This window comes from Algibacter amylolyticus, from assembly GCF_014202225.1.
Classification (GTDB): Bacteria; Bacteroidota; Bacteroidia; order Flavobacteriales; family Flavobacteriaceae; genus Algibacter_B; species Algibacter_B amylolyticus.
This window is the reverse complement of the sequence record NZ_JACHGE010000001.1, coordinates 966,064-1,023,734: the sequence shown is the minus strand read 5'-3', so window position 1 is coordinate 1,023,734 and position 57,671 is coordinate 966,064. Positions and strand designations below refer to the sequence as shown.

Sequence of the window (57,671 nt, the reverse complement as noted above, 5' to 3'; positions counted from 1 at the left end):
CATGATGTTTTATACCGCGAAGTAAACACCGATGTTTTAATTAATTACCAAAATACATTTCAAAATGTTTCGGTAGATTTCTCTGTTGGTGGTAATCGTTTAAACCAAACAGCTTCAACAAAACAATCGCAAACCGTAAACTTAGCACAACCCGGTATTTTTAGTTTAAACAATGCCGCATCGCCTGTAGAAGTGTTTCAGTTTGAAAGCAAAAAACGCATCAATTCATTTTATGGCGTTGCAAAACTAGGCTATAAAGACTATTTATTTTTAGACGTAACGGGCAGAAACGATTGGTCTAGTGCTCTAGCAACACCTTTTTCGGTTAGCGGCACCTCGTTTGTCTACCCTTCGGCCTCGGCTAGTTTTATTATATCGAAAGTCACCAATTTATCAAAGGCGTTTTCTTTTGCAAAATTACGTGCTGGTATAGCACAAGTTGGAAACGATACGAGCGCCTACCAAACATCTGGAGCGTTTGTCTCGCAAACCACCTTTAATGGTGAAGCCACATTTAGCGACCAAAACTTTATCCCCAACACCAACTTAAAACCAGAGCAGACTACCAGTTACGAGTTTGGTGCCGATTTACGTTTTTTTAAAGACCGCTTAAATTTTGATATCACTTACTACAACGCAACTACTAAAGACCAAATTATATCGCTGCCTGTTGCCATAGCTTCTGGTTACAATCAACAAGTTATAAATGGTGGCGAGGTAAACACAAAAGGTGTAGAATTGGTATTAGGAATAACCCCAATTCAAAACAAAAACTTTAAATGGCATACCACTTTTAATTTTGCAAGTAACAGATCGACAATTACTAATTTACCTCAAAACGACGGACGATTAACCTTAGCGTTTAGCCGAATTTATGATAGCGCAAACCAAACGGTATGGTTTCAAGTTGAAGAAGGCGGACACATAGGAGATTTATATGGCACTGGTTATTTAAAAAACGAAAACAATGAATTTATTATTGATGATAATGGCCGGTTTATTGCTGATAATACTCTAAAGAAAATAGGGAATTACAACCCCGATTTCACCTTAGGATGGAACAATAATTTTAGCTACAATAACTGGCATTTAAATTTTCTTTTCGATTGGCGACAAGGCGGCGAAATAGTATCTAGAACACGGGCCTTAGGAAACGTTGGTGGCCAGTTGGCTGAAACGGCATATAGACCAGAAGAAGGTATAATTGCACAAGGTGTTAACCAAACTACGGGACTCCCAAATACAGTTGCAGTAACCGCAGAGAGTTACTACCGCCAGTTTTACGACAGAAACCATGAAGAAAACAATGTGTACGATGCTTCTTTTTTAAAGCTTCGACAGTTTGCTATTGGCTATAATTTCAAATTAAACGATGGCTTTTTAGGATTAAAAAACGGTGCCGATTTAAGTTTTTCTATAACCGGAAACAATCTTTTTGCCATTACCGAAAACCCGCATTTTGATCCCGAACAAATCGCTGTACAAGGCAATGGGTTTGTTAGCGGTGTTGAGGATTTAAGTTATGCCACATCACGAAGTTTTGGCTTTAAAGCAGGTATAAATTTTTAAAGAATAAACATGAAAAACTATATATACATCTTAACAATCTTAACACTTTTTACTGCATTTAGCTGTACAAAAGACTTCGAGACTATAAATACAAACCCTAATGCACCGGTAGCCGTACAACCTAGTTTGTTACTCAGACAGGTCATTTATAGTTTTGGTGAAGAAATGAGTTATGAAGGCTTTGTGGCTGGCGATTTACTAGCACAACATCGCACGGCTTTAGATTTTAATTTATTTGATAGACATGCTTTAAAATCACCGCAACTTGGTGGAAATCCATGGCCTATATTTTACACCAACTTGCGCGATAACGAGATTATTTTAAAGCAATCGCAAACCTCTGAAGCTTTTAAAGTATATGAAGGTCCTGCTTTAATTTTAAAAGCATACCTCACAGAAAACTTAACGGATTTATATGGAGACGTTCCGTATTTTGAAGCCTTTAACGGTGTAAGCGGCACAGTAACTCCAAAATACGATTCGCAAGAATCTATATACCTTAACCAAGGTGGCATTTTAGATAATCTAGACCAAGGTATTTTAGCTATTACCAAATACAATGACGTTATAGCTTTGGAAGGCGACATTTTATTTAATGGCGATTTACAAGCATGGATTCGCTTTGCCAATGCACTAAAAATTAAAAGCTTGCTTAGAATTTCTAATAAAATAGATGTTTCAGAAGATTTACAAGCACTGTTTGATGCAGACAATTACATAAAAACAAACGCTCAAAATGCCGTTTTCGACTTTACAAATTCAGACCCAAATAGTTTTAGATTAGCGCAATTACGAATTGGCGACTTTAACAATTTCGTGCTTTCTGAAACTATGGAAGACATTCTTGTTAACTTGGAAGACCCAAGAATAAGCACCTTTTTCAAACCTTTTTCTAATGCCACATCCAATGCATTTAATGGCTTACTAAATGGTATTGATGCCACATCAACATCTGTAACACTAGCTGATTATTCATTGGCAGGCAGCATATTTAGAGAAGACACCTCAACCTTAGACGCGAATTTTATAACCGCTTGGGAAGTCCATTTTGCTCTAGCCGAAGCGGCAGAAAAGAATTTAATTACAGCCAATTCAGAGCAACTTTACAACAAAGGTGTTGCCTTAGCTTTCGAATATTGGAATACAGCATTACCAACCAACTACTTAACAAGCAATGCCGCTTATAATGCACCAAACACAACACCGTTAGAGCAAATAATAACACAAAAATGGATTGCAAATATTATTAATGGTTACGAAGGCTGGACGGAATACAGACGCACTGGATTCCCTGCTCTAAAACCTATTGCGGCAAGTTTAAACAACAATTTAATTCCGGTAAGAATGCCATACCCCGAAGAGGAAGCCACGTTAAATACCGAAAATTATAATGAAGCCGCAAATGCAACAAATAACAACAGTATAAATAGTCCCGTATGGTGGAATAAATAAAATAACAATGGAAACAATTACAATGCAATGGCTATTAATTATCGTATCGAGTTTAATACTATTTTTTATTTCGCCATTTGCAAAATCTACGAATCAATTTTTTAGAGCAACTAAAGTTAAAAAGTCTCCAAACACACTCGTGTTAACAGGGAGTCTTATAATTTCTTGGATTTTTGCCAAAAGCATTACCAATGCCGCAAACCTAGGGTTAGACTATGGTATTGTTGGTGGCGTAGCCTATGCCGGTTACTACTTATCTTTTGCAGTTGCTGGTTTAATAATTTATAAATTACGCACCAAAGGTGGTTTTACAAGCATCCACGAGTTCTTAACTACTAAGTTTGGAAAAGGCGCCATGGCCTTATTTTCTATACTAATAGCCATACGATTGTTTAACGAGGTTTGGAGTAACACCATGGTTATAGGCAGTTACTTTGGCGAAACAGGTAGCAAACCTTATTACTGGTCTATTATTTTATTCACAGTGTTAACTTTAGCTTACGCTATTAAAGGCGGGTTAAGCAGTTCTATTTTTACCGACATTATTCAAATGGGATTATTTTCAGTCCTATTAATTATTATTTTAAGTACTGTTTTTTCAGTAGATAATTTTGGAGCTCACGAAGTTATATCCTCAGGAACATGGAGCTTTGAACTTGGTTTAAACTTATTTTTTGCAGCCATAATTCAATCGTTTAGCTACCCGTTTCACGATCCGGTTCTAACCGACAGAGCATTTATTAGCACACCAAAAGTAACCCGAAAAAGTTTTCTACTTGCTAGTGTATTAGGTGCCATTTGTATTATCCTTTTTTCCTTTATTGGTATTTATGCGCAAACACAAGGTATAAAAGGACAAGCTGCTGTAGAGGTTGGAAAAGCTTTTGGCGTCGTTATTTTACTAGCTATTAATTTCATTATGATAACCTCGGCAGCATCAACCTTAGACTCTACCTTTTCGTCATTTTCAAAATTATTATCTGTCGATTTAAACCTAGGCAAAAATTTAACTTTTGGCAGAGCCTCAATGGTTGCCATTGCCATATTAGGTACGCTTCCTGTTTTTTTAAACGCCGAAATATTATCGGCCACAACAATTTCAGGAACAATGGTTATTGGTTTAACTCCCGTTTTTATGTTTTGGAATATTAAAGTTCCAAAAATCAGTTTTTATTTAAGTATCATTTGTGGAATAGTTTTTGGATTTGTTTTAGTGTTTAAACTATTTCCAGACGCACTCATTTTCACAAAAGGAAAATATGCCGATTTACTATGGGTAAATGTTTGGGGTATTTTAAGTTGTATCATTTTATATTTAGCACCCAAATGGATAAAAAAATAGAACATCTAGGACAGCTATCTGGCAAAACATTGCTATTTGGTGGCGTTTATAGCAACTTGCAAGCCTTAGAAGCTTTAAAGCAAGTGGCAGAAGCCGAAAACATTAGTCCAGAAAACTGTATTTGTACGGGAGATATTGTTGGTTACTGTGCCCAACCAGAAGAAACCGTGCAATTATTTAAAATTTGGAACCCTAGAAGTTTAGCTGGTAACGTAGAAATTCAATTAAGCGAAGGTGCCGAAGATTGCGGCTGCGATTTTAAAAAAGGCTCCAGGTGCGACGGGTTTTCACAGCAATGGTACCCATACGCTCAAAGCTTACTATCACAAAATTCTTTGGCTTTTTTAAAACAACTTCCAGACCACCTTACCTTTAATTACGCAGGTAAAAAAGTAATGGTTGTTCATGGCTCGTATTTTAACACCTCCGAGTTTATTTTTAAATCGACACCCTGGGAAACCAAGGCTTTAAATTTTAATTTAGACCAAAGCGATGTTATTATAGCTGGCCATTGCGGATTGCCATTTAACGATTTACAAAATAACAAACTATGGTTAAATCCTGGCGTTATTGGCATGCCTGCAAACGATGGTAATCAAACCGTTTGGTATGCTATTTTAGACGATTCAACTGGTAAACTAGAATACAAACACCATACACTAAACTATAATTACAGATTAACTAATACATTAATGCAAAACGGCTTGCTTCCTGAAGAATATGCTAGAACCATAGTAACGGGCATTTGGGATAATACCGAAATTTTACCAGCCGTAGAAAGTGGATTGCAAGGATTCGGAATAAATCTGTAATTTTATTAAATCTTTTAAGACTAAAAAACACATGAAAAACATCATTTTATTTTTAGTATTACTATGTAGCAGTCCATTATTTGCGCAAAAATCAATTGATAAGTTACTAGCAAAATACAATGTTAATAGCGTGCCCTATATCACACCTCAAGAACTAGCAATGCCTAAAACAGAAGTGGTTTTATTGGATTCTAGAGAATTAAAAGAATATAAAACCAGTCATTTAAAAAATGCTATTCATGTAGGGTACAATCACTTTAAAATACATAAAGTTGAAACACTAATACCAGATAAAAACGCAGAAATAGTCGTGTATTGCTCAGTTGGTATTCGATCAGAATCTATTGGAGATAGCCTTAAAAAAGCGGGATATTCTAATGTAAAAAATCTTTATGGTGGTATTTTCGAGTGGAAAAGCAACGACTTTCCTGTTTATAACGCCATTGAAAAGGAAACAGACAGCATTCATACCTTTAATAAAGTTTGGAGCAAATGGCTAAAAAAAGGCATAAAAGTTTATGAATAAAGAATTAGTAATTGTTTTTGTAAAAAACATAAAATTAGGCAAGGTAAAAACAAGACTTGCTAAAACTATTGGCAACCAAGGTGCTTTCGATGTATATACAGAGTTGGTTGGCGTAACCGAAAAAGCGACGCAAAAACTAAAGGCCGATAAACGCATTTATTTTTCCGAATCTATTGTAGAAAACCAATGGAATTCCCATCAAAAATTTGTTCAAGAAGGCGCAGATTTAGGCGAACGCATGAAAAACGCGTTTATAAAAGGCTTTCAAGATGGCTACAATCGTATTGTTTTAATTGGCTCAGATTTACCAGACATTACAGCAAACCATATCAACAAAGGACTCGAAGCCTTAACACTACACGACGTTGTTTTTGGACCCGCAGAAGATGGTGGCTATTATCTAGTTGGCCTATCCAAAGCACACAATTTTATTTTTAATAATAAACCGTGGAGCCAAACACATTTACTGCAAGAAACGTTAAACGAAATAAAGGAAAAACAAGTAACATTTACTACCTTAGATACTTTAAACGACATTGATAATTTTGAAGATTTAATAGCTTCAGAATTTTATCAAACTAACACAGAATTACAAGAAAAAATCAAACAACTACAAGGTTAAAAAAATGCTTTCAAATTAAGAAAACCAAGCAAATGCATAGGTTTTCGGTTTTTAAACATTTTATTTAAAAAATTAAACATGATGCAATTTATAGAAGAAACAGTAGAGTACTTAATAGATAAAGGATTCGATAAACCCGAAATAGGCATTATCTTAGGCACCGGTTTAGGAGAACTAATTAACGATGTCGAAATAATAAAAGAGGCAAGCTATAACCACATTCCAAATTTCCCAACAGCCACAGTCGAGTTTCACAAAGGGAAACTTATTTACGGTATTATGGGAGGTAAAAAAGTAATAGTTATGCAAGGGCGCTTTCACCTTTACGAAGGCTATTCGCTACAAGATGTCACCTACCCTGTTCGCGTTATGGAAAAACTAGGTATTCACACCTTATTAGTTTCAAATGCATCTGGCGCCATAAACCTTAACTTTAAAAAAGGCGAATTAATGCTTATTGACGACCATATAAACCTTCAAGGCAGCTCGCCACTTGCCTTTAAAGGCGTGGAACTTTTAGGTGAGCGTTTCGCGGATATGAGCGCGCCTTACAATGCCTCTATAAATACTAAATTCAAATCCATTGCAGCGCAACATGATATAACATTGCACGAAGGCGTATACGCTAGTGTTGTAGGACCTCAATTGGAAACCAGAGCCGAATATCGCATGTTAAAAATTATAGGTGCAGATGCTGTGGGTATGAGCACGGTTCCAGAAATTATAGTTGCCAATCATTTAAATTTAAAAGCAGCCGCGGTTTCTGTGTTAACAGACGAGTGCGATCCAGATAACCTAGCACCCGTAGATATTGCCGAAATTATAGCCATGGCCGAAAAAGCAGAACCTAATATGGTTACACTTTTTAAAGAATTAATAATTAGCTTATAACATTTGGGCGTTACCGCAAGGGTCGCGCTTTCCATTATATCTTTTATTGCCACTTATAAAAGCAAAAAAAGGATGCCACTACAATCGCTAACGCACCGTAGAACTAGTAAATATAATTAGTATTCAAATAAGGCCCTTTAGGTTTACAAAACCTGAAGGGTTCAAACTCCAAACCCATGGAAACCTATATAGAACTCATAAAAAAATCCTATTCTGGGTATTGGAACTACCTAAAATACGAATTATTAGACCTTAACCATTGGGATAATTATTTTTATGGACTAATTGTCATATCCATTGCCGTATGGTTACTGGAAATTATTTTCCCCTGGCGGAAAAACCAATCTATATTCAGGAAAGATTTTTGGTTAGATACCTTTTACATGTTTTTCAACTTCTTTCTTTTAAACCTTATTATATTAATTGCACTATCTAACACCGTTGCTCATTTTTTTAATTCGTTATTACAAAATATAGGTTTATCGCTAGAAAGCTTTCAACTTTTCGATGTCAATAATTTACCCAAATGGCTCGGTTTACTCGTATTCTTTATAGTTTCAGATTTTGTACAGTGGAATACGCATAGACTTTTACATAGATTCCCGTTTTTATGGAATTTCCATAAAGTACACCACTCTGTTAAAGAAATGGGGTTTGCTGCGCACCTAAGGTACCATTGGATGGAACCTGTTGTTTATAAATCCCTGCTTTACATCCCTATTGCTATTATTGGTAATTACAATGCTAACGATGTGGCAATCGTTTACTTTTTTGCCATTACCGTTGGGCATTTAAACCATGCCAATTTAGGGTGGGATTACGGCATTTTTAAATACATTTTTAATAACCCGAAAATGCATATCTGGCACCATGTAAAAACCTTACCCAATCATGTTAGGTTTGGTGTTAATTACGGACTAACCTTAAGTATTTGGGATTATTTATTTAAAACAAAATATATCCCACACAATGGAAAGGATATTGAACTTGGGTTTCCGGGCGACGAACATTTCCCAAAGGACTTTATAAAACAAGAACTTTACCCCATGTTCTCAAAAAAATCGGAATCTGATTCCGATGGTTAAAACACTCTAAATGAAATATCTATTTGTTATTACACTAGTTCTGCTGTTATTTTCTTGCGCTGGAACAAAAAATATTACCGAGCAGCCTATTGCAAAAACTCCGCCCATAGAAAAAACAGAGCAGGTGGTTACAGAACAAACCACACCTACTGATTCTGCCCCTGAAACACCTGCAACCAAAGCACCCGAACGCACAAATAACATAGAACACCAAACTCAGGAAGTAGCACCAAGCACACTTAATCATAACGATTGGGATAGTTTACTACAAAAACATGTTTCAGCTCAAGGAAACGTAAATTATAAAGGTTTTAAAACAGACAGAAAAGCCCTTACAACATACATTACAAAACTAGGTAACCATGTACCAGATAACTCTTGGTTAAAAGAAGAGAAATTAGCCTATTGGATTAATACTTACAATGCGTTAACGGTCGATTTAATTCTGCGTCATTACCCAATAAAAAGCATAAAGGACATAAAAAATCCTTGGGACCAACGGTTCTGGAAATTAGGAAATACATGGTATAATCTTAATGAGATTGAACATGATATTTTAAGAAAAATGGACGATCCTAGAATTCATTTCGCTATTGTATGTGCTTCTTTTTCGTGCCCTAAATTACAAAACGAAGCCTTTACGAGTCAAACCATAAACAATCAATTAAATGTGGCAACTAAAGCGTTTTTAAGTGATTCTACTCGTAATAACATTTCAGAAAATAGCATTAAAATATCAAAGATTTTTCAGTGGTTTTCAAAGGATTTTAAACAACATGGCAGTTTAATAGATTTTCTAAACAGGTATTCTGCTATTACCATTTTCGCGAAAGCGAAAAAAAGTTATAAAGATTATAATTGGGACTTAAATGAATAAAACTGAATCTAGTATTTTTTCGTAAGCATTACCATGATAAGCATTATTATTCCAACCTTAAACGAAGAAGCCCAAATTGGCAAATTACTAGAGCATTTACTAGCAAATTCATCAGCTACAATAACTAGAGAAATTATTATTGTTGATGGTGGCAGTAAAGATAATACAAAACGTATTGTTCAAGATTTCTCAAACTTCACGAAAACCTCAAACAAAAAGGCCTTTAATTATATTGACAACTCGGTTATAGACAAAAAAACCATAACCGACGAAAAAACAGAAACTTCCATCCTGCTTTTAAATTCTGAAAAAGGCAGAGCAAAACAAATGAATTTAGGTGCAAAAATGGCATCGGGAGATATTCTGTACTTTTTACATGCCGATTCGTTTCCTCCTAAAAATTTCGACCGACACATTTTAAATCAAGTAAAAAAAGGTAATGAAGCAGGCTGTTTTAGGATGCAATTCGATAGCTCGCATTGGTGGTTGCGTTTAGCTAGTTGGTTTACAAAATTTAATTGGCGAGCATGCAGAGGTGGCGACCAAAGCCAATTTATAACAAAATCGTTATTTAAGGCTATTGGACAATTTGATGAGAACTATTGTATTTACGAGGATAATATTTTAATAAATGAATTGTACGCCAGAAAACAATTTGTAGTGATAAATAAAAAACTTAAATCGTCAGCAAGAATGTATCGAAAACACGGCGTTTTGAAACTGCAATATTTCTATTGGAACATCTATTTAAAAAAATGGCTTGGTGCCAATGCCGATGAAATTTATAGCTATTATAAGAAAAACGTTGGTTAGTTTTTACTTATTTCTACCTTTTTCATTAGGATATAATCCTGGTAAGTTATCACTCTGAAAGACTTCTTTTGTATTCACATTAACAGCAGCTATTTTTCCGGTAAAGGCAGCACCTGTATCGATATTCCATACGTTTGCAGCGTTCATAGGCACATCGCAATCAAAATTAGTGGTAGGTGTATGCCCAATAAAAATCTCTTTATAATGTTTTAATCTATTTGGATAAATATTAGAGTCTTTATCAATACTTTTATCTAAGGTTAACGCCATTTCCCATAAGGTTCTATCAAAATACAAGGTGTTTTTAAAAACCTCTCTAGTTACGCCATGCATCGATGTAAATCCGGCATGTAAAAACAACCTGTTTTCATCATCTAAATGGTAAAGTGGCATGCTTTCAAACAACTCTAAATGTGCTTTCTTATCTGCATCAGAAAACCCCTGATAACTATCCATAGTTTCTTTTCCGCCATGAATATACCAGGTTTGATTTACCTCACCGCTTCGCAACCATTCTTCACACCAAACATCATGATTACCTTTTATAAAAATGCAATTTATTTTTTGAGAAAGCTCTATTAAAAACTGAATAACCTGTGCCGATTCGCTCCAGCCATCAACATAATCGCCAACAAAGATTAAAGTATCTTCATCCTTAACTTCAATTTTATTTAATACTTGAATTAAAGCTTTTAATCCACCATGAATATCTCCAATTGCAAAAATGCGCATACCCTTTTTTTTTAGCAAATTTAGTAGAATCCATTAAAACCTCTTAACTATTACATTAAATTTAGATTAAAAATGGAATTTCACAACTTTTTGCATGATTAGAGCAATGATATATACATGGACTTTAAGTATCTTTAGTGCAACTATTACAAACTAAAAAAACACGACAACATTGAAAATTAAAAAGGTACTTGTAGCAAATCGTGGCGAAATTGCGATTAGAATTTTTAGAGCTTGCACAGAAATTAATATAAAAACAGTTGGAATATACACTTTTGAAGACAGGTATTCCTTACATAGGTACAAGGCAGACGAATCTTACCAAATTGGTGAAGATAACGAACCTTTAAAACCCTATTTAAATATTGCTGCCCTTATAAAAGTAGCTTTAGCCAATAATGTTGATGCGATACATCCTGGTTATGGATTTCTATCGGAAAATGCAGATTTTGCTCAAGCTTGCGAGGATAATGGTATAATTTTTATTGGTCCTAAAGTATCTGTTTTAAAGTCTTTAGGCGATAAAATTACGGCTAAACAAGTCGCTGTAGATAATAACATTCCTATTATACAAAGTAACGTAGAGCCTTTATCAGATATTAAAGTTGCCATTTCGGAAGCTAAAAAAATTGGCTACCCTATTATGCTTAAAGCAGCTTCTGGTGGTGGTGGTCGTGGTATGCGAGTTATAAGAAAGGAAGAAGAATTAAAAGGCGCTTTTAATGAAAGTAAGCGTGAAGCCTTAAATGCTTTTGGCGACGATACCGTTTTTTTAGAGAAATTTGTTGAAAACCCTAAGCATATTGAAATTCAAATAGTTGCAGATAGCCATGGCAATATGGTGCATTTATTTGAGCGCGATTGCTCTGTGCAAAGACGTTACCAAAAAGTAATTGAATTTGCGCCATCTTTTGGACTAAGCCAAGACACTAAGCAACACTTATACGACTATGCTATTAAAATATGTAAAGCCGTAAATTATAATAATATTGGTACTGTTGAGTTTTTGGTAGATGACGATGATTCTATATACTTTATTGAAGTAAACCCGAGAGTGCAAGTGGAGCACACCGTTACAGAGGTTGTAACGAATATCGATTTAATAAAAACACAATTATATATTGCTGGTGGTTATAAATTGGCCGACGAGGAAATTAAAATTGCAAACCAAGACTCTATTTCAATGAGTGGTTTTGCGCTGCAATGCCGTATTACAACCGAAGACCCTCAAAACGATTTTAAACCCGATTATGGGACTGTTTCGGCTTACCGAAGTGCATCAGGATTTGGAATTCGACTAGATGCAGGTAGTATTTATCAAGGCGCTACAATTTCGCCATTTTTCGATTCTATGTTAGTTAAGGTTACCGCTCATGGCAGAACCCTTGATGGTGCGAGTAGAAAAATTCGTCGTGCTTTAGCAGAGTTTAGAATTAGAGGTGTAAAAACCAATATGCCTTTTCTTGATAATATTTTAAAACACAATACTTTTAGAGAAGGAAAGGTTACAGTAAACTTTATAAAATCTAATCCCGATTTATTTATTTTTAAAGCACCTAGAAATAGGGCTACAAAATTAATTACCTATTTAGGTGATGTTATTGTAAACGGAAATGCCGATGTTAAAAAGGTTGATCCTTCTAAAACATTTGTAAAACCTAAAGTACCAAAATTTGATCCCGATGCCCAATACCCTGAAGGCACTAAGGATTTACTAACAAAACTAGGCCCTGAAAAATTTTCGCAATGGTTATTAAATGAAAAGAAAGTTCATTTTACCGATACCACCATGCGCGATGCGCACCAAAGTTTATTGGCTACCAGAATGCGTACTTACGATATGCTAAAAGTTGCCGAAGGTTACGCAAAAAACCATCCCGATATATTTAGTATGGAAGTTTGGGGAGGCGCTACATTTGATGTTTGCTTACGTTTTTTACAAGAAAACCCTTGGGAAAGACTTCGTGCACTGCGTAAAGCCATGCCTAATGTATTATTACAAATGCTAATTCGAGGCTCAAACGGCGTAGGATACAAGGCATATTCCGATAATTTAATTGGTGAATTTGTTGAACAATCTTGGGAAAACGGTGTTGATGTGTTTAGAATTTTCGATTCCTTAAACTGGATGAAATCTCTTGGCCCTTGTATTGAGCATGTTAGAACACGAACTGATGGTTTAGCCGAAGGTTCTATATGCTATACTAACGATATTTTAAACCCCGAAAACACAAAGTACAACTTAAAATATTACGTAAACCTCGCTAAAGAAATTGAAGCTACAGGTGCCCATATTTTAGGTGTAAAAGATATGGCAGGTTTATTAAAACCTTATGCCGCTTACGAGCTTATTTCAGCTTTAAAAGCAGAGTTAAACATTCCAATTCATTTACATACACACGATACCTCATCCATTCAATCGGCAACCTACTTAAAAGCTATTGAGGCTGGTGTAGATGTGGTTGATGTGGCTCTTGGTGGTTTATCTGGATTAACATCGCAACCTAATTTTAATTCGGTTGTAGAGATGATGAAATTTCAAGATCGCGCTAGTAGTATTAATATCGATTCATTAAACGAATATTCAAATTACTGGGAAGCGGTTAGAGAGTATTATTATCCTTTTGAATCGGGCTTAAAATCTGGTTCTGGCGAGGTTTTTAAACATGAAATTCCTGGTGGACAATATTCCAACTTAAAACCACAAGCACGTGGCTTAGGACTGGAAGATCGTTTTCATGAAATTACAGCCATGTACAGCAAAGTAAATGCACTATTTGGAGATATTGTAAAGGTAACTCCAAGCTCTAAAGTGGTTGGAGATATGGCTCAATATTTAGTAAGTAATAATTTAACCGTTGAAGATGTTATAGAGCGCGGTGATAGTATTTCGTTCCCACAATCGGTAGTCGATTTCTTTAAAGGCGATTTAGGTCAGCCGGTTGGAGGATTCCCTAAAGCGTTACAAAAGCTTATTTTAAAAGACCAAGCACCATATACGGATAGACCGAATGCACATATTCCGCCTTTAGATATTGATGCAGAATATAAAGCGTTTAAAAAAATATTTGAACACGATTTAAGTAGAACCATCGATTTTACCGATTTCTTATCGTACCAATTGTATCCTAAAGTATTTACAGATGCCTTTAACAAGCATTTAAAGTATGATAACCTTATGAATTTACCAACGAAGAATTTCTTTTATGGCATGGAAGTAGGCGAGGAAATCATCATGGAATTGGATAAAGGTAAAACACTATTAGTGACTTTAGATTCTATTGGAAAACCGAATGCCGACGGTATGGTTACGGTTTATTTTAAAGTAAACGGACAAGGTAGAAGTGTAGAAATTAAAGATACGTCAATTAAGATTGATAAGGTTGAAAATGTAAAAGCTGATAAAACAGACGACAACCAAATAGGTGCGCCTTTACAAGGTATGTTATCTACAATTTTAGTAAAACGCGGTGAAAAGGTGGTAAAAAACCAACCGCTATTTATTATTGAAGCCATGAAAATGGAGACTACCATTACCGCTGCTACAGATGCTACAGTAAAGAAAATTGTTTTAAAAACAGGATTTATGGTTAATTCTGAAGATTTAGTTGTTGTTTTAGAATAACCAACAACAGCTTTATTTTATAAGTATTATTAGAGCTTGTTGAAAACAAATTCATGTTTTTAGCAAGCTCTAAAAATATTGTCCAATTCCAAACACAAAACCTTTGGTTGCATTTTTGGATATTCCATAACCGTAATCGATTCTAAAGATAGCGTTATATATTTTTTTATGCATAAACCGAAGCCCTAAACCTGGGTATACTTTTACATTTTCAGAATTAGTAAAATCGTTAACCTCTCCTCCTGGGTTTCGCCATGAACCAGCATCAACAAAAGCATTGCCTTGCAAAACAAACCAATCTTTTTCAAAAAGAGTTTGTCTGTATTCTGTATTTAAAACAATCACGCCCGTACCTCTATCTATAGTATTTCCAACACCACGAACATTCAAATTATTATCTACCGAAAACGGCGCAAATGGCGTCTCGTTATTAGTTGCTAAACCCATGCGCAATCTATTGGCCCAATTTCCTTTTTCCCCTACACGTTTAAACAAAAAGAAATCATTCCAACCTATAAAAAAATCGGTTAACATATCGTTTGTTGATGTAACATATTGGAAGTTAAACTGACTCTTAAAACCAGAAATATATTGGTAGCAATAATCTAAATTATTATACTCATAAATACCCTTTACCAGCCATTTATTTACATTTAACTCAGGTCTGTTGTTTACATTTTCGCCTTTAAACTTATAATCTTCAACAAAGTAATTAAAACCTAACTCTAGCCTATTTGTAAAGTTAAATTGATACAAACCTAAAGCCTCAATGGATTTATTTCTGTATTTGTAATTAGCCGTTTCATCTTGAAAAAACACCGGTTCTTGGGTTGTTAAGTCTTGAAGATTAACAGCAAGACCAGCTTTATTGGAAAACAAAAAAGGAGCCCTAAAATTCAACGCATAACTACTATAAATATCCTTTTGGTAAAACGCTCCAAATGCTATAGACCTACCTAACAGATTAAATTCGTAGAGTCCTAATCTATAGGCAAATTCATCATCGTTAGTGGTGTAAATATTAGCCGATGGAATGAGTGTGAAATTTTCTTCAATATTATAAAACACGTTATACTGATTGTCCTCCGCAGGAAAAACCTGAAAATATACGTGTGCCACAGAAGGCAGCCGCTTTAACCTAATAATATCCTGCTTTATAACTGCAGAATCTAATGCGGCACCTGCTTTTATTGTAGAAATACTTTTTATAAATGTTGTTTTTAGCCTTTTATTGCCCTGAACCTTTAAGTCTTGAACTAACAATTCTTGGGCATAAATGCCTAAGGAAACAAAACCAAGAATAATTAATAGGACTAATTGTTTTTTCATTCAGCAACAAACGATTTTTGAATAACCCAATTTACCCAATTATCTAGACTTACATCCATTAATGTGAAATTATAATTTTCATTGAAAATTAAATTCGGTGGGGTTTGTGTGGTTACATTCAAAACAACATTGCTTGTATTGTAGTATTGAAATTGATTCTCGTAGGTATACGTTCCGGATAGAAAATCACCATTAGCAGCAGAAACTACCTAAAAATATATAGCATTATCGCCTTCTGGATTATCGACCCAACTAAAATCAGGCATTCCAGATGTGCTTTGACTGATATTAACTTTATCATTCCAAACTGTAGGTTTCGATAATTGTTTTGTGCGAATGGGGTTAGATATTTTTATTTCATCGGCTAACTCAAAAGTGATTATAATCCATTTTTCTGTTGCAGAACTTTGCGTAAAACGTCTTAGATGCCCATTAAATATGGGTTCGCTTTCTACGTTATTTAAAGTATAGTTTTTAAAATCGTTTGGATCGACATCAACACCTAAAGTTTCATAAAACCTCACATTAGAAGCTCCCGATTCTGCATAATAAAAGGTTAGAATATCTCCATTAACCTCATCGCTTGCCGCACAAGCAATAACAGCACCTAGTTCAACTGTACGGCCTTGAATATACGTTGCTAAGGTTTGTATATCGTCGTCGTTATCTCTAGCGCAAGACACTAAAACCCATAGACATATTGCAATGTATTTTAATTTACTCATAAGATTTATAGTGTTTACGAATTAAGGCTTCTACCGGCTTGTTTTGCGGTGTAAACCTTGAATCGCTTTCACCTCCAGATTTTTCATGATCATGAAACCATTTCCAAATAAAACCGCCAGCAAACCAATCTTCTTTCCAAAAAGTGTCAAATAAAGCTTGTGTGGTGTTGGTTTGAGCATCAAAATTAACTTGAGTCATGCTTCTATCACTCACCCAAGGTTCTTTTCCGGTGTAATCAACACTTCTATAACCATATTCCGTAAACAAAATAGGTTTTTTATGTTCTTGATGTACTTTTAAAATATCACCTTTATGTTTTTCCCAACCCAATAAACATTCGGCTATGGTTGGCGTTTTGCTTTCGCTTACCGGAAAATAGGCATCGACACCTATAAAATCTAATTCGCTCCAAAAAGGTGTTCGTTTAAACTCATCCCAATTTGCAGCATAGGTTAATTTACCTTTATAAATAGCTTTTACATCTTTTATAAGTTTAAACCAATAATCTGGTCTGTTACTTATAAAGCCTTCTAATTCGGTCCCTATGCAAAATATTTCAACATTCATTTTTGCCGCTAAGTCGGCATATTCTAAAATAAACTTTGAGTAAGAATCCTCGAGGGTTTTCCAATCGGCTTCGTTAGTCATTTTAATATAACCGGTAAATTGCCCATGCCCTACCCAAATTTGAGGTTTCAACATAATTTTAATATGCTGTTTATTTAATTCGGTAATATACTGTGCTGCACCTTCTTTTCTTTCGCCATACCATTGTCTTTCTCCATTAAATTTCACTTCTGGCAAACTTAAATCTCTAATAAAACCAAAAGGCATTACAGCCGCATAATTGGCATTTAAATTAACCACAGGATATGTATGACTTTGATCTATAGGTTGTCTAGAAGACACAAAACTCACACCATTAATTTTATTGGTCTGAGTTTTGCAAGATTGTATTGCTAAAATTGATAAAAGAAATAAGAGTTTAAATGGCTTCATATAAAATATTAAACTTCTAATTTAATATTATTCTTATAACAAAGCTCTTAAACCAATACTAAAAGTTTGCCCTAAACCTTGAAAATTATTTCCACGCACAAATTTCCCGTATGACGCTTCAATATTTAAAACATTTGTTAATTGATATTTTCCTCCAAACCCTAATTGCGTGTAATTTTGCTCAAAATTATTACCTAAATCGATAAGAAAAGCTTGTTGAGCGTTAACAAATAAAGTTGACTTGCTAGATGGAAAGTAACTTAAAAAAGCACTTAAGGGTAAAAACATGCTATTATTTGCAAAACGCTCATTAGGATTCTCCGTTAAAGGATCTGCATCGGTTTGACTCTCGCCAAAATTAAAACCAAAATCGGCTTCTGTAAATATTTGCCAATCGCCACCTCCAAACGTTTTATCATAGAAAAATTTAGTTTCCCAAAACGTACTTCTTTTATCTAAATATGCTGGTACCGCTTCATCTTTAAAAATAGGCAAATACAAAGAACTTGTAAAAGAAAAATTAGGAATACTAGCAAACGGTTGCACTCTTATAGATGGTGCTATTGTTGTTAAGCCGCTTCGAGAATCTATGCCGTTGTTCTCAAAATCGAATACACTAAGTGCGCTTTGACCTCCAAAATTATTTGCTCTTACTTGAAAAACAAAGCCTACGTTTATTCTTGAATTGTTACTTACACCTGTATAAATTTCAGTTGTATTAGTAAAAAAATTTTGTCTATCAATACTAAAAGATTCGCCTGTTCCAGCACCTGTTTGTTTCGTTTGTGTGTATAAACTATTAAAAAACTTAATATCCCATTGCCCTTTTCTTAGTAATTTTGAAGGTGTAAACTCTTGTACATTACTTCTTTTTGAGGTATCTTCTTCTTGAGAATATCCATTATACGTAATTGCGATAAGTACTAATACTGCTAATGCTTTTTTCATGATGTGTTTTAGTTTTTCGGTTCCACGCCAATGGAAACTTATGTGTTTTGGGTTAGTTATTATTTTGTTATTGTTTGTTTAGGTTCCAATTATATGGGAAATAGCTCAATTTAAATTTACTATCTAATTTTTCTGTGCGGAATGTGTTTATAAAATCTATTTCACGCTTACCGTTCCTTGTAAAATCTTCCTTATACCACTCCATAATTTGAGATGCTTGTACTCGATTTTTCTTAGTATTCACTCTTAAAAAAGATCCGTTTAATGCTATTTTAGTCTGTTCTTCCAACTGAGCATTTAAAGTAGTTGGCAAATACGCTTTACTAATTAAAGGCGGACAACCAACAGCACCACAAACTAATACAAAATGAAAACGAGCATCTTTAAAATTACCACGTAATAGCTTATGTTCTATGTCGTTTAAAGTAATTTGTTTGCCTCCTAAACTGTAGGTTGTAGCGTCAAAAAAACCTTTGTTATCTAATGGGGAATTTGTTGGATAATTGTTTACTATGCCTTTTATTACAGATAGGTTATAGGCATTAATCCAAAAGGCTTGAAAGTTATTAGCATCAGCTTTTGATACGGTTATTCCTTCGGCTATTTTTAAAATACTATTAAGTTCATTTTGGTTAGCATGAATTTTTGAATATGCCACTTTTCCGTTAGCCACATTTTCTTTAAAAAAAGCATCTGCTTTATTAAAAAAAGAATTTAAATCTTGAGAGAAACCTTCAAAAGCCATTAAAACCAGAAGCGCTATAATTATTTGTTTTTTCATTTTTGTAAATTTTGAATTTTGCAAAGTAACTGCCATTGGGTCGCAGGAATTTCTAGATAATTACAATACGCTTAAAAAAAATAATATTTTACGATAGTTGAAATCCTTACAAAACACCAACAATTTAAACTTGTTCTAAATTAAACCCTTCTGTTAAGTTATTACCTTTAGCTTCGACAGAACTATCATTATCTTTTGAATTTACATTTAAGCACATCAAGTTTTTATTCTAAAAAGTCTCATAGATAATACTAACAAATCAACCCAATTACTAAAACATGGAAGAACACATTGTTATTATAGGAAACGGAATTTCTGGAGTAACTGCCGCTCGACATATTAGAAAACTATCAGACAAAAGGATTACCATAGTATCGGCAGAAACCGAATATTTCTTCTCTAGAACTGCACTTATGTATATTTACATGGGACACATGAAATTTGAACACACCCAACCCTACGAGAATTGGTTCTGGGAGAAAAACAGAATTGAACTTAAAAAAGGATACGTTAACAATATAGATACTACTGCAAAAACACTTCATTTTGCAGAAGGTGATGCTTTAAATTACGATAAACTTATTATTGCCACAGGCAGTAAACCAAATAAGTTTGGTTGGCCAGGTCAAGATCTAGAAGGTGTTATGGGCATGTACCATAAGCAAGATTTAGAAAATCTTGAAAAGCATGCACCTAATAACGATGTTTGTAAACGCGCCGTAATAGTTGGTGGTGGTTTAATTGGAATTGAGTTGGCCGAAATGCTAAACTCTAGAAATATTCCGGTTACCTTTTTGGTGCGAGAAGACAGCTTCTGGAATGGCGTTTTACCGAGTGGAGAAAGCCAAATGATTAACAGACATATAAAAAATCATCATATAGATTTACGCCTTGCTACTAATTTAAAAGAAATTAAGGCTGATGAAAACGGAAAAGTAAAATCTATAATCATTGAAGAAACCGGCGAAGAAATTGAATGTAATGTGGTAGGCTTAACGGCCGGAGTAACGCCGAATATCAATTTTTTAAAAGATTCAACTATTGAAGTTGGAAGAGGTGTAAAAGTAAACCCGTATTTAGAAACCAACATTAAAGATATTTACGCTATTGGCGATTGCGCCGAACAACATGAAGGTATAAATGGTCGTCGTAGCATTGAAGCCGTTTGGTACACAGGCCGTATGATGGGCGAAACCTTAGCACAAACTATTTGCGGAAACAAAATACAATACAACCCTGGGCATTGGTTTAACTCTGCTAAATTTTTAGACATAGAATACCAAACCTATGGTTGGGTTTATAGTGAACGTAGTTGTCCAGATTATGAAAAACATTTCCATTGGAAACATGAGGACGATACCAAATGCATAACAGTAGCTTACCATAAAACAACAAAAGCATTTTTAGGTATTAATACCTTTGGAATTAGAATGCGCCATGAAACTTTTGATACATGGCTAACAGAAAAACGCGATGTCGATTATGTTATAAATCATCTTCCTGAGGCTAATTTCGATCCCGAATTTTATAGTCATTACGAAGCCGATATACTTTCAACCTACAACAAACAATTGCAAATAGCCTAACCATGAGTAATAAAATAAATAATAGTATGTCTTTAGCAAAACCAGATGCTTTAGATATTTCAACGAAACAAAAAGTCGCATTAGCCATTGGCTTTATCGGCCTTTTTATAATGGCATTAGCGCTGTTAAACACTAATTTTCCAAACGAAGGTTTGTTCTTAACATTGTCATTAGGCATGATTTCTTTAGGTGTTATAATCTACTCCAGAGAAGCCTATTTAACCAAGTTAGAAGGCATAAAAAATGATGGTGTTTGGTTTAAATCTATATCTTCCCATGGCGCTTGGGGTTATGTTTTAGGCGTTGTACTTACCACATTTTATATAGTGCTTTATTTTTTTCCTCAATATTTAGGTTTAGGAAAAGATGGTGCAGAAAACACAGGATTAGTGCACCTATTCGACCCACTAAGTAAATTATTAAGCGGCAGACCTGCAAGCCAATGGTTTGTTTACGGTACACTTTACACCATAGCTATTTTAGCCTTTGGATATAAATTTATACTTAAATACCGCCATAACCGCTACCAACAAATACGTACAGGATCGGTAATGTTTTTCCAATTAGGTTTTGCCTTTTTAATTCCGGAATTCATGTACGTTATGAATAACGATTTACCATATTACGATCTTAAAAGTGTATGGCCACTTAACTATTACATTTTTGATGAATGGTCTGTAAACGGATTCCTTTCCAACGGAAATATTGGTTTAGCGTTAATAGTTTTCGGTATCCTTTCAACCTTTATTATTACTCCTATATTAACTTACAAATATGGTAAACGCTGGTATTGCTCTTGGGTTTGTGGTTGTGGCGGATTAGCAGAAACTGCTGGCGATTCTTTTAGACAATTATCTTCTAAAAAAATGTCTGCTTGGAAGCTAGAACGTTGGTTAATACATACCGTTTTAGTATTTTCTGTAGTAATGACGGTTGCCATGGTTTACACCTATTTAGGCTACGATAAAAACGATTTTTGGTTAACACGTGGGCTTTTCATCTCGTTAGTTATTGGTTTTTTAACTTTAGTTTTCGCTGGTGTTATGTTCTTTAAAAGCAAGGAGCTAGGTAAAGATGCTAAATATGGCGCTATTGGCTTTTTTAGCGTTATTGCGCTATTATTAATCATGCATTTTACAGGTACTACAGAGCACGTTTTCTTTATAAAAGGCTCTGCACTTAGGTCGGCATATGGCCTTTATATAGGTTCTATATTTTCTGGTGTTATTGGTACCGGCTTCTACCCTATTTTAGGTAACCGTTCTTGGTGTCGTTTTGGATGTCCAATGGCAGCTATTTTAGGATTCCAACAGCGTTTATTTTCTAAATTTAGAATTACTACCAATGGTGGTCAATGCATTTCTTGTGGTAACTGCTCTAACAGTTGCGAAATGGGAATTGATGTGCGTCATTATGCTCAAAAAGGCGAAAACATAGTACGATCTAGTTGTGTTGGCTGCGGCATTTGTTCTGCAGTTTGCCCAAGAGGTGTTTTAAAACTTGAAAATGATAGTATGGACGGCCGTATTAATCCGACTGAAATATTATTAGGAAACGATGTAGATTTAATGGATTTAGTAAATAAGAAATAAGTTTTCAGCATCAGTCGCAGAGTACAGCATAAAACGAAGATATATAATATCTAAAAAGTGCCATGTGTATCTGTATAAACCTCAGCGATTCTTTTTGAATTAGCTAATAACAAGAAATGAAAAAGGTAATTATTATTATAATAGTGTTTATTAGTTTTAACGCTTTCGCGGAAAAAATATACAAACGAACCTATTTCGAAAACGGCACAATTAAAGCTGAAGGTTGGCTAGAAAACAATCAAAAAACAGCCTTTTGGAAATTCTATTTTGATAACGGTAGTTTAAAAAAGGAAGGCCACTTTTCAGAAGACAAAGAAATTAAATACTGGAAGTTCTATACCAAATTTGGCACTATCGAAAAAGAAGGGCATTTTACAAACGGAAAAAAAACTAATTGGTGGTTGTTTTATGACTCCCGCGAAAAAATAAACCATAAATGCCAATTAAAGGACAATCAAAAAAACGGATTTTGTCTTATGTATAAAAACGAAAAGCTTATTTCGGCGTCAAAATATAAAGCAGGAAAAAAAATAAAAGAATGGACTACCTTTGCATCCTTTAAAAAAGACAATAAACTTAGCGATCTTAAATGACCCAAATAAAAGTTATTATTCCTGCTTATAACGAAGCAGATTCTATAGCACACGTAATTAACGACATTCCAAAATCCGTTAGCGAGGTTATTGTGGTGAGTAACAACTCTACCGACAATACAGAAACCAACGCAAAAAATGCAGGTGCAACCGTTTTAAAAGAACCTAACAAAGGTTATGGCTATGCCTGCTTAAAAGGCATGCAACATATTGCCAACCAAACCATAAAACCAGATATTGTTGTTTTTCTAGATGGCGATTATAGCGATTACCCAGAAGAGCTTACAAAAATAGTAGCACCCATTATTAATGATGATATCGATTTTGTAATTGGAGCACGCACAAAACAACTAAGAGACAAAGGGTCTATGACAGGACCACAAATTTTTGGTAACTGGCTAGCTACCAATTTAATGAAGTTGTTTTTTGGTGCTAAGTTTTCAGATTTAGGACCATTTAGAGCTATAAAATACAATAAATTACTAGCGCTAAACATGGAAGACAAAACCTATGGATGGACTGTAGAAATGCAACTCAAAGCACTTAAGCAAAAACTTACATACACTGAAATACCCGTAAATTACCGCAATAGAATAGGTGTCTCAAAAGTTTCAGGTACGGTAAAAGGTGCTATATTTGCAGGCATAAAAATCTTAGGTTGGATTTTTAAATATAGTTTTAAATAATGATATTAGAAACCGTAATTATAGTCATATACACCATTTCGCTTTTGCTTATTTTCATGTATGCATTGGCACAACTCAACCTACTATTTAACTACCTGTCTTCAAAGAAAGCAAAAGATAATTCACCTAAATTCGATTTTTCAAACCCAGACGAAATTCCATACATTACCATTCAACTTCCGGTCTATAACGAAATGTATGTTATGGAACGTTTGCTCGATAATATTGCAAAAATAGATTACCCAAAAAACAAGTTAGAAATTCAAGTTCTAGACGATTCCACAGACGAAACCGTAGAAACTACTCTAAAACAAATTCAAAAACTTCAAGCCCAAGGCTTAGATATAAAACAAATAACGAGAACAGACCGTAAAGGCTTTAAGGCCGGTGCATTAAAAGAAGGTTTAAAAATCGCAAAAGGCAGTATTATTGCTATTTTCGATTCCGATTTTTTACCAGAAGCAGACTGGTTAAAACGCACCGTACCCTATTTTAAAGACGAAGCCGTTGGTGTTGTACAAACCCGTTGGGGACACATAAACCGCAACTATTCTATACTAACAAGAATTCAAGCCTTCGCGCTCGATGCCCACTTTACACTAGAGCAAGTTGGCCGAAACAGTAAAGGTCATTTTATAAATTTTAATGGTACCGCAGGACTTTGGCGTAAAGCCTGTATTATCGATGCCGGAAATTGGGAAGGCGATACGCTAACCGAAGATTTAGACCTTAGCTACCGCGCACAACTTAAAAACTGGAAATTCAAGTATTTAGAACACGTAGAAACACCTGCCGAACTTCCTATAGTAATTAGCGCAGCGCGTTCACAACAATTCAGATGGAATAAAGGCGGTGCCGAAAACTTCCAAAAAATGCTTGGTCGTGTTGTAAAAAGCAAAAACATTTCAGCTAAAACCAAAGTACACGGTTTGCTGCATTTATTAAACAGCACCATGTTTTTAAACGTACTTATAGTTGGTGTTTTAAGCATCCCAATGCTTTATATAAAAAACGAATATGCCCATTTACGCCCGTATTTTTACGTTATGAGTTTCTTTGTAATGAGCACCATAATATTTTTTGTGTGTTACTGGTTTATGTACAAAAACATATATGGCGGCGGCTTTAAAAACTTTATCCGCTACATAGGTATGTTTTTTGTATTTTTCTCAATAGCCATGGGCTTTTCGTTACATAACTCCATTGCTGTTTTAGAAGGCCATTGGGGTAAAAAATCAGAATTTGTGCGTACACCAAAATTCAACATAAGTAAGTACAAAGACAACTGGAAAAACAACAAATACATTAAACGAAACATATCTGTAAACGTTATTTTCGAGGGACTACTCATGTGTTATTTTGGTTTTGGTATGTATAGCGCCTTTATAGTTGGCAACCAAGGTGGCGATTTTGGTCTCTTCCCATTTCACTTTATGTTATGCGTAGGCTTTGGCTATGTATTTTTTAAATCGTTGGCATCCAAAGTTTAATTTTTCATTCCTTTGTAGAAGGGAATCTTAACTTTGTAATTTAGTCTCGTTTCAATTTCAGTATCAATATTCTAATTATTTGGGCGTTACCCGAAAAGGGTCGCGCTTTCACTACTCGCTCCCTCCTAAAAAGTCGGGGAGCTCAAACAGACCGTTCAATCCCTAACGCGGGCATATTTGCAAACACACCTATTATTTGGCTAATAGCAATTCCAAAGCTTCTTTCAAATGATTCCTCCACGCTGTATGAACATCATCGAATGCAATAACATTAGCACCTTTGGTTTTAAGGAATTCAATTTCATCTTCGGTTAGTTTACCAACATTGGCATCCCTCAAGGCATAATAATAAATTAGATTAGATAAGTTGGTATTTTTCAACAGTTCCGAATATCTTTTATAACCATAAGCAGCAGCTATCTTATGCGAATTAATCATCATTAATTCCTCTGCTTTTTGTTCCACTTTTGTTCTAACAGCATCTTCTTCAAAAGCAGCGTCAATGCCTTCAGAATAGGCCTTCCAAACGTCTTCAGCAATATCTAACCTGCCTACCATCAATAAATATCCATCAGCTTTATTACCAAACTTAGAAATATAGTCTTGCCCAGCAAAACAGCCATACGAAATACCTACAATAAAGACCTTTTTATTTTCAGATTTAAAATAACTAACGAGCTCATTTAACATTTCGGAAGTTTTTATTCCCAACATTTTAGCTTGTTCAAACGAAATTTCTTCCTCTAACATCATTTGAGGATCTATAGTCTGAGCTTGATGCGTATTTATAATAAAGTATTTATTATCATCAATTTCTCCATTACCTTTAAAAATAGCTTTCACTTCATCTGTAAACAATCTAGGAAAAGGCCCGCCTTGTGTAATAAGCACAATGGTATCACTTTTAGAGTTACCAAACGAATAGCCTAATGTCTTCAACTTTTCTGGCATGCCTTCATAGGCTATAGATATATTTTCAGCTTTTTCTTCAGCCTCAACAACCACAAGTATCTTATAATTCCCATCCGTATCAACAAACATTTGAGGCACTAATTTTTTCTGCATCACTAATGGAATAACCTCTTTAAATGTTGTTTGTGTTCCGTTTTCGTAATACACCAATTCGACATTAGAAGGTGGCTTTTTCATTAATTCCTCATAAGAAATTAGACGTAAACTATCTGGAACAAACGAGTAGTTTTGAGCATTACATAACGCAGATGTAAAAATGAAGATTGCAAATATTATATTTTTCATATGATATATTTAGTTAATAATGAGAATGTTCCGCGAGTATAAAATTATTGCTAAACGAAGGTAGCAGATTTTTTTTACAATATCAAGTAAGCTTTCTTCACAAAACGCTACAAACAAATAGTATTATATTTGGTCCATGCTTTTAAACCCATCGTTTATTAAACTAAACAAAATGCTATTACTCTTAGTGGTTTCTAGCCTGCTATTTTATTGGGTATTTGCATATAATTTAGTGAGAACAGATTATATAAAACTTGTCATGCTCTACATAGGCGTGTTTGTTTTATTCTATAATATTATTAATCATTTAAAACACAATACCAAGGCGCTAACCTATTTAGCCTTTGGGTTTCGGGCGGTTTTTATCCTTGCCATACCCAATTTATCGCAAGATTTTTACCGTTTTATTTGGGATGGCCGCATGATTTTAGAAGGCATAAACCCGTACTTACACACCGTAGAATCTTTTATTAGCGCAAGTAAATATCCTGTTGCACAAGCTTTAGAACTTCGTGCAGGTATGGGCAGTTTAAACGCCAGCCATTTTACCAACTACCCGCCAATAAACCAACTTTGTTTTACTATTGCTGCCTTGTTTGCTAGTAAAAGTATTTTAGGATCGGTTATCGTTATGCGCTTGCTTATTATTGCTGCCGATTTTGGAACACTACACTACGGCTCTAAACTTTTAGAAAAACTTAAACTTCCGGCGCACCATATATTCTGGTATATATTAAACCCGTTTATTATAATAGAACTTACAGGTAATTTGCATTTTGAGGGTGTTATGGTGTTCTTTCTAGTTTGGAGTATGTATTTGCTTTACTCAAACAAATGGGTGCTTGCAGCAGTTGTTTTTGCGCTTTCTGTGGTAACTAAACTTATACCGCTAATGTTCTTACCCTTATTTTATCAGTGGTTTGTTTTTGGAGATTGGAATAACATAAATAAAACATCCCAAAAAGCCCCTCAAGAGGACAGTAAAAACAAGTTAGATTTGTTGCCAACTCCTCGTTATAATTTCTGGAAAGGTATTACAAAACTAATTGCTTTTTACGCCGTAGTTATACTAACCACAGTCCTACTTTTTGCGCCTTTTTATTCTTCAGAATTTATAAATAATTACAGTAAAACAGTTGCTTTGTGGTTTGGTAATTTCGAGTTTAATGCGAGCTTATATTATATAGCTAGAGAAATTGGCTATTTATTTAGAGGCTATAATGAAATTGCAATTATTGGCAAAGCGGCCTCTATACTTGTGGTTTGTTTTGTTATAACCTTAAGTTTTTTAAGAAAAAACAAAACCATGACACAGTTAATCACAGCTATGTTAATGGCACTTTCGTTTTACTATTTTACAGCTACAACAGTGCACCCTTGGTATATTGCAATGCTTTTAATTTTATCGGTATTTACCAAGTATAAATTTCCGTTGGTATGGAGTTTTGTTATTATTTTAAGTTATTTGGCTTATGTAAATGTAAACTCTATGGATAAATCTGAAAACCTATGGATAATTGGCTTAGAATATCTAGTGGTTTACGGCGTATTTATTTGGGAAGTTTTTATAAAAAAGGCTCCCAGAGTTCTGGAAGCCTAAATTATTTCGTGGCGCTAAAAACCATTTACAACTATAGAAAACTTACAGCTTTTCTAACTTTGTAATGGTATTGGTTTCATCTGAATCCTCCATGCCATCTTCGTCCTTTGAAAACGTTATAACACGATTAAAGGTTATCTTAAACTTTGTTCCTATTAACTTTTCGTCTGCTAAATTAAAGACTTCTAAAACCTTATCATCTACTTTTTGAAAGGTTAATGTTTTCTCTTCGCCCTCTCTATCTTTAGTGATAAAGTTATAACCATAATCTTCTTTCCCATCGAATGTGGCATACACAAGTAAACCATCTTGATCTGCAACGCTTACCAAATTGGCATGTAAATAGGCCTCACTTTTAAAGCTAGACAGCGATAAAAAAACGAATAATAAACCACTAAACACGATTAACTTTTTTGTTTTCATCTTTTTTTACAATTTAAAATTTAACTAAATACTTTGTTTTAGGACTAACTAGAATTAATGTAAAAACACTTAAACCAGTCCAAACATAAAACTACTGACTTGCAGCACTTTAATATACGATTTATTCTAATATCTAGATTAGATTAAACCTGACAATTTTGCAATAAATAAATCTATAACCTCAATAACAATTAAGATAATAATTATCCACTCTAAGCGACTACTTTCCTTATGATCCATAATATCTTTAAAGAGTTCTAGATTCTCTTTAATAATCTCTATACGGTCGTGAATTAGGCGGTATCTATCCTGTAAATCGAAGGTGCGTTTTAAATCTTGATTAAGCCTGTTAAGCTGTTCGTTTTCCCAGGTTATTTCGGGCGAATCGAAAATATATAGGTTCTCTAAAATTTTATTTTTTATATTGAGAATCTTACCTATAAAACGCTTTAACTTATTACCAGAAATATCCAGCTTCCCGTTTTCTTCAAGAAATAACGTGTGTTTATTGGTTTCAATAAGTAATTCTTCTGTAATTTCTGAATAACGATCTAAGGCTACAGATTGTGAAATGTTTAATAATACCAAACGAATCATTTCTTCATCAATACTTGGTAATATAACACTATCAAATTGGACTTGTTGTGTATTGGGTTGAATAAGAATCTCAACCGAATCTGATAACTTTTCAGTAAAATAATTGGTGCTAAAAGGCTTTATTTCTTGTAATACGCGAGCAATTTCAACATCGGTCATGTTGAAAAAACTAACCATACCATACTGAAAAATGTAAACAAATTGGTTTTCTGAACTTTTATAATAAAGTTCGTCGCTATCTTGAAACACTAATTGCCACGGCAACTGGTGTTTACTAGTTTTTATATTGATAGCACTAGCTACTTGGTAAGCAACTACGGTATACATTGTATGCTATAAACTATGTGTATTAAATGGGTTTTAAACTTTGAACTACGTAAATAGGATTATCATCATCACCAGCTTCTATAAAGGTAATTCTAAAATCCTTATCAATTAAAGATTCGTCATTTTGTAAATCATATTGCTTTAAAACGCGCGGGTGCACCTCTTCGAAGGCTAGCTCCTCACCGTTTTCAAACCAAAAATTGTAATAACCGTTTTTGAAAGATTTAAAAGCGGCAGTTCTCATAATAGTTATATTTAATCGTTGTCTTCTGTATCTTCATCAGCTATTTCTGGTGGCTGAACAGCTTCAGGATCGTTATTATCAAAATCTTCATAATCATCTTCATCATAATTCTCCATAGTTACCGATAATTTGGTACTTACTTTCACTAAATACTTAGTATCCTCTGTAATAACCTCGACTGCTTCAACAAGTTCGTTATGCTGATTTTTAAAAGAGATTACATCGTCGTCATCATAACCATCAGGATAACGCTCTACTAGCAAAGCTAAAATTTCTGGTGTCAATTTTTTAAAATCGACTATAACACGTTTTAAGTTACTATTTCTATTTTTCATTTTTCTTAAAGTTGGGGTTACTAGATGTTATAAATATACTATTTATCATTATTTAACACGAATAACATCGTAAAAATCTTTTCTTCTGTCTTTTAAATTTTTAACGGCACCAAAAGAATGTAGCTCTCTAAGCAAGCTTAAATCTACATCGGCAACCAATATCATTTCTGTATTTGGCGTGGCTTCTGCTTTTATACCATTACTAGGAAATGAAAAGTCGCAAGGCGTAAACACCGCCGATTGCGCGTATTGAATATCCATGTTATTTACATTTGGCAAATTCCCTACACTTCCTGCAATAGCCACATAACATTCGTTTTCTATCGCTCTAGCTTGCGCACATAAACGCACACGAGAGTATCCATTTTGAGTATCGGTTAAAAACGGTACAAACAAAATATCCATACCTTCGTCTGACAGTAAGCGCGATAATTCTGGAAACTCAGAATCGTAACAAATTAAAATTCCTATTTTACCACAATCGGTATCGTAGGTTTTTAATGAATTACCTCGTTGCATACCCCAAACCTTAGCCTCGTCTGGCGTAACATGAATTTTTTCGTAACGCTCAAAACTACCATCTCGTCTGCACAAATAACCTACGTTATATAGCTTATCGCCAACAACTTCTGGCATACTTCCAGAAATAATATTAATGTTATACGATATAGATAGCTGCTTTAGTTTATTAACTATAACCTCTGTAAATTCTGCAAGTTTTCTAATGGCTTCGGGTTCGTGCAAATGGTTAAACTCTGCCATTAACGGTGCATTAAAAAACTCAGGAAACACTGCAAAGTCAGATCGATATGCTGCTACACTATCAATAAAATACTCTACCTGCTGCATTAAATCTTCCAAGGCTTTGTATGGTCGCATTTGCCATTGGATTAAGCCCAAGCGCACTACCGTTTTTACCGAAGCCGCTTTTCGTGTTGGTTTGGTATAATAAATATTATCCCACTCCATTAACACGGCATATTCGTTTGATGCTGTATCACCTTCCAAATAGCCTTTTAAAACTCTTACCGGATGAAAATCGTTAGAGATTTGAAAATTTAAAACAGGATCATGAATTTCCTTGCGCTTTACTTTTTCAATATAATCTTTAGGCGAAAACTCCTTGTGTTTATGGTAATTTGGCATTCTTCCACCAAATATGATGCTTTTTAAATTCAGGTTTTCACAGATTTCTTTTCTGTAATCGTACAAACGTCTGCCTAAACGCAAACCTCTATATTCTGGTTTTATAAAAACATCAATACCATATAACACATCGCCTTCGGGATCGTGGTTTTTAAAAGATTCTCCTGCAATAATATCGGCGTAGGTGTGGTTATCATCAATCTTATCGTAATCTACAATAAGAGACAATGCACAACCCGCAATATCGCCATCAATTTTTATAACCACTTGCCCTTCTGGGAACATAGAGGTTAATTGAATAATATGCTCTTTTTTCCAATACGAATCTAGCACTCCTGCATAAGACTCTAATGTGGCTTCTTTTAACTCTTGATAATCATCAACAGTTAAATACTTAAGCTCGATATTTTCTATTTTTTTTGCGTCCATGATTACTGACCTAAAAGGTAAGCAAAAATTAAAGGTGCAACAATAGTAGCATCACTCTCCACAATAAATTTTGGTGTATTTATATCTAATTTACCCCAAGTAATTTTCTCGTTTGGTACAGCTCCAGAATACGAACCATAACTTGTTGTAGAATCTGAAATTTGACAAAAATAGCTCCAAAATGGTGTATCTGTGCGCTCCATATCTTGATACAACATTGGCACAACGCATATTGGAAAATCGCCAGCAATACCACCGCCAATTTGGAAAAACCCAATACCTTTTGATGAGTTGTTAGTGTACCAATCTGCTAAAAACGTCATGTACTCTATACCCGATTTCATGGTGCTTGCCTTTAAATCGCCTTTTAAAACGTAGCTAGCAAAAATATTCCCCATAGTACTATCTTCCCAACCTGGGCATACTATTGGCAAATTCTTTTCGGCTGCGGCATACATCCAAGAATCTTTTAAATCGATTTCGTAGTATTGCTCTAACACTCCAGACAATAACATTTTGTACATATACTCATGTGGTAAATAGCGTTCGCCATTAGCTTCGGCATCTTTCCATATTTTGTAGATATGCTCTTGTAAACGACGGAATGCTTCATGCTCTGGAATACAGGTATCGGTTACACGGTTTAATCCTTTTTCTAACAAATCCCACTCATCTTGAGGTGTTAAATCGCGATAATTTGGCACACGTTTATAATGTGAATGTGCTACCAAATTCATGATATCCTCTTCTAAGTTTGCTCCTGTACAAGAAATGATATGTACTTTATCCTGACGAATCATTTCGGCAAAACTTTTACCTAATTCGGCAGTACTCATGGCACCAGCAAGCGATACTAACATTTTAGCACCAGACTCCAATTGTGCTTCATAGCCCTTAGCAGCATCCACTAAAGCAGCTGCATTAAAATGCAAATAATGCGTTTCAATAAATTGAGAAATTGGTCCTTTAGTAGTTGTCATCGTCAGTAAATTTTAAAGTATTCGTTTTTTGTTTTGGGTTTTCGTAATGGTTATCGTATTCGGCTTCTGCATCATCATTTACAAACTTATAACTTAACATTTTATAGTAAAGTTTAGCAGCTAAAAAGTCTGATGATTTTTCTTTTTTATTCGGGCATAATTCAACAATATCAAATCCTACCACGTTTTTCTCTTCAAAAACTTGTTTTAAGAACTCTAGGGTTTCATACCATAATAATCCACCTGGTTCTGGAGTTCCTGTGCTTGGTAAAATTGAAGGATCGAAAGCATCTAAATCGAAAGTAATAAATACATTTTCTGTCATTTGATCGATAGCCGAATCCATCCAAGCATCATCCATCGCCATATCATGTGCAAAATAGGTTTTCTCCTCGTCCATTACCGTTTTTTCGATAATATCCATAGAGCGAATTCCTACCTGAATAAGGTTTGTATTCTGGCTCGCTTCGTAAACCGCACAAGCATGATTGCAAGTAGAACCATCGTACTCCTTCCTTAAATCGGCATGCGCATCAATATGCAATACCGTTAAACTAGGATACATTTCGTTAAAGGCACGAATAGTACCAATAGAAATTGAGTGCTCGCCTCCAAAAATAGTAACGAATTTATTTTTTTTAATATACTTTTTAGTGGCTTGATGCACTGCTTCAACCATGGCCTCTGGCGAAGCATCTTCTGTAACCGCATCAGCTAAAAACACACCTTGTTTATAAACTTCTGTTCCGGTTTCAATATCATAAAGCTCCATGTTTTCCGAAGCATCTAAAAAAGCCTTTGGGCCTTTATCGGCACCTTTTTGCCATGTACTTGTACCATCATAAGGCACAGGAATTAAAACAATTTTTGCTTGCTCTAATTTTGCTAATTCTTCAGGAATTCCTGCGTATGTATTTATATTCATGATTTGTATAAAATCTATATTTTTTAAATTAAATCATCATTTTTTTCTTGATAAAAAAACGAAGCAAAAAAATCAAAACTGAAAATTATTTTACTAAAAATTTCTTTCACTTCGGCACAAAAATAAAGTTGCTTTTTTCATAGGAATAATCTTTTTTCGTGATTAAAATTCATCTATCAAGTAACATTAGTATTGCGACGATTTTTGCTTAACCCTACGTTTCAATTCATTTTTTACGTAAAATAATTTATAGGTTGACAAAGCATTACGCTTTCAATAATACTTTTTTGAACCCCAGTTACGTTACATTTTCTGAAAGCGAAGCGATCTTGATTCTAGTGTCTTTGTTCTCTATACCATAACCTAGTATATTTAGTAAGTCTTCACTTTTTTGTTGTTCTGCAAATAACTGTGTAGTAAGGTTTCCATCGGCATCTCTATCAATTAAAATATGCTTTGGCGACGGAATTAAACAGTGCTGCAAACCGCCAAAACCACCTATGGTTTCTTGGTAAGCACCTGTGTTAAAAAACCCGATATACAATGGTTTATCCTTATTATACTTGGGCATATAAATGGCATTCATATGCTGCTCGCTATTGTAATAATCGTCGCTATCGCAAGTTAAACCTCCTAGTAAAACACGCTCGTAACTATCTTGCCAACGGTTTACCGCTAATAATATAAAACGTTTGTTAATAGCCCAAGTATCTGGCAATGTTGTAATGAAAGACGAGTTTATCATGTTCCATTTTTCGCGATCGTTTTGTTGTTTTTGGTACAACACTTCGTAAATAGCGCCACCACTTTCGCCTACTGTAAAGCTTCCAAATTCTGTAAAAATATTTGGCACATCTACGCCTTCTTCCTCGCAAGTTAATTTGATTTGATTAATAATCTCATCGACCATATACTCGTAATCAAAATCGAAAGCTAACGAGCTTTTTATAGGGAAACCGCCACCAATATTTAAACTATCTAATGTTGGACAAATCTTTTTTAAGCTAGTATAAACCTTTAAACATTTTAAAAGTTCGTTCCAGTAATACGCATTATCACGAATTCCTGTATTAATAAAAAAGTGTAACATTTTAAGCTCTACTTTTTTATTATTAGCAATCTGGCTTTTATAAAATGGCACAATATTTTTATATCCAATTCCTAAACGCGAAGTGTAAAACTCAAATTTAGGCTCCTCTTCTGATGCGATACGAATGCCAACATTAAATTTACCATCAATTTCTTGTGATAGTAAATCGATTTCCTCGTAATTATCAATAATAGGAATAGCGTTTTTATGCCCATTATTAATTAAACGAGCAATATTAGTAACATACTGCGCACGCTTAAAACCGTTGCTTATAACAAAAGTATCGTTGGTAATTTTACCTTCCTCCTTTAAGCGCTCAACAATATCGATATCAAAAGCCGATGAGGTTTCAATGTGGATTTCATTCTTTAAAGCTTCGTTTAAAACATGCTTAAAATGGCTACTTTTAGTGCAATAGCAATAATTGTATTTGCCTTTATAGTCGTGTTTCTCTATAGCATCTGCAAACCACTTTTTAGCACGCATAATATTGTTAGATATTTGCGGTAAATACGTGAATTTTAGCGGTGCGCCATACTGTTCTGTTAATTGCATTAAGTCAATATCATGAAAATGCAACTGCCCTTTATCAACTTTAAATTCGTCCTGAGGAAAATCAAAAGTCTGATTGATTAAATCAATATATTTTGTATTCAATGTTTTGTTTTAATAAATGTTAAAGATGTGATTGGTGTATTAACTACACGTTAAGCCAATAAAAAATTAACAATATCAAATACGAAATTCCTTTTGGGTTGTAGGCACAAAAGCATACTCATGCTGTATAGCATGTATAGGAGAAACGGAAGTGAGCTTTAAAATTCGGTCGCTTAATCTGTAAGCTGCTTTTGAATATGACTTCCTAATTTTCAAAAGCCCGAACATAGAAACAGGTTTCAAAGTGTTCAGCTACTTTTTAAGTTTTAGTGCTTAAAAAACAGGGCAAATGTAATTTATTTTTTAATACGCCAAACTTTTTTTTACTTTTTTCAATGTTTTTTTATCGAGCAGCTACAATATTCATTTCTAGGGCGTTACCACGATCATTCCTGCAAGGTTTAGATACCAAAATAAATTTGGTACTGCGCCTTACAGGTTCGCTTAGGTCGGGCTATTCGCTACAAGTCCTCAAAAACCCTATTTTTAAATAGGGTTTTCTGTGGGCTTTTCACTGCTATCCCTTACGCAAAAAACGTATCCTATTAAAAACACCAACTTTGCCTTATGTTTGGTTATTATTTAAGAAAAAAGTCCCTTCAGGTTAAAAAAAAACCTAAAGGGACTCATGTCTTATAACTACTTAATTTAAGATACTAAACCTTAACTATTAAAGCATTTTAAGCGTGTTCAATTCTTGCTCGGTTAAGTGTTTCCAGCTACCACGAGGAATATCTTTTTTTGTTAAATGACCAATAGTTACACAGTCTAAACTAATAATATCGTAATGGAAATATTCGAAAATAGTACGAATTATAGTGTTTCCTGTATTCTTGATTTTTAAACCAATTTCTTTTTTTGATGCGCCGTCTATATAACTAATTTCCTCTACTTCAATTAGTTTTCCTTCTACCTTAAATCCTGCTTGAATCTTTTTTAAATCTTCTAGTTTTAGGTTTTTATCTAATTCGATATGAAATAAACGTGGCACACCATTTTTAGAGTTTGTAAATTTACTTGCCACGGCCTCATCGTTAGTAAACAATAATAAACCTTTAGAGTTTCGTCCTAAACGTCCTATGGGTTTAATACGAGATGATGTTGCGTTTGCAACTAAATCCATTACCGTACGGCCTTTACCTTCGCTTGTAGTAGTAGCGAAGCCCTTTGGCTTGTTAAGAAGCACATAGGCTTTCTTTTCTGGTCTTATATTTGCACCATCGTAACGAACCTGGTCCGATAGTTTTACTTTATACCCCATTTCGGTAATTACTTTACCGTTTACCGTTACTAAACCAATAGCAATATGCTCGTCGGCTTCACGACGCGAACAAATACCAGAATTGGCTATAAATTTATTTAGCCTAATCTCGTCTGGGTTACTCGACTTTTTAGGTGCTGTGTTTGTTTTCTTTATAGGAGCATTTCCTCTTGCAAAACTTGTAGAGCGCGAGTTTCCACTGCCGCGTCCCGATGGCTTTCCTTTATCTTTATTGCCTTTATGCTTATTCATTACTTATTATTTTGTGCAAAGATATATCTAATAATTTACGATTAACGATTTTTGATTAACGAATTGTTGCTTAAGCGTTAAGGATTGAAGCGGATAGCCCACAGCCCAACGATAGGAGGTGCGAGGACTTGCAGCGAAAAGCCTGACCCTTGTGGTAACGCCCAAATAATTTAAATACGATTTAATATAACACTTACATCGATTAACAGGATACTAAAAACGCCTGCTAAAATTATGAATTTCAATATATTATGCAATATTAAATACTGTATTTTGGTTCTCGATTTCCAGAGCATAAATAAAAAGATAAGCAGTAGTACAAAGCTTAAATAAAAGAAATAATACATGTGCCCTACCTCGAAACGATATAATAGTAAATAGGTTGGTATTAAGGTTAGTGCTGCTAGAATGGTAAGTAATATTTTAGACATTTTTTCGCCATATGCCACCGGAATTGTAACGTAACCTTGTGCTATATCGCCTTTTATGTTTTCTAAATCTTTAGTGAGTTCGCGCATAGAAATCATTAAAAACAGGAAAATAGCATGTACAAAAATTACGGTTTCGAAATTTTTATAATACATAAAAATGGCGAAAAATGGTGTAATAGTTAGTACTGCCGAGGTTAAATTACCTATAAATGGCATTTTTTTAAGTTTGTGTGAGTAAAACCAAATTCCGAAAATGTAAATTGAGAAAAACATTACGGCTTTAAACGACACGTAACTTGCCATGATTACCGCAATAAAATTTAGTACAAAATAAAATGACAGTTTGGTGTTTTGACTTACCAACCTATCCAACCTAGATTTTATGGGGCGGTTTATTAAATCTTTTTCGGAGTCGTAAAAACTGTTAATAATGTAACCTCCAGCAATGGTTGCTGCCGATGCCAATACTAACACGAGTAAATTTAAATCTAGTACTACCTGCTTAACCGGAATATCGTGAGCCAAAATATAAACGGCCGTTAGATATTGGGCAATTACAACAATTAGAATATTGTAGCCTCGAACCACAGAAAACATACTGAAAAATTTAACGAGTATATGTTTCTGTTTTCTGGATAGCATATTAAAACGTAATTGGAAAGTTCCTGAAACAATTTTCAGGATAACAATTTAAATTGCTTAGAAATTATAAACGACTTCTAGCTTATAGTCGGACAGGGCTAATTTTGCCTTTTGGATATCTTCGGTAAAACCTAAAATATAACCACCACCACCAGAACCACAAAGTTTTAAGTAATAGTCGTTAGTATCTAATCCTTTTTTCCATAACTCATGAAATTGCTTTGGAATCATTGGTTTAAAATGACTTAAAACTACTTTTGATAATTGCTTCGTGTTAGAAAACAAGGATTTTACATCGCCTTTTAAGAAATCTTCTACGCAAGCATCGGTATGTTTTATAAACTGATTTTTAAGCATTTTCCTGAACCCTTCTTGTTTCATGCTTTCCATAAACAAGCTTACCATTGGTGCTGTTTCTCCTATTATTCCGCTGTCTATTAAAAACACAGCGCCCTTACCAGAACTTTGTTGTGCTGGAATGCCTGTAGCTTCAATATTATCTTTAGAATTGATAAGAATTGGAATGCTTAAATAGCTATTTAAAGGATCTAAACCAGAAGATTTTCCGTGGAAAAAAGATTCCATAGAAGCAAAAATGGTTTTTAACTTTAAGAGTTTCTCTCTTGTTAAATTTTCTAGAACCGTAATTTTATCGAATGCATACTGGTCGTAAAGCGCAGCAACTAAAGCGCCACTACTACCAACGCCGTAACCTTGCGGAATTGAAGAATCGAAATACATACCCGAATTTACATCGGCTTGTAAACGCTCGTTATCAAAACGAACAATGTTAGAATCTATACCTTGTATGTGAGCCGCAAAACGTTTTAAACTTTCGTTTGATTTGATAGCTGTTTCAGAAGGATTTTCATCTTTCTTTAAAGCGCCATTATAGAAGCTATATGGAATAGATAAACCTTTGGAATCCTTAATAATTCCGTACTCTCCGAAGAGTAAAATTTTTGAATAAAATAGAGGTCCTTTCATAATTTGAGAGCAATAACTTTGACAAAGATACGCAATATTCTTATAATTGGTTTGCACCTATACCAATTTGGTCGCAAATATACTGACCTCCTTGGCAATAAGCAAGTAACTCATTTTGAATAAATTCAAGTGTTTTTTCGGCTTCCTTTTCAGGGTATAATACATGTACATTTGCTCCAGCATCTAAAGTAAAACATACTTTTGATCCTGAAGTCTTTCTATATTCCCAAATTTTATTAATAATTTCTAAGGTATTGGGTTTCATTAAAATAAAATACGGCATGCTTGTCATCATCATAGCATGAAGCGTTAATGCTTCGCTTTCAACAAGTGCTATAAATGCATCTAGATCGCCTTCCTTTAAAATAGAAATCATATCTGAAAGGTTTTTATTAGCCTGTTTAAAACGCTCTTGAGCAAACGGGTGCCCATGCATTAAATTATGACCAACAGTACTGCTTACCTGCTTTTCACCTTTATCGACCAATAAAATAGTGTCTTGATAGTTTTTAAAATTTGAATGGACTTGATAAGGATATTTTACCCCAAATAGGTTTGAGCTACCAGTAATAGCATCATGCTTTCCCCAAACAACCAAATCGCCTTCTAAACTTCTGCATGCGCTTCCTGAACCTAAACGCGCTAAAAACGATGCTTTTTTAGTAAAATCTTCTTTTGAAATATCTAAACTTAATTCCGCTTCAATACTCATTAAACACAAGGCCAAAGCGCTCATGCCCGATGCCGAAGACGCTATACCAGAACTATGCGGAAACGTATTTGTGGTTTCTATTTTAAAATGATAATCTTTTAAAAATGGTAAACAAACGTCTATACGTTTAAAAAAAGTTTCAATTTTTGGTTTAAAATCGTCCTTTTTCTCATTATCTAAAAACACATCAAACGAAAAACCACTAGCATCCTCTTTTTTAGAAAAGCTAACTTTTGTTGTGGTTTTACAATGGTTTAGGGTAAAACTTATAGAAGGGTTTTCTGGAATTTGATGTTCCTTTTTTCCCCAATATTTAACTAACGCGATATTACTTGGTGACGACCAGGTAAAACTTCCGTTGTCAATTGAATTTGTATATTTTTTTGGAATGAAATGTTCTTCTACCATAAATTAATTATCAGCTGACAAAGATAATAACTTTACCATAGTTTTATAATTTCTTGCTGTAGCTGTAATTTTTAATTTTCGTTCGAAAAAATTATTACTGCATTTAGCCTTCCCATAACCCACAGAACTGTAAAAATAGATGGCCTTGTTGGTTATATAAAAAGTTTCATTTGGAAACGATAATTTTGAAACATCCTCTACTAGTTTTGCATCGGGCGTACTATACAGCAACATGAAATAACTTTTTTCCTTCTGTTCTTCTAAAAATGGGCAACTATCAAAAACGTATTGCAATTCTTTTGGAGTTAGCACTAAAACCGGCACTTCAAACCCAAAATGAGATTTAATAGCATTATGAATTGTGGTTTCTAAACTTGCTTTTTCTCCTTCTGAAGATTGAAAAAACACATTGCCAGTTTGTATATAAGTTTGCACATTTACTAAGCCTTCTTTTGAAAGTAAACCGCTTAGTTCTGCCATTGGGATTTTATGCTTCCCGCTAACGTTTATACCTCTTAAAAGCGCGATGTATGTATTCATTATTTTGTTTTAATAAGAATAGTGGAACTAGAACACCTATTGCGCAATATTTTTTGCAGCAATATAAGCGCCTGTCCATGCATTTTGAAAATTAAAACCGCCAGTAATAGCGTCTACATTTATAACCTCGCCTGCAAAATACAAGTTTTTAACACGTTTGCTTTCAAAGGTTTTAAAATCAATTTCTTTAAGATTAACACCTCCTGCGGTAACAAACTCTTCTTTAAAAGTGCTTTTACCATCCACCTTAAAAACAGCTTGGGTTAGCTGTCCTGCTAAGTTCTCTAATTTTTCTTTATTTAAATCGGCCCAACGGGTTTCTATGTCCATGCCCGAAGCTAATACCAACTTATGCCACAATCGCTTAGGAATATCAAATTGTGTAGACTTAAATACCGTTTTTTTTGCTAAGTCCTGCTTAAGCGTTTTTAAAACCTCTAAACAATCATTAAACGTTTGCCTTATAAAATTAATTTCTATTTGAAATTTATAATCTCGTTTTGCTAATTCTAAAGCTCCAAATGCCGATAGTTTTAAAATACAAGGCGCGCTCATGCCCCAATGTGTAATTAACAAAGGGCCTTCGCTCCACAAATTAGTATCTAACACCTTTACCTCAACATCTTGAGCGACCACACCCGGAATATCCTGTATGCGCTCATCTTTTATATTAAACGTAAACAATGAAGGTACTGGTTGCGAAATGGTATGCCCTAAATGCTCTAAAAGATTCCAAATTCTAGGATTACTACCAGTAGCTATTAACAGCTTATTGGTTAAAAAATCGCCTTGAGAGGTTTCAATTTTAAATTGTTGGTTTTGAGGATTAATAGCTTTTACAATATGGCTGTATAATACCTCAACCCGATGCTTTTCGGCTTCATGTAAAAAGCAGTCAATTATGGTTTGCGATGAATTGGATACTGGAAACATTCTACCATCATCCTCTATTTTGAGTTCGACACCACGTTTTTCAAACCACTCGATAGTATCGCCCGTCATAAACTGATGAAACGGCCCTAAAAGTTCCTTTTCGCCTCGCGGATAGTTTTGAGTTAATTCTTTAGGAATAAATTCGGCATGCGTTACATTACAGCGTCCGCCACCAGAAACTTTAACTTTTGCTAAACCTTCTTTACTTCGCTCTAAAATAGCAACTTTTAAATTTGGATTTTGTTCTGCAATATTAATGGCTGCAAAAAAACCTGCTGCGCCACCACCTATTACAATAACGTCTTTAAACGTCATATTCTATCTGGATAATCAGAAATTATACCATCAACACCATAAGATTTTATACGCTCTAAAGGCTTTAAATTATTTACCGTAAATGCAAACACTTTAAATTCTTCTTTTAGCTCCGTTACAATCTCTTCTGTTAACATGGTGTAATCGACATGAATACTAACCGCTTTTATGGTTTTCGCAAAAGTTACAGCTCTATTTAAATTTCTGTCTGTAAGTACACCTAAAGGAATTTTATCATTTATGTCGTAAACCTCTTTAAGCAAATCTTCTTGAAAACTTGACACTAAAATATTACTATAGTCCCAACCTTTTTTATCCACATAAAATGTAATAATTCTAGCTGCCTCCTTAGCGGTATCTTGACCTTTAAGCTCTATATTTAATAAGCACTTATTATCCACAAAAGCTAAAACTTCTGCTAAAGATGGAATTTGATACGTCCCCTTCGTTTTAAGTTTTTTTAAAGCGTTAAGTGAATGTTGAGCAACCTCTCCCGTACCATCGGTAATTCTATCTACAGTGAAATCGTGAAAAACTACTAACTGACCCGTAGCACAACGATGCACATCTATTTCAATGCCATCAACCTTTAAACTAAGGCCTTTTTTAATAGATTCTAAAGTGTTTTCGGTTAAATGCCCTTTGGCTCCTCTATGTCCGATTTTTAAAATATTACTTGTCATTTTTAATAGGTCTTATTAATCCTTCTTGAGCCACTGTGGCTATTAATTTACCATCTCTGGTAAAAATATTCCCTCTTGCAAATCCTCTAGCGCTCGATGCACTAGGAGATTCCATAGTATAAAGCAGCCAGTCTGAAAAATCGAATTCTCTAAAAAACCACATGGAGTGATCTAAACTAGCTGTTATTGTATTACCCCAATGCGCTTTACTTGCATGTGGGTTTAATGTTGCTGTTAAAATATTATAATCCGAAATATAAGTTAAAATTTGCTGTTTTGTTGCCAAATCCAGCCCTTTAACATCTCCTTTTAATTTAAACCAAACATCATAATTTGGTGGTAAATCTTTTTTATCTAACGGATTTACAAAGGTCGTTGGTTTAAACTCAATAGGGCGCTCAATTGACAAAAAAGATTTTATTCCTTTAGGTAAATTTTCGCCATATTTTTCATACATATCCGTCCAACTTAACAACTCTTCTGGTTGTTTTAAATTCGGTTTTAATTCAATTTGATGATTGTAACCCGCTTCCTTTTTATGAAAAGATGCCGATAAAATAAAAATAGTCGTTTCCTTTTGATGCGCTGTAACACGTCTTACCGAAAAACTACCTCCATCTCTAACAATACTTACATTATAGGTTATTGGGAGTTCTAAATCGCCTGCCTCTAAAAAATAAGCATGCATGGAATGTAAAACTCTTTGATTTGTAATAGTACGACTTGCCGCATTTATAGCTTGAGCCAAAACCTGTCCTCCAAATACAATAGGACTTCCAATAGTTTTGCTAACCCCGTTAAATTCGTTATCGCCTATTTTTTCTAATACTAAAAGTTTTAATAAGTCGTTAACTGTGGTCATATCTTACTTTAAATTAATCAATACATTATAATATCAAAAATATGTGTGTAAATTTACCACTATAAATTTTGACTACCTAAAATGAATAAACTTCTAATTCTATTTTTCCTGATTATTTCTAGCTGTGATACCGGTAAACTAAATATTATCACAGATCTTCCTAAAACCCTAAACGAGGTTTCTGGAACCGAAACTACCCAACAAACCAATTTAATTTGGATGTTAAATGATAGTGGCAACAAAGCTAGAATTTACGGCATAAATAAAAAAGGAAATATAGAAAAAGAATTAAAAATTAATGCTAAAAACCACGATTGGGAAGATTTAGCATCGGATCATGTAGGAAACATTTACATTGGAGATTTTGGTAATAATCAAAACAAAAGAACAAATCTTACAATATTGAAAGTTAATGCCGAAGATTTAGAGAAGGATAGTAAAATTGACATAGAACGCATATCGTTTAAATACCCAAAACAAGATAAATTCCCGCCCAAAAAGAAACAGATGTTTTTTGATTGCGAATCGTTTTTTTACTACAAAAACAGCTTATACCTGTTTACCAAGAGCAGGGTTCGTGGTGATTTTGGAAAAACAGATTTATACAAAATACCAGCAACTCCAGGACATCATGTTGCAGAATACATCAATTCATTTAACTCTTGTGACGATTCTGGTTGTTGGATTACTTCGGCAGATATTAGTGATGATGGTAAACAGGTGGTGTTACTATCTCCTAAGGCGGCTATTGTTTTTTCTAATTTTACCTCAGATGATTTTTTTACAGGAGAAGTTAAGCGCTATGATTTTACTTTCGACTCGCAAAAGGAAGGTGTTTGTTTTACCGACAACAATACGCTTTTAATAACCGATGAAAAAGCTCATGGTGCCGGCGGAAACTTATATAGCTTTAGCTTAAATTAATCTTGAAAGATTAATTAGCTATGGCTCTCGATTACATTTACAATATCACTTTTTTGTAACACACCAGATTGCCTCCATTTAGGAACTCCGTCTTTAAACAAAATCATGGTTGGTACGCTACGCACCTGATACTTTGTAGCCAATTCTTGATTTTTATCAATATCCACTTTTACTATTTTTACAGCGTCGCCTAACTGCGCCTTAACATCTTTTAAAATTGGCATAAGCGCTTGACAAGGCCCACACCATGTTCCAAAAAAATCTACTAAAACAACGTCTTCCGAAGTTATTATATCTTTAAAACTACTTTTCATAAATTACAATTTCTTGATATTTTAGTCGAAATTATCATTATAAAATTACACGCTTTTCAGCTTAAAAACCAAAACCAACTTTAAACGCAAAACGTAAACCATCATCGCTATTAAAAGCAGATAAGTTAAACGTAACAACGTCGGCTGCATTTGCAAAAACACCACCACCTATTGAGGTATTCCATCTGTTTGCGTTAAAAGCATTACTAAAAACAAGATTGTTATCTACCCAAACTCTACCATAATCAAAGCCAGTATACACACCAATATTTAAAGGCAGTAACCCTGTTTTAAACTTTTTTAAATTTAAACGTAAATCTGTACTTTGATAAAATGATCTTTTACCAGAAAAACGTTCGTTTCTAAAACCACGAAGTCCATTATTGGCTCCTAAACTTGCCGCTTGATAAAACTCGAAATTATCACCAAAAATAAAATGGGCTTTTGCCAATGTTGCCAATACTAATTGACCACTAGCAGATATTTTATAATCGAATCCTAGCTCTGGAATTAAATACGTAAACCCTTTTGAATCTTCTACATTAGTGGTATACCCTAATTGTAATTGGGTTTGAATACCTGAAGTAGGAAATGCTTCGCTGTCTTTATTTCGGAAACTATATGTCGCATCAACAGCAACAAAATCCTTTTGATTTTCTTCACCACTTGCAACATAAAAATCATTAATAAACCTATTGTTAGTTTCTTCTACCTCTATAGATTCGTAACTAACACCTAACTTAATATGGGCTCCAAATTTTCCACGCCAGTTTAAACTAGGCGCAAATTTTATGGTACTTAACTTTACACGATTGTAATCTATATTAAAATTATCCTCGTCGTCTACATTTAAATTGGGTGTACTATTACCATACCCAAAGAAATTTATGGCGTAGTTAGGGCTCGTAAACTTAGCATTTAAGCCTAAATTCCATTGCCCTACAATATTGGCAAATTCGCCATTATACACAAAATCAAATCCACTTGTGGCAAAATAATAAGCTCCCGAAAAGCTATGTTGCGAGCTAAATGGATTACGCTCAAACCCGTAATTAGTTAGCACGTTTAAAAAACCGAGTTTAAAACCATCATCCGGATTTGCTCCTAATACCGGTGTAAATTGATTGGTACTAAATTTAGCAGTGGTGTAATTATAAACATTAGTATCATAATCATCCACTAAACGTTTGCTTCCTTTATTGGTTGTAAATTGATTTTTCTTTGATTTAAAATCGTACATCTTAACTTTTTTACCATTTTCGATGGTATAAGTATCGTTATTTTGATTACCAACTAGCCTTAACTTAATAAGCTTATCGCCTTTACCCGAAACTCTAAACACATCATCATCATCCAAACCATAAAGCCAAATCTCCTTTGTATGCGTTTTGTTATACGTTTGCTCATGTATTACAATTCCCTTTTCGCCATCCTTAATACGGCTTACGGTTACTTTGGTATTTCCGTTTGGAAAGCGTTCAATTTCAAAAAAATCATCTTTATCGGTTCCTCGTATTAAAGGTATTTTAATTAACGCATTGTAATAGGCGTCTGCAGATTTTGGAAGGTTTTCAAGTCGTGCTTTTATCACCTCTTTTATCTTATTAACCGTTTCGTCTTGAACCTCTTTAGGAAAGGCTTTAAACGCGTTATCTAAAACATTGTCCGTTAAACTTTTTTGCAAATAGGCTACCTGCTCTTCCCAATCTTTTCGTGTGGTTTCGTTTAGCAACATCATATCTAAAGAAAAAGGACTAGAGTTAAAGCCTTTTACATTTCTAATATCATAATTAAACCCTTCCATTAACTTTAATGTTGGGATAATTCTGGTGGCTACATTCATTAAAGCGCCATCGCCCATTACAGAAAAAGCTTGATCTCTATCTCTAGGAATGGGTCTATAAACCACTTTATCATCTTCCTCAAACTCTGCCCATCTCCATTGATCGACATGTCTATCCCAATCGCCAATAACCATATCGAATAAACGCGCTCTTAAAAACATCGTTTGATCTACTGAGTATTTCTCATCCTTTCTTAAGTTTTTAATTAGATCGTCGGTACTCTCAATTTTATTAGCATTTCCAAAGCTTTTAATATCGCCATGTCCATCGGAAACATGTTCTTCTATCATATATAATTCGTCTCCAAAATCTTCATTAAAACCCTCTAAAGCTTTTTGTTTTGGCACATAGTATAACACAGGATTAGTATGATAAAGATTAACAGCATCCGACAAACCTCCTGTTACAAATGGTGCGTAAGGATGGGAACCTGTATAAAAATCTAATAATAAATCTTCGGTAACTGTGCCTTCAAACTGACCTTCAATATATTGATCCTTAAACGCCATAGCTTGTAAATATACCGTGGCACTTTTTCTTATGGCACGCATAACATAGCGTTTGCCTTCTTTATTTATTAATTGCAATGATTTTGATTGATGCCCACCACCTTTTCTATAAGGCTCTAAACCACCAAATATAGTATCTAGATTTACAGTTGGTACTTTTACTTTTGTACCATAATACGACCTGTAACGATCGCCCCAAATATATTTATGAAAACCTGTTTTAGCGACCTCCTCTTCAGAATACACAGATGCTACCATTTGGTTAGGAAAAGGCTTAAAATCATGATTATATTCTTTTTTATCTTCTGAAAACACCTTAGTTTGAAAAAGAATCTCGTCGCTTTTAGCTGAATAAAATCGAACAGCTGACGATCCATCGGTAAAAACATCAAAACGTGCATAACCCGGATCGCTTGAAGAAAACGCATCAACTACATTTCGAGTTGCCGTAGATTTAGACCCTGCACCACTAATAATTTGAGGTAAATTATCGTGCACTAAATATTGCAAACTATGCTCGTGCCCAGATACAAAAACGGTTTTATCGTTTTCTTGAGCAAGGGTTACAATACGCTTTTTAAAGGCATTATAGTTTTTATACTGCACATCGGCCGGAGATAACCCGCTCGTTTTTCGTATTAAATTTTTAAGCGATCCTAAAACAGGAAAAGGCTTTAAATGCGAATTAAAATCGTACTTCCCACCATGCGGACCATTTGTAAACATAGGGTGATGCATGGCGATAATTGTGGTTTTACCTCGTGCTTTTTTAACTAAGTTTTCAAACTCTTCAAAAAACTTAAATCGCGATTTAATTTCGCAGTCATCATTTATAGTTGGGTGTTTATCCCAATTGGTTAAATACCATTCGGTATCAACAATAATCATAACAATATCTTCAGAGATTTCAACTTTTTCTAAAGGGCAACCATCTTCGGGTAAAAATGTGTTTTTTCCTAGAGCGTCTTCAATATATTTTTCTTGTCGTTTTAACCCTATAAGGCCTTGGCTATACCAATCGTGATTACCAGGTATAAAAATAGTTTCACCTTTAAAATCTTTAACAGCCTCGGTTTGAACTTTTAATTGATATTCTGCAAATGCGCGTCTCTTATCATTTTCGTCTGGCAGCCCTTTAGGATAGATATTATCACCTAAAAAAATAGCTGTACTGTTTTTAGATGCTTTATCCAATTCGGTTTTAAAGGCTTGCACACCTTGAGATACAGAACCAATTGGCGAATTACCACCATCGCCAATTAAATAAAAGGAATGCGCAATTTCTTTGTCCGGAAAACTAAAACTAGTATCCAAATTGTTATACTGGGTTTTATATGTAGCACACGCATTTAAAAAGGTAATGATAACAAATAGTAAAGCTATTTTTGAAAATTTCATTTTAGTTGAATTCATTTAATAATTTTATTTAGTTCCAAAGCAGTGCACTTCGTTCGTCCCAATAGTTGTTAGAAGATCCTGTTAAACTTTGAAGTTCTTGCAATTCTGCTTTAGTAAAACTAAAATCTAAAGCTTTTATATTTTGTGTTAGCTGCGTTTTATTAGAGGCACCACTTAACACATAAGTAGGTTGTAAATTGTCCATAACAAAACGCAATGCAATAGCATCAACCCCTACGTTATACTTTAAAGATAAGGCTTCTAAAGTAGTATAGGCGTTTGTATAATGCTGAAATGCTTCATTCTTAAAAACACGTCCATTTGCTAAAGCCTCCTTTATAATAACCGTTTTATCTAAATTTAAAACCGTTTTTAAAACTGAAAACGTAGACTGCTCAAACACATTATAAGTAACTTGAAAACTATCAAACAAACAATTATCGTTAATCTTAACTTTTAAAGCCGCCTCAATAACCTCTTTTTGGTTTGCACCACTGGTTGTTAGGCCTATTTTTAATCCTGTTTCCTTTTGTATTTGATGTAACTTATTTAAAACATCTTGATTTTCTAGAACGCCACTATCAAACGTTGCCGAATGTATTTGATAGTATTTTAAATTAGGCATCATGTGTTTCGAAACTTGCCATTGCTCCACTAATTTTTCTAGCGAGTGTTCTTTAATTTCATGCTTACCATTGTAACCAAGTTCCCAATTAGCCACATAAGTATACCCCCATTTTGTTCCTAAAATAGCATCTGGATACTTTTTATTAGCGTCCCATTCCTTTAAAAAAGCTTCGCCTTTGCCATAAGAAGGTGCCGTATCAAAATAACGAACACCTAAATGATACGCTTCATCTAAAACCGAAAGAGCATTATTTTTAAAGCTTTCTTGTGTTTTATCGTTTAAGCTTGTTGGCCTAATATTAATATACTCAGGCCTGCCTAAAGCTGCTAATCCTAAACCTATTTTTGTTTTCGAACTGTGTTCCATTACGCTATAACTTCGGTTTCAATAACGGTTTCGCTAGTTAGTGTTTTATGAACTGGACATTTTGCCGCTATTTCTTTTAAACGTGCCTTTTGTTTTTCGTCTAAATTACCAACAAATTTTAATCTTTTTTGTAAATGATCTATTTGTTTTGGCTTATCTAGATCCAGCATTAAATCGTCGCTATGTTTTTTAGAATAAGTAATATACACATACACTTCTTGCAAATCCCATTTTTTACGCTGCGCATACATTTTTAGCGTCATAACGGTACAGGCTGCTAATCCTGCACTTAAAAAATCGTAAGGCGATGGTCCAAAATCGTCACCACCAACATGCTCGGGCTCATCGGCAATAAAACTATGCTTTTTAGTTTGTATAGAAGTTGTAAAGTTATCCTCAACTAGGTTTAAATGCGCCACTAATTGCTCGCCTTTGGTATCTAACATACTATTATCTTCTTGCACAAAATAGCGTTGCACCCAGGTACCAATTATATTACCTACATACCTACTATCCTTAGAGTCCGATAATAAATGATCTGCGCCATCTAAACTCACAAAACTTTTTGGATGATGGGCATCATGATATAATTTATGTGCATTATCAATCCCCACAATACTATCAAACGGTGCATGCATAATTAATATTGGTTTACGCAAGTTTTTTGTTATTTCGGGTAAATCAATTTTACTAAAATCGTTTACAAAGGCTTCATTAATTTTAAATGGTCGTCCTCCAATATTTACCTCAACTTCTCCCTTTTCTTTTACCTCATCAATATCATGAGAAAACAAATGGGTAACATGACTAGCCGTTGCTGGTGCGCCAACAGTTGCTACCGCTTTAATATTGTCTAGTTTTGAAGCCGCCACTATTACTGCTGCACCTCCTAAAGAATGACCAACTAAAAGACTTGGCGCTTGGTAGTTTGTTTTTAAATACGCGTTAACCGCTAATAAGTCGTCTACATTTGCAGAAAAATGACTCTCGGCAAATTCGCCTTCACTTCTGCCTAATCCGGTAAAATCGAAACGCAATACACCAAAACCATGACTGGTTAGCGACCTACTTATATTCCTAACCGCACTTAGTGTACTGCTACAGGTAAAACAATGTGCAAAAATAGCATAATGCTGTGGCTTTTGGTTGGCAGGCAACTCTAAAAACGCCTGTAACTTATGCCCTTTTTTATTTTGAATACTCAGCTTTAAACTGCTCATTTTTTATATGTTTTAATCGTTCTTGATTTGTGTATTTTAAAAACTTACTTAAAAGCACTTTTAACTTCGGATTAATAAAGGTTTCACAAAATGGCTTTTCTGGATTACTATAATAGTAATTTTGAATTTGCGCTCTTGATGCTTTAAACGATGCAAAAGGTAAAACCTCCGTTATTACTTGATTTTCAAATTGACTTTGAAACCCTTTTATAATTTGTTTCGACTCTTCTTTTTGTTCTTCTGAAAACACATAAACTGCCGAACGGTATTTATTTCGCATCGAGTGACTAGAGGTACTTTTGTGCGTATGCAAATGAATTTCAATTAAACTTTTAAGCGGAATTATTTCCGGATTAAAATGAACGATTACAGCTTCGGAAAACGTACTATTGTTTCCCGTAGAAGCCACAAAACCTTGTTCTACTTTTAACACACCAATTAACGATTGAAACACCGCTTCGGTACACCAATGGCATCCGCCTCCTAAAGCTATTTTTTGTAAGGTTTCCAAACTAATAATTTATGCCGCAGGCCTACTAAATTGGTTATATAAAAGACTCCTGAAACCTTTCAAAATGACAGGTATAACCATTTGGTATTCTAACCAAATAATCTTGATGTTCTGGTTCTGCTTGCCAAAAGGTTGAATACGGCTCTAAAGTTGTAACCGCATCATCTTCCCATTTACCAGATGCATTAACAATACTTATCATCTCTTCGGCTTCCTTTTTTTCCTCTTCATTTTGAAAAAAGATTGCCGACCTGTAACTAGATCCTTTATCATTTCCTTGTCTGTCGATAGTTGTAGGATTGTGAATTCTGAAAAAATAATCTAAAATTGCTTTAAAAGAGGTCTCGCTAGGATTGTAAGTTAACTCAATACCTTCGGCATGACCCGGATGGTATTTATAGGTAGGATTATCATTTTCGCCACCAATATATCCAACTTCGGTATCTTTTATTCCTGGGCGTGTTCTAAATAAATCTTCCATTCCCCAAAAACAGCCACCTGCTATGTATGCTTTTTTATAACTATTCATTACTTTTTATTTTATTTTAATGTATTATGAACTACAAGATAACATGGAACAGCCTACTTTATGTCGTGCCCATTCCGGACGTTTAGCAAACCATTGTTGATATTCTGGCTGCTCGCTATACGGCTCTTTTAGCATATTAAACAATTGATCTATTAATGTATAGTCGCCCTTATCGGCATCATCAATAGCTAGCTGCGCCATATAATTTCTTAAAACGTATTTTGGGTTAACGCTGTTCATTTTTTTACTTCTGTCTTCGTCGGAAAACGTTTCTAAACCTAACCGTTTTGCATAACTTTCAAACCATTTATGCCATCTGCTTTTTAAATCGCCTTCAATAGCTTCAGGCTTATAAAATGCTTCGGTAATAACTTGAAGACCTTCCAAAGGATTTTCCTTTTTAAAATTACTTAAATTTCTGAAGAAAATCGTCATATCGGTTTCTGTTTGATGCAAGATATCTTCCAATTCCAAAATTAATTTTTGATCGTTTTCATCTTCTGTTTGCAGACCTAATTTAGCGCGCATCATATTAAGCAGCTTCACTTCAAAATCTATTTTGTACTGATTTAAAATAGCTTCTAAAGGTTCGGCTTCATCAATTAAAGGATAAATAGCGTTTGCCAGCTGAATTAAATTCCACAAACCAATATTAGCTTGATTGCCAAAACGATAACGCTTATGTTGCCTATCGGTAGTATTGGGTGTCCAACCATAATCATAACCTTCTAACCAGCCATATGGTCCGTAATCAATGGTTAAACCAAGTATAGACATATTATCGGTATTCATAACACCATGAACAAAACCAACGCGTTGCCAATGGATAATCATATCTAAAGTGCGCTCTGAAACTTCTTGAAAAAAGGCTAAATAGGTGTCTTTTGATGGTGTACCTAACTGTGAAAAATGCTGTTTTATAGTATAATCTACCAAGGTTTTAAGCGTCTTGTTATCTTGTCTAGCTGCAAAAATTTGATAGCTACCAAAACGCAAAAAAGTTTCTGCTGTTCTGCAAACAATGGCGCCTTTCTCGTAGGCCGAATTACCATTATACAATACGTCGCGTAATACTTGATCGCCAGATAATGACAAGGACAAGGCTCGAGTTGTTGGCACTCCTAAATGAAACATAGCTTCACTACATAAATACTCTCTAACCGAAGAGCGTAACACAGCTAAACCATCGGCTGTTCTAGAATACGGTGTTTCACCGGCACCCTTTAATTGGACTTGCCAATTTTGGTTATTATGTTTTACTTCAAATAAATTTATAGCACGACCATCGCCTAATTGTCCTGCCCAATTACCAAACTGATAGCCGCCATAACACATGGCATAAGGTTTAGTATTTGGCAACACTTTATTTCCGGTAAAAACCTTTAAAAAGGCTTCACTTTTAGAATCGGTTTCAGACAACCCTAAATTTTTAAGCATTTCTGGAGATGCATGCAACAATTCTGGTGCCGCAGTTTGTTTTGGCGTTACATAAGAAAAACACGCTTTAGTTACCTGCCTCCTCGTATTTTCCAGAACCGGATCTGCGGGTAATTTTGTATTGAATGTATCTTTTATATTCAGCTTCATTTATTATGATTTACAGCTTATTTATCCACTTTTTTAATTCGGCATCAGATGGGTTTCTTAACTTTTTTTGTCCAATAACTAATGTTGGAAAATTAAGCTTTCTGTTTGTATACAGGGCTCGTAATTCTTCCGCGAAAGCGTTATTTAACTCCACATCTAAAAATGAATAGTTTAAATTTAAACCCTCTAAATACCTTTTGTAATACTGCGTTTTATGACATCTATTAGCGCCATATAGTTTAATCTCTGGCATAATAACTAATTAGGTTAAGCCGTAAAAAGCGCATTAAAGCAAAATCAAGCTTAAATTGTTGGCTACGACACCTTTTCTAATTGCATCGATTCTGAGTTTATACAATAGCGCAAACCGCTAGGTTCTGGACCATCTGGGAACACGTGCCCTAAATGAGCATCGCACGTATTACACATAACCTCTACACGCACCATACCAAATGCGGTATCGCGTTCGTACTTAATGGCGTTTTCTTTGATGGGCTGTGTAAAACTTGGCCATCCTGTACCAGACTCAAATTTAATTGTAGAATCGAATAATGGTGTATTGCAACACACGCAGTTGTATTTACCTGCTTCGTGAATGCTACAAAGGGCACCACTATGCGGACGCTCTGTACCTTTTAATCTAGTGATTCTAAATTGTTCTGGAGTTAATTGCGCCTGCCATTCGGTCTCTGTTTTTTCGACACGTTTGTCGGGAATTGGGTTTCCTTTTACAGAGAAATTAATTATTTTTTTCCAAGTTAGCATAGTATGGATCCTTTCTTTTTTTTATTGCAAATAATATGCTTTTTCTATGTAAAGATAGTCGAATCTAAATTGAAAAACTTACAATTTGTAATATTTGAAAAGTATTTAAAAATAATACGACTAAATAAAACGTTACTGTACTTTCCCTTAAAGTTTAGTATTTTTACTTGATAAACATTTATATCTTCCAATATGCTGATAGAAGCGACTGAAAAATTTGTAATTAACCTTTTAAACGAAAAGTTAGCTACTTCTTTTACTTACCATAATATTACACATACACAACGCGTTGTTGAGGATGCTAAAACACTAGCCGAACTTTGCAATATTGATGAAGACAATACAAACCTGCTTTTAATTGCTGCTTGGTTACATGATACGGGTTACATAAAAGGCGTTACCAACCATGAAGACGAAAGCATTAAAATTGCTAGAGCGTTTTTAGAAGGTGAAAAATGCCCAGAAAAAGACATAAAAGTTATTTGCGATTTAATATTAGCTACTAAATTGACTGTGGCACCCAATAATGTTTTAGAAGGGATACTTAGAGATGCCGATTGCTCTCACGTTGGAAGCAAAAGCTACATGGATATTTCTGAATTACTTAGAAAAGAATGGGAATTACTATTCAACAAGACCTTTGATGACATTAAATGGCTAGATGAAAACATTGATTTTCTGTCCACCAAACACCGTTTTCACTCACCCGAAGCTGCTAGTATTTGGGATAAACGAAAAGGGAAAAACCTAGCAAAACTAATAACTACGAGAAAAAAATTAGTAAACGCAGAAAAAAAACTAACACAGAAAAAAAAGGAATTAAAGTTTAAAAAAAATAAAATTGAATTACCAGAACGTGGTATTGAAACCATGTTTAGAGTAACACTAAAAAACCATATTACTTTAAGTAACATTGCCGATACTAAGGCTAATATTTTACTGTCTGTTAATGCCATTATTATATCGATGGTATTGTCGAATCTAGTTTCTAAACTGGATAACATTTCCAACCATTACTTAATTATTCCCACAGTTATTTTTGTGGTTTTTACTGTTATATCTATGGTTTTATCCATTTTAGCAACACGCCCAAACGTAACGCGAGGCGAATTCACAAAAGAAGATGTGGCTAATAAAAAAGTAAACCTTTTGTTTTTTGGGAACTTTCATAAAATGTCCTTACAAGATTTTGAATGGGCCATGGGAGAAATGATGGAAGATCGAGATTACCTCTACTCTTCAATGAAAAAAGATTTATATTTTCTAGGCTTAGTTTTAGATAAAAAATACAAAATACTTAGACTTACTTATACCGTTTTTATGATTGGAATTATAGTAAGTGTCCTTGCATTTGCTATTGCATTTAAGTATTCGGGAGTTGTTTTGTAAAAGCTTGTTTTACTTTAAAACTCCTGTTTTAATTAGTAAAGCTTAGTTTTAAAAACTAAGCTTTAATTTCTTTCATTAAATCATCATAGGAATAAAATGATTTATCGGCTTCATTTTTATGATAAAGCACACAAACTCGAATGGCTTTTAGTCCTGTTACAGCTTGCAAATCTTCAAGTTCTACTATTTCAATATCCGTATCTAAATAATGCTTAGACTGGAGAAATTTTATATATCTTAAATATTCTATTTCATCTTGTTTTTGAGAATACACAATGCTTATTTTTCCCTTTTGGGTAACACGCTCTGTGGTTCCTTTTATATACGCCTTATCAACTCGTTTTTTTACAATTTCGTATCGTGCATTATAGGTGCCATCTACATCAAACTGTTTTTCATCCATTCTAAAACTTATGGATAAAGGTTGATTAAATACCAAAATCATTGATGCTACATCTAAGGCCACAGGAAATTTAGATTGCATTTGGTAATATGCATTTTCCATTTCGCACATAACCTGTAATTGCCATAAACGCAAATTGTAAAGGTATATAGGGCTGAATGAATCTTCTTTAGTAATAGACTCTCCTATATACATGTTATGCTCGACACCATCCGTTTTAAAACGCTCAAAATAGTGCGGATACATAAGTTGTGCTTCTACTTGCTTTTTATCTAATAACGAGGCCATTTCTTTATTAATTTTAGAAATGGTTTTATCGTAATCTTTTCTATGTTTATATAACACATTTACCTTGTCGTCAATGCTATTAAAGTAAGCATCTATCTCTTCCTTAAAGTCATCATTGGTGTAAATATGTTTTAATAAAGGGTCTATATCTTGTTTAAAAAACTCGGAGATTTGTTGTTCGCTATCTACCTGAAAATGTGTCTCCAAGCCCTTTAAATACTCATCTATCTGATAAATAAATTGCTCGTAAATGGGTAATGACTGCGTTTTGGAAATTCTAACAAAAATGTTTTTAACCGCATTTAACTGAAGAGATAAATCTAGACTAGTTGCAGTATTTCTAGCTTCCGACGATCCTTTTATATCGATTTGACCATAAAGTGGATACACATTTTCGAATGCTATTTTTTTAAAACTAGCTTCTTCTCCCTTTAATTCGGCATTTATAAAGTTTTTTGCTTCTTTTTTAAATCGCCAATGCACACTAGAGTGAATTGAAGTACATTCTTTTTGAATAATGGCTTCAATTAAATTTTCTTCTTCGTTTTTTGAGCGCTCTACAGCCGATACAATAAACGGCATAACATCGGCCAATTTATTTGCGTTTACACTGTTTAACACTCGGGGCTTACCTGATACTATCTCTATAATACCCATTAATCCCTCTTTATTGGCAATAGGAGCAAAAATAGCACTCTTTATATCTTGCTCGTGTAAACTTGTAATATGTGGTGCGCGTCCTTTCGCTTTTTCGAACATTGTATCGACATCCGATATTGAGAAATATTTATTTTCTCGTAATAACCGGTTATAAGACCAACTGCATAAGGCATCGGTACATTTTTCGTTATCTCGATCTCCTAACAAATAACTTTTTACTCCAGCACCATAAACACGCTCGAAAACTTGGTCCTCTTTATTATAAATAGAAAAACCTACCTTAATATCTTTTAGCCTTAAAAGTGATCTGAAAATTTCATGGAAACCTTCCATAAAACTTTCATTCTTTCGTTTCTCGTCGCCTATTAAACTAGATTTTATGTTAGATATGGATTGATCGTCTGTTACATCAAAAATATTTGAAATTACAAACCCTTTAAAAGTATAGCTGTTTGGAGGAAATTTTTCTTTCCAAAGCGCTATATTTTCAAAATTATCAAGTAACTCATTATAATCTGCCTCGGTAATTACTTTAGCCCCCTCATTAGGTGTTATTTCACAAAAATCGGCATTATACGTTATTTTGTAATAATGCAGAATACCGTCGGCATCAGGAATTTCGTAATAAAAAGGTCTTTTAAAATTTATGTTATAGCCATAACAAAAATTTAAAACAATGGTACAGGCTAAAATATATGTATCGTCTTCCGGTAAGTTTTTAATTTGAAGATCAAAATCTTTACCTGCTGTTTCTATAATAGTTTGAAAACGCTCTGAAGCATTAAAAATTAAATTATGTAACGGAACCGAAGCTGTTTTAATTTCGTTTTTTGTTAATAAAGGGCTAAACGCATCTTGTAAGATTAACTGAATTTCTTTAGACCGCGAGTCTAAAATTGAGGTATCACTAAACCCTTGTTTTAACTCTGGATATTGTGCTGCAACATCTAAAATATGATTTGCCTTGGCCACAACAAAAGCATCAGAACTTTTTGCCAAAGCTTCATAATGCTCCAAATATTTATTAAAACTGACTTGGAGTTTGAAAGGCGATTCGATATTGTTATTAATATCCATAATGTTAAAGTGCTTAGATTGCAAAGTTACAAATATTAGGCTTAGTCGTTATTAATTAGGCTTCCTAACTTGCTATTTGTTACTAATAAATGACACTTTTTTATTGTTTTTCGAGGAGCACCATATTAAATTTAGAATTTATAGTGA

53 protein-coding genes (2 of these 53 only partly in view) are annotated in these 57,671 nt (G+C 34.3%); 19 read left to right on the top strand and 34 right to left on the bottom strand.

Going from position 1 to position 57,671, the window contains the following annotated elements; all coding sequences use genetic code 11:
* From HNQ90_RS04375 to HNQ90_RS04330, 10 genes are all read left to right on the top strand, one after another.
* Nucleotides 1–1,569: the 3' portion of a SusC/RagA family TonB-linked outer membrane protein gene (locus HNQ90_RS04375; RefSeq protein ID WP_144115434.1), read on the top strand. Its footprint begins 1,626 nt before the window's first position; 1,569 of the gene's 3,195 nt are visible here — the last part of the coding sequence; the start codon falls outside the window, past its left edge; the stop codon is at nt 1,567–1,569.
* Between the two features lie 9 nt (nt 1,570–1,578).
* Nucleotides 1,579–3,021 carry a SusD/RagB family nutrient-binding outer membrane lipoprotein gene (locus tag HNQ90_RS04370; RefSeq protein ID WP_144115433.1) on the top strand — a complete coding sequence of 481 codons (1,443 nt, stop codon included), beginning with the start codon at nt 1,579–1,581 and terminating at the stop codon, nt 3,019–3,021.
* 7 nt (nt 3,022–3,028) lie between these two features.
* Nucleotides 3,029–4,363, top strand: a complete 1,335-nt coding sequence (locus HNQ90_RS04365; protein ID WP_144115432.1) for a sodium:solute symporter family transporter — start codon at nt 3,029–3,031, stop codon at nt 4,361–4,363.
* Entirely contained in the window at nt 4,348–5,175 is an 828-nt protein-coding gene (locus HNQ90_RS04360) for a metallophosphoesterase family protein (protein ID WP_144115431.1), read from the top strand. The genes HNQ90_RS04365 and HNQ90_RS04360 overlap by 16 nt, the downstream gene beginning before the upstream one ends.
* 31 nt (nt 5,176–5,206) lie before the next feature.
* Complete coding sequence (locus tag HNQ90_RS04355; protein WP_144115430.1) at nt 5,207–5,701, top strand: rhodanese-like domain-containing protein; 495 nt, start codon at nt 5,207–5,209, stop codon at nt 5,699–5,701.
* Nucleotides 5,694–6,323, top strand: coding sequence for a TIGR04282 family arsenosugar biosynthesis glycosyltransferase (locus HNQ90_RS04350; RefSeq protein WP_144115429.1), 630 nt, complete (start codon nt 5,694–5,696; stop codon nt 6,321–6,323). The genes HNQ90_RS04355 and HNQ90_RS04350 overlap by 8 nt, the downstream gene beginning before the upstream one ends.
* Before the next feature lie 78 nt (nt 6,324–6,401).
* A complete protein-coding gene (locus HNQ90_RS04345; protein ID WP_144115428.1) occupies nt 6,402–7,214 on the top strand; it encodes a purine-nucleoside phosphorylase in 813 nt (270 codons plus the stop codon).
* A gap of 176 nt (nt 7,215–7,390) precedes the next feature.
* Nucleotides 7,391–8,299 (top strand): sterol desaturase family protein, encoded by a 909-nt coding sequence (locus HNQ90_RS04340; protein WP_144115427.1) that lies wholly within the window; start codon nt 7,391–7,393, stop codon nt 8,297–8,299.
* A 10-nt stretch (nt 8,300–8,309) separates the two neighbouring features.
* Nucleotides 8,310–9,176 (top strand): DUF547 domain-containing protein, encoded by an 867-nt coding sequence (locus HNQ90_RS04335; RefSeq protein ID WP_144115426.1) that lies wholly within the window; start codon nt 8,310–8,312, stop codon nt 9,174–9,176.
* 33 nt (nt 9,177–9,209) lie between these two features.
* Nucleotides 9,210–9,989, top strand: a complete 780-nt coding sequence (locus HNQ90_RS04330) for a TIGR04283 family arsenosugar biosynthesis glycosyltransferase (RefSeq protein ID WP_144115425.1) — start codon at nt 9,210–9,212, stop codon at nt 9,987–9,989.
* A gap of 3 nt (nt 9,990–9,992) precedes the next feature.
* Here the strand turns inward: HNQ90_RS04330 and HNQ90_RS04325 are convergent, their stop codons facing one another.
* On the bottom strand, nt 9,993–10,721 hold the full coding sequence (locus tag HNQ90_RS04325; RefSeq protein WP_144115424.1) for a metallophosphoesterase family protein: 729 nt from the start codon (nt 10,719–10,721) through the stop codon (nt 9,993–9,995).
* A gap of 172 nt (nt 10,722–10,893) precedes the next feature.
* Between HNQ90_RS04325 and HNQ90_RS04320 the strand changes: the two genes are divergently transcribed.
* The gene (locus HNQ90_RS04320) at nt 10,894–14,346 is read left to right on the top strand and encodes a pyruvate carboxylase (RefSeq protein WP_144115423.1); all 3,453 of its coding nucleotides are present in this window, start codon (nt 10,894–10,896) and stop codon (nt 14,344–14,346) included.
* 69 nt (nt 14,347–14,415) lie between these two features.
* On the opposite strand, the gene HNQ90_RS04315 is transcribed toward HNQ90_RS04320, so the two are convergent.
* From HNQ90_RS04315 to HNQ90_RS04295, 5 genes are all read right to left on the bottom strand, one after another.
* Nucleotides 14,416–15,675, bottom strand: coding sequence for a BamA/TamA family outer membrane protein (locus HNQ90_RS04315; RefSeq protein ID WP_144115422.1), 1,260 nt, complete (start codon nt 15,673–15,675; stop codon nt 14,416–14,418).
* Nucleotides 15,676–15,884: 209 nt separating this feature from the next.
* Entirely contained in the window at nt 15,885–16,400 is a 516-nt protein-coding gene (locus tag HNQ90_RS04310) for a hypothetical protein (protein ID WP_144115421.1), read from the bottom strand.
* Entirely contained in the window at nt 16,393–17,400 is a 1,008-nt protein-coding gene (locus HNQ90_RS04305; protein ID WP_144115420.1) for a glycoside hydrolase family 113, read from the bottom strand. The genes HNQ90_RS04310 and HNQ90_RS04305 overlap by 8 nt, the downstream gene beginning before the upstream one ends.
* 33 nt (nt 17,401–17,433) lie before the next feature.
* A complete protein-coding gene (locus tag HNQ90_RS04300; protein ID WP_144115419.1) occupies nt 17,434–18,348 on the bottom strand; it encodes a hypothetical protein in 915 nt (304 codons plus the stop codon).
* A gap of 67 nt (nt 18,349–18,415) precedes the next feature.
* A complete protein-coding gene (locus HNQ90_RS04295; RefSeq protein WP_172625819.1) occupies nt 18,416–19,129 on the bottom strand; it encodes a DUF547 domain-containing protein in 714 nt (237 codons plus the stop codon).
* Between the two features lie 278 nt (nt 19,130–19,407).
* Between HNQ90_RS04295 and HNQ90_RS04290 the strand changes: the two genes are divergently transcribed.
* The 5 genes from HNQ90_RS04290 (at nt 19,408) to HNQ90_RS04270 (ending at nt 25,076) form a co-directional block, all read left to right on the top strand.
* Nucleotides 19,408–20,715, top strand: coding sequence for an NAD(P)/FAD-dependent oxidoreductase (locus HNQ90_RS04290; protein WP_144115418.1), 1,308 nt, complete (start codon nt 19,408–19,410; stop codon nt 20,713–20,715).
* 2 nt (nt 20,716–20,717) lie between these two features.
* The gene (locus tag HNQ90_RS04285) at nt 20,718–22,307 is read left to right on the top strand and encodes a 4Fe-4S binding protein (protein WP_144115417.1); all 1,590 of its coding nucleotides are present in this window, start codon (nt 20,718–20,720) and stop codon (nt 22,305–22,307) included.
* A 116-nt stretch (nt 22,308–22,423) separates the two neighbouring features.
* Nucleotides 22,424–22,900 carry a toxin-antitoxin system YwqK family antitoxin gene (locus HNQ90_RS04280; protein ID WP_144115416.1) on the top strand — a complete coding sequence of 159 codons (477 nt, stop codon included), beginning with the start codon at nt 22,424–22,426 and terminating at the stop codon, nt 22,898–22,900.
* Nucleotides 22,897–23,586, top strand: coding sequence for a glycosyltransferase family 2 protein (locus HNQ90_RS04275; RefSeq protein WP_144115415.1), 690 nt, complete (start codon nt 22,897–22,899; stop codon nt 23,584–23,586). Before HNQ90_RS04280 ends, HNQ90_RS04275 begins: the two co-directional genes overlap by 4 nt.
* Nucleotides 23,586–25,076: a cellulose synthase family protein gene (locus HNQ90_RS04270; RefSeq protein WP_144115414.1), complete on the top strand. Its 1,491-nt coding sequence runs from the start codon at nt 23,586–23,588 to the stop codon at nt 25,074–25,076. Before HNQ90_RS04275 ends, HNQ90_RS04270 begins: the two co-directional genes overlap by 1 nt.
* Nucleotides 25,077–25,268: 192 nt before the next feature.
* Here the strand turns inward: HNQ90_RS04270 and HNQ90_RS04265 are convergent, their stop codons facing one another.
* Nucleotides 25,269–26,333, bottom strand: coding sequence for a hypothetical protein (locus HNQ90_RS04265; protein WP_144115413.1), 1,065 nt, complete (start codon nt 26,331–26,333; stop codon nt 25,269–25,271).
* A 136-nt stretch (nt 26,334–26,469) separates the two neighbouring features.
* Between HNQ90_RS04265 and HNQ90_RS04260 the strand changes: the two genes are divergently transcribed.
* Nucleotides 26,470–27,933 (top strand): MptA/MptB family glycosyltransferase, encoded by a 1,464-nt coding sequence (locus tag HNQ90_RS04260; RefSeq protein ID WP_144115412.1) that lies wholly within the window; start codon nt 26,470–26,472, stop codon nt 27,931–27,933.
* Between the two features lie 42 nt (nt 27,934–27,975).
* Here HNQ90_RS04260 and HNQ90_RS04255 read toward each other — a convergent pair whose 3' ends face one another.
* The 16 genes from HNQ90_RS04255 to HNQ90_RS04180 form a co-directional block, all read right to left on the bottom strand.
* Complete coding sequence (locus HNQ90_RS04255; RefSeq protein WP_144115411.1) at nt 27,976–28,356, bottom strand: hypothetical protein; 381 nt, start codon at nt 28,354–28,356, stop codon at nt 27,976–27,978.
* 138 nt (nt 28,357–28,494) lie between these two features.
* Nucleotides 28,495–29,280 (bottom strand): RMD1 family protein, encoded by a 786-nt coding sequence (locus HNQ90_RS04250; protein WP_144115410.1) that lies wholly within the window; start codon nt 29,278–29,280, stop codon nt 28,495–28,497.
* Between the two features lie 22 nt (nt 29,281–29,302).
* A complete protein-coding gene (locus tag HNQ90_RS04245; RefSeq protein ID WP_144115409.1) occupies nt 29,303–29,524 on the bottom strand; it encodes a hypothetical protein in 222 nt (73 codons plus the stop codon).
* Nucleotides 29,525–29,535: 11 nt separating this feature from the next.
* Nucleotides 29,536–29,859: a hypothetical protein gene (locus tag HNQ90_RS04240; RefSeq protein WP_144115408.1), complete on the bottom strand. Its 324-nt coding sequence runs from the start codon at nt 29,857–29,859 to the stop codon at nt 29,536–29,538.
* A gap of 48 nt (nt 29,860–29,907) precedes the next feature.
* Nucleotides 29,908–31,434 (bottom strand): bifunctional GNAT family N-acetyltransferase/carbon-nitrogen hydrolase family protein, encoded by a 1,527-nt coding sequence (locus HNQ90_RS04235; RefSeq protein WP_144115407.1) that lies wholly within the window; start codon nt 31,432–31,434, stop codon nt 29,908–29,910.
* 2 nt (nt 31,435–31,436) lie between these two features.
* Entirely contained in the window at nt 31,437–32,414 is a 978-nt protein-coding gene (locus HNQ90_RS04230; RefSeq protein WP_092848000.1) for a deoxyhypusine synthase family protein, read from the bottom strand.
* Entirely contained in the window at nt 32,401–33,339 is a 939-nt protein-coding gene (gene speB / locus HNQ90_RS04225) for an agmatinase (RefSeq protein ID WP_144115406.1), read from the bottom strand. The genes HNQ90_RS04230 and speB overlap by 14 nt, the downstream gene beginning before the upstream one ends.
* 298 nt (nt 33,340–33,637) lie before the next feature.
* On the bottom strand, nt 33,638–35,086 hold the full coding sequence (locus HNQ90_RS04220; RefSeq protein WP_144115405.1) for a type III PLP-dependent enzyme domain-containing protein: 1,449 nt from the start codon (nt 35,084–35,086) through the stop codon (nt 33,638–33,640).
* Nucleotides 35,087–35,756: 670 nt separating this feature from the next.
* Nucleotides 35,757–36,599, bottom strand: coding sequence for a pseudouridine synthase (locus HNQ90_RS04215; RefSeq protein WP_144115404.1), 843 nt, complete (start codon nt 36,597–36,599; stop codon nt 35,757–35,759).
* 170 nt (nt 36,600–36,769) lie between these two features.
* Nucleotides 36,770–37,672 (bottom strand): geranylgeranylglycerol-phosphate geranylgeranyltransferase, encoded by a 903-nt coding sequence (locus HNQ90_RS04210; protein WP_144115403.1) that lies wholly within the window; start codon nt 37,670–37,672, stop codon nt 36,770–36,772.
* Nucleotides 37,673–37,729: 57 nt separating this feature from the next.
* On the bottom strand, nt 37,730–38,659 hold the full coding sequence (locus HNQ90_RS04205; protein ID WP_144115402.1) for a mevalonate kinase family protein: 930 nt from the start codon (nt 38,657–38,659) through the stop codon (nt 37,730–37,732).
* 40 nt (nt 38,660–38,699) lie between these two features.
* The gene (gene mvaD / locus HNQ90_RS04200; protein WP_144115401.1) at nt 38,700–39,779 is read right to left on the bottom strand and encodes a diphosphomevalonate decarboxylase; all 1,080 of its coding nucleotides are present in this window, start codon (nt 39,777–39,779) and stop codon (nt 38,700–38,702) included.
* A 3-nt stretch (nt 39,780–39,782) separates the two neighbouring features.
* A complete protein-coding gene (locus tag HNQ90_RS04195) occupies nt 39,783–40,319 on the bottom strand; it encodes a DUF1697 domain-containing protein (RefSeq protein WP_144115400.1) in 537 nt (178 codons plus the stop codon).
* Between the two features lie 36 nt (nt 40,320–40,355).
* A complete protein-coding gene (locus tag HNQ90_RS04190; protein ID WP_144115399.1) occupies nt 40,356–41,567 on the bottom strand; it encodes a BaiN/RdsA family NAD(P)/FAD-dependent oxidoreductase in 1,212 nt (403 codons plus the stop codon).
* Nucleotides 41,564–42,250 carry a glycerophosphodiester phosphodiesterase gene (locus HNQ90_RS04185; protein ID WP_172625818.1) on the bottom strand — a complete coding sequence of 229 codons (687 nt, stop codon included), beginning with the start codon at nt 42,248–42,250 and terminating at the stop codon, nt 41,564–41,566. The genes HNQ90_RS04190 and HNQ90_RS04185 overlap by 4 nt, the downstream gene beginning before the upstream one ends.
* Nucleotides 42,240–43,112: an acyl-CoA thioesterase gene (locus tag HNQ90_RS04180; protein WP_144115398.1), complete on the bottom strand. Its 873-nt coding sequence runs from the start codon at nt 43,110–43,112 to the stop codon at nt 42,240–42,242. Before HNQ90_RS04180 ends, HNQ90_RS04185 begins: the two co-directional genes overlap by 11 nt.
* Nucleotides 43,113–43,193: 81 nt before the next feature.
* Here HNQ90_RS04180 and HNQ90_RS04175 point away from each other — a divergent pair, with 81 nt between their 5' ends.
* A complete protein-coding gene (locus tag HNQ90_RS04175; protein ID WP_221279721.1) occupies nt 43,194–44,036 on the top strand; it encodes a hypothetical protein in 843 nt (280 codons plus the stop codon).
* A 14-nt stretch (nt 44,037–44,050) separates the two neighbouring features.
* Here the strand turns inward: HNQ90_RS04175 and trxA are convergent, their stop codons facing one another.
* The 9 genes from trxA to msrB form a co-directional block, all read right to left on the bottom strand.
* Nucleotides 44,051–44,350, bottom strand: a complete 300-nt coding sequence (gene trxA, locus HNQ90_RS04170; protein WP_144115397.1) for a thioredoxin — start codon at nt 44,348–44,350, stop codon at nt 44,051–44,053.
* Between the two features lie 61 nt (nt 44,351–44,411).
* Nucleotides 44,412–48,116, bottom strand: a complete 3,705-nt coding sequence (locus tag HNQ90_RS04165) for a metallophosphoesterase (RefSeq protein WP_241678328.1) — start codon at nt 48,114–48,116, stop codon at nt 44,412–44,414.
* Nucleotides 48,117–48,129: 13 nt separating this feature from the next.
* Complete coding sequence (locus HNQ90_RS04160; RefSeq protein WP_144115396.1) at nt 48,130–49,095, bottom strand: aldo/keto reductase; 966 nt, start codon at nt 49,093–49,095, stop codon at nt 48,130–48,132.
* Complete coding sequence (locus tag HNQ90_RS04155) at nt 49,095–50,315, bottom strand: bifunctional alpha/beta hydrolase/OsmC family protein (RefSeq protein ID WP_144115395.1); 1,221 nt, start codon at nt 50,313–50,315, stop codon at nt 49,095–49,097. The genes HNQ90_RS04160 and HNQ90_RS04155 overlap by 1 nt, the downstream gene beginning before the upstream one ends.
* Nucleotides 50,284–50,826, bottom strand: coding sequence for a peptide-methionine (S)-S-oxide reductase (locus HNQ90_RS04150; RefSeq protein WP_144115394.1), 543 nt, complete (start codon nt 50,824–50,826; stop codon nt 50,284–50,286). Before HNQ90_RS04150 ends, HNQ90_RS04155 begins: the two co-directional genes overlap by 32 nt.
* Nucleotides 50,827–50,860: 34 nt before the next feature.
* Nucleotides 50,861–51,355: a peptide-methionine (S)-S-oxide reductase MsrA gene (msrA, locus tag HNQ90_RS04145; protein WP_144115393.1), complete on the bottom strand. Its 495-nt coding sequence runs from the start codon at nt 51,353–51,355 to the stop codon at nt 50,861–50,863.
* 24 nt (nt 51,356–51,379) lie between these two features.
* Complete coding sequence (locus tag HNQ90_RS04140) at nt 51,380–52,942, bottom strand: protein adenylyltransferase SelO (protein WP_144115392.1); 1,563 nt, start codon at nt 52,940–52,942, stop codon at nt 51,380–51,382.
* A gap of 10 nt (nt 52,943–52,952) precedes the next feature.
* Nucleotides 52,953–53,195: a glutaredoxin family protein gene (locus tag HNQ90_RS04135; RefSeq protein WP_144115391.1), complete on the bottom strand. Its 243-nt coding sequence runs from the start codon at nt 53,193–53,195 to the stop codon at nt 52,953–52,955.
* A 62-nt stretch (nt 53,196–53,257) separates the two neighbouring features.
* On the bottom strand, nt 53,258–53,707 hold the full coding sequence (gene msrB, locus HNQ90_RS04130; RefSeq protein ID WP_144115390.1) for a peptide-methionine (R)-S-oxide reductase MsrB: 450 nt from the start codon (nt 53,705–53,707) through the stop codon (nt 53,258–53,260).
* A 192-nt stretch (nt 53,708–53,899) separates the two neighbouring features.
* Between msrB and HNQ90_RS04125 the strand changes: the two genes are divergently transcribed.
* Entirely contained in the window at nt 53,900–55,096 is a 1,197-nt protein-coding gene (locus HNQ90_RS04125; RefSeq protein ID WP_144115388.1) for a Pycsar system effector family protein, read from the top strand.
* A gap of 55 nt (nt 55,097–55,151) precedes the next feature.
* Here the strand turns inward: HNQ90_RS04125 and HNQ90_RS04120 are convergent, their stop codons facing one another.
* Together HNQ90_RS04120 and HNQ90_RS04115 are read right to left on the bottom strand one after the other, a co-directional pair.
* The gene (locus tag HNQ90_RS04120; protein ID WP_144115386.1) at nt 55,152–57,524 is read right to left on the bottom strand and encodes a GAF domain-containing protein; all 2,373 of its coding nucleotides are present in this window, start codon (nt 57,522–57,524) and stop codon (nt 55,152–55,154) included.
* 100 nt (nt 57,525–57,624) lie between these two features.
* Nucleotides 57,625–57,671, bottom strand: the 3' end of a protein-coding gene (locus HNQ90_RS04115; protein ID WP_144115384.1) for an alpha-amylase family glycosyl hydrolase. The gene runs 1,606 nt beyond the window's last position; the window shows 47 of its 1,653 coding nt (coding positions 1,607–1,653); its start codon lies off the right edge, out of view; it ends in the stop codon at nt 57,625–57,627.

Coding starts and splice junctions, on each gene's coding strand:
- HNQ90_RS04370 (WP_144115433.1), top strand. CDS start 1,579: ATGAAAAACTATATATACATCTTAACAATCTTAACACTTTTTACTGCA.
- HNQ90_RS04365 (WP_144115432.1), top strand. CDS start 3,029: ATGGAAACAATTACAATGCAATGGCTATTAATTATCGTATCGAGTTTA.
- HNQ90_RS04360 (WP_144115431.1), top strand. CDS start 4,348: ATGGATAAAAAAATAGAACATCTAGGACAGCTATCTGGCAAAACATTG.
- HNQ90_RS04355 (WP_144115430.1), top strand. CDS start 5,207: ATGAAAAACATCATTTTATTTTTAGTATTACTATGTAGCAGTCCATTA.
- HNQ90_RS04350 (WP_144115429.1), top strand. CDS start 5,694: ATGAATAAAGAATTAGTAATTGTTTTTGTAAAAAACATAAAATTAGGC.
- HNQ90_RS04345 (WP_144115428.1), top strand. CDS start 6,402: ATGATGCAATTTATAGAAGAAACAGTAGAGTACTTAATAGATAAAGGA.
- HNQ90_RS04340 (WP_144115427.1), top strand. CDS start 7,391: ATGGAAACCTATATAGAACTCATAAAAAAATCCTATTCTGGGTATTGG.
- HNQ90_RS04335 (WP_144115426.1), top strand. CDS start 8,310: ATGAAATATCTATTTGTTATTACACTAGTTCTGCTGTTATTTTCTTGC.
- HNQ90_RS04330 (WP_144115425.1), top strand. CDS start 9,210: ATGATAAGCATTATTATTCCAACCTTAAACGAAGAAGCCCAAATTGGC.
- HNQ90_RS04325 (WP_144115424.1), bottom strand. CDS start 10,721: ATGCGCATTTTTGCAATTGGAGATATTCATGGTGGATTAAAAGCTTTA.
- HNQ90_RS04315 (WP_144115422.1), bottom strand. CDS start 15,675: ATGAAAAAACAATTAGTCCTATTAATTATTCTTGGTTTTGTTTCCTTA.
- HNQ90_RS04310 (WP_144115421.1), bottom strand. CDS start 16,400: ATGAGTAAATTAAAATACATTGCAATATGTCTATGGGTTTTAGTGTCT.
- HNQ90_RS04305 (WP_144115420.1), bottom strand. CDS start 17,400: ATGAAGCCATTTAAACTCTTATTTCTTTTATCAATTTTAGCAATACAA.
- HNQ90_RS04300 (WP_144115419.1), bottom strand. CDS start 18,348: ATGAAAAAAGCATTAGCAGTATTAGTACTTATCGCAATTACGTATAAT.
- HNQ90_RS04295 (WP_172625819.1), bottom strand. CDS start 19,129: ATGAAAAAACAAATAATTATAGCGCTTCTGGTTTTAATGGCTTTTGAA.
- HNQ90_RS04290 (WP_144115418.1), top strand. CDS start 19,408: ATGGAAGAACACATTGTTATTATAGGAAACGGAATTTCTGGAGTAACT.
- HNQ90_RS04285 (WP_144115417.1), top strand. CDS start 20,718: ATGAGTAATAAAATAAATAATAGTATGTCTTTAGCAAAACCAGATGCT.
- HNQ90_RS04280 (WP_144115416.1), top strand. CDS start 22,424: ATGAAAAAGGTAATTATTATTATAATAGTGTTTATTAGTTTTAACGCT.
- HNQ90_RS04275 (WP_144115415.1), top strand. CDS start 22,897: ATGACCCAAATAAAAGTTATTATTCCTGCTTATAACGAAGCAGATTCT.
- HNQ90_RS04270 (WP_144115414.1), top strand. CDS start 23,586: ATGATATTAGAAACCGTAATTATAGTCATATACACCATTTCGCTTTTG.
- HNQ90_RS04265 (WP_144115413.1), bottom strand. CDS start 26,333: ATGAAAAATATAATATTTGCAATCTTCATTTTTACATCTGCGTTATGT.
- HNQ90_RS04260 (WP_144115412.1), top strand. CDS start 26,470: ATGCTTTTAAACCCATCGTTTATTAAACTAAACAAAATGCTATTACTC.
- HNQ90_RS04255 (WP_144115411.1), bottom strand. CDS start 28,356: ATGAAAACAAAAAAGTTAATCGTGTTTAGTGGTTTATTATTCGTTTTT.
- HNQ90_RS04250 (WP_144115410.1), bottom strand. CDS start 29,280: ATGTATACCGTAGTTGCTTACCAAGTAGCTAGTGCTATCAATATAAAA.
- HNQ90_RS04245 (WP_144115409.1), bottom strand. CDS start 29,524: ATGAGAACTGCCGCTTTTAAATCTTTCAAAAACGGTTATTACAATTTT.
- HNQ90_RS04240 (WP_144115408.1), bottom strand. CDS start 29,859: ATGAAAAATAGAAATAGTAACTTAAAACGTGTTATAGTCGATTTTAAA.
- HNQ90_RS04235 (WP_144115407.1), bottom strand. CDS start 31,434: ATGGACGCAAAAAAAATAGAAAATATCGAGCTTAAGTATTTAACTGTT.
- HNQ90_RS04230 (WP_092848000.1), bottom strand. CDS start 32,414: ATGACAACTACTAAAGGACCAATTTCTCAATTTATTGAAACGCATTAT.
- speB (WP_144115406.1), bottom strand. CDS start 33,339: ATGAATATAAATACATACGCAGGAATTCCTGAAGAATTAGCAAAATTA.
- HNQ90_RS04215 (WP_144115404.1), bottom strand. CDS start 36,599: ATGAATAAGCATAAAGGCAATAAAGATAAAGGAAAGCCATCGGGACGC.
- HNQ90_RS04210 (WP_144115403.1), bottom strand. CDS start 37,672: ATGCTATCCAGAAAACAGAAACATATACTCGTTAAATTTTTCAGTATG.
- HNQ90_RS04205 (WP_144115402.1), bottom strand. CDS start 38,659: ATGAAAGGACCTCTATTTTATTCAAAAATTTTACTCTTCGGAGAGTAC.
- mvaD (WP_144115401.1), bottom strand. CDS start 39,779: ATGGTAGAAGAACATTTCATTCCAAAAAAATATACAAATTCAATTGAC.
- HNQ90_RS04195 (WP_144115400.1), bottom strand. CDS start 40,319: ATGAATACATACATCGCGCTTTTAAGAGGTATAAACGTTAGCGGGAAG.
- HNQ90_RS04190 (WP_144115399.1), bottom strand. CDS start 41,567: ATGACGTTTAAAGACGTTATTGTAATAGGTGGTGGCGCAGCAGGTTTT.
- HNQ90_RS04185 (WP_172625818.1), bottom strand. CDS start 42,250: ATGACAAGTAATATTTTAAAAATCGGACATAGAGGAGCCAAAGGGCAT.
- HNQ90_RS04180 (WP_144115398.1), bottom strand. CDS start 43,112: ATGACCACAGTTAACGACTTATTAAAACTTTTAGTATTAGAAAAAATA.
- HNQ90_RS04175 (WP_221279721.1), top strand. CDS start 43,194: ATGAATAAACTTCTAATTCTATTTTTCCTGATTATTTCTAGCTGTGAT.
- trxA (WP_144115397.1), bottom strand. CDS start 44,350: ATGAAAAGTAGTTTTAAAGATATAATAACTTCGGAAGACGTTGTTTTA.
- HNQ90_RS04165 (WP_241678328.1), bottom strand. CDS start 48,116: ATGAATTCAACTAAAATGAAATTTTCAAAAATAGCTTTACTATTTGTT.
- HNQ90_RS04160 (WP_144115396.1), bottom strand. CDS start 49,095: ATGGAACACAGTTCGAAAACAAAAATAGGTTTAGGATTAGCAGCTTTA.
- HNQ90_RS04155 (WP_144115395.1), bottom strand. CDS start 50,315: ATGAGCAGTTTAAAGCTGAGTATTCAAAATAAAAAAGGGCATAAGTTA.
- msrA (WP_144115393.1), bottom strand. CDS start 51,355: ATGAATAGTTATAAAAAAGCATACATAGCAGGTGGCTGTTTTTGGGGA.
- HNQ90_RS04140 (WP_144115392.1), bottom strand. CDS start 52,942: ATGAAGCTGAATATAAAAGATACATTCAATACAAAATTACCCGCAGAT.
- HNQ90_RS04135 (WP_144115391.1), bottom strand. CDS start 53,195: ATGCCAGAGATTAAACTATATGGCGCTAATAGATGTCATAAAACGCAG.
- msrB (WP_144115390.1), bottom strand. CDS start 53,707: ATGCTAACTTGGAAAAAAATAATTAATTTCTCTGTAAAAGGAAACCCA.
- HNQ90_RS04125 (WP_144115388.1), top strand. CDS start 53,900: ATGCTGATAGAAGCGACTGAAAAATTTGTAATTAACCTTTTAAACGAA.
- HNQ90_RS04120 (WP_144115386.1), bottom strand. CDS start 57,524: ATGGATATTAATAACAATATCGAATCGCCTTTCAAACTCCAAGTCAGT.